A 45,908-nucleotide genomic window follows, 5' to 3' on the forward strand; every position below is an offset into this window, starting at 1 on the left:
GGTCCGAGTGAGCTCGACAACATCACCGGTCAGATCGAGGGTGGTCATGTTGCAAACTTATCAGATCCAAGGCATTTTTATGCGTACGGCTACGTGAGCCGCCTCGTGCGGCCCGCGAGGTCCGGGTCCGTCCCGGCCGTGCCGCGCCCGCCGGGCTTGAGCGGTCCGTCCCACTCACCGCGATGGTGCCGGGCCGCCAATCACGGCCCGCTGCCCAGCGATAGGGTCAGGAAGGTAACGAAACGTGAGCGAACAAGGCCTGATCGAACAAGGCGTGATCGGACAAGGAGTGGGTGTGTCGGATAGCGACGAGCCGACGAGGCTGTGGGGCGGCCGTTTCGCCGGGGGTCCGGCGGAGGCGCTGGCACGGCTGAGCGTCAGCGTCCAGTTCGACTGGCGGCTCGCGCCGTACGATCTGCTGGCTTCCCGCGCCCATGCCCGGGTGCTGGCCAACGCCGGCCTGCTCGACGCCGACGAACTGGGCCGGATCCTCGCGGCGCTCGACGACCTCGCGTCGGCCTGCGCGGCCGGCGAGTTCCGTCCGACGATCGAGGACGAGGACGTGCACACCGCCCTGGAGCGCGGCCTGCTGGAGCGGCTCGGCGCCCTCGGCGGCAAGCTGCGTGCCGGCCGGTCCCGCAACGACCAGGTCGCCACCGACCTGCGGCTCTACCTGCGTGACCACGCCCGCGGTGTGGCCGTGGCGCTGATCGAGCTGGCCGACGCGCTGACCGAGCAGGCCTCGCGCAACGTCGACACCCCGGCACCCGGCATGACCCACGTCCAGCACGCCCAGCCGGTCAGTTTCGGCCACTGGCTGCTGGCGCACGTTCAGCCGCTGCTGCGTGACCTGGAACGGTTGAAGGACTGGGACGCGCGGACCGCGATCAGCCCGCTCGGCTCGGGCGCGCTGGCCGGGTCGTCGCTGCCGCTGGACCCGGCGGCCGTCGCCAAGGAACTGGGCTTCACCGCTCCCGCGCAGAACTCGATGGACGCCGTCGCCGACCGTGACTTCGTGGCCGAGTTCCTGTTCGTGACCGCGCTGATCGGCGTGCACCTGTCCCGCCTCGGCGAGGAGGTGGTGCTCTGGACGTCGACCGAGTTCGGCTGGGTCGAGCTGGACGACGCGTTCGCCACCGGCTCGTCGATCATGCCGCAGAAGAAGAACGCCGACATCGCCGAGCTGGCCCGGGGCAAGAGCGGCCGGCTGGTCGGCGGCCTGGTCGCGGTGCTGACCATGCTCAAGGGCCTGCCTCTGACGTACGACCGGGACATGCAGGAGGACAAGGAGCCGGCCTTCGACGCGGTCGACACCCTGGAGCTGCTGCTGCCCGCCCTGGCGGGAATGATCTCCACGATGACCGTCCGGGTGGACCGCCTGGCCGCCGCCGCCCCGGTGGGCTTCTCGCTGGCCACCGAGGTCGCCGACTGGCTGGTCCGCAAGGGTGTGCCGTTCCGCGACGCGCACGAGATCACCGGCAAGCTGGTGGCGCTCTGCTCGGCGCGCGAGTGCGAGCTCGAGGACGTGACCGACGACGATCTGAAGACGATCAGCGAGCACCTGGACCCGTCGGTGCGCGAGGTCCTCTCGGTGTCGTCGGCGCTGGCGGCCCGCACCACACCCGGCTCGACCGGCCCCGGCCCGGTCGCCGACCAGCTGGCCATCGTGCACCACAAGCTGGACAACTGGCGCCAGTGGGCGGTCGAGAAGGTCGTCCCCCGCTGACCTCGCGGAGGTGACATCGGGACGCCGGGCGGCCGCACCGCCCGGCGTTTCTGTCACAGTCGGCCGGTACGGTGCCGTTCATGTCGTTCGATCTTCCCGAACCCTGGTCGTCCCAGCTGCATCCGCGCCGGGGCGGGGCCTGCGTCCGCCCGGTCGAGCCCGACTCACGGGCACGCGAGGTCGTCGACGGGCAGATGCGGGAGCTGCCCGTCTTCGTTCCCGGCGTGATCGCCAGTGCCCTCACCGACCCGGCCCTGGCCGCCGCCGGCCGGGAGTGGCTCGACGGTGCGACGTCAGCGTCCGCCGAGGGCGCGGCCGTCGTCGCCTTCGCCGCCATCCATCTCGACTCCGACGAGCACGAGCGTCATCCCTGGTTCGCTGATCTCTGGCTGGGCGAACGAGGCGTCCGTTTCGCCGCCGAAGCGGTCGTCGCGCTGTTCTCCCTGTTCACGGTCGCCGAGGGCGGCGGGTCGCTGATGCGAGACATCCGCCGGGACGGTACGGAGATCATGGGCGTGCGCCGGCGCCGCACCGGCGACGGCGGGGTCTGGGCGCTGTTCTCCGATCCTCACATGCTGATGCTGCTGCGGATCCGCGCGGCGCTTGCGGCCGCACCGGACGACGTCCACGAGGAGACTGTCTCCGCCCTCGAGCCTCTGCGGGTACTCGGCCCGCACGCCCGTTGTGCGACCTCGGTGCTGGTTCCGTCGCGGAGCGACTGGGTGACGGCGGACTGGGCCGAGGCGCTCGCCGAGCCGGACAGCCACGACGAACGGATCCAGTTCCTGCGCGGAAAGAACAACTACTACCGGGCATCGCTGCTGTTGAACGCGATCAGCACCCCTGAGCAGGCCGCTGCCGCGTTGGCGCTGCCCAAGGCGCTGGCAGCCGCATGGCCCGGCGGATACGCGACACTTGTCGACGGTCTCGGCCCGGCCGCGGTCCCTCTGCTGCTGCGCCGGCTCGATCAGCTCAACCCTCCGATGGTCGAGCGGGAGCAGCTGATCAGCCTCCTCGCCGTCCTGCCCGATGACGGCGCGCTCGGCGGCCTGGTCGGCCGTGCCGGCCAGCAGGACGTACGCCGGGCACTGATCGAGGCGACCGGCCGCTTCCCGGAACGGGCACTGCGGGTCTTGGCGGTCCCGGCCGGAAAGCCCGTGGTCAGTGATCTGCTCGCGGCCCGGGTGCGGGCCGATCCGGCACTCGCCGAGCGGGTCGCCGACGGGCTGACCGGTACCCCGGCCGCCCGGATCCGGGAGTGCCTGAGTGACGTGGCCGCCACTGTGCCGGCCCCGCTCGAGGCGCTGCCGCCGCTGCTCGCCGACCCGCCGTGGCGAAACCGGCGGGCGCATCCACCGGTCGTTCTCGACCTGAAGGCGCCCGAGTCGCCGACCGGAATGGCGTGGGCACCAGGTGAGCGCGAACAGTGGCTGTCGGCCCCGTTCGACTTGACCGGCGCGGGTGACTGGACGGCCACCGCCGACCGGCTGACCCATGGCGAGACGGTCGACTGGCGTGAGGTGGTGGAGTTCTTCGTCGCGGGCCCCGAGGCGACGGCTCGCCCCCTGCTCGCCGACTGGAAGCCGGTGCCCGCACCGGACGCCGATTCCTGGATGCGCCGGATCGTCGCCCGCTTCGAGGCTGATGCGCTGCTGCCCCTGCGTCGCCTGGCCTTCCACGACTCGGCGGTGGCCGGCCCGTTGATGCTGCCGTTCGCCTCCCCCGACGTAGCCTGGCGGATGGAGGCCCGCCTCGATCCCCTACGTCCCGGCCCGCTACGCCCCGGCCATCGCGGACAGGTCTCCCCGGCAGCGCACGCCTGGCTGGAACGACACCCTGAGTTCGCTGCCAGGCATCTCGTGCCGCGAGCATTCGGTCCGGACGGACGCGCCCGCCGGTCGGCGCAGCACACGCTGTTGTACCTGGGCGCCGCCGGTCACGCCGAGACGGTCCGCGCGGTGGCCGCCTCGTACGGCCCCGAGGCGGCATCCGCCGCCGAGACGCTGATCGCCGGCGGTCCATGGGCGATCCTGCCGGTGAAGCTCCCCGCCATCCCGCAGTGGTTGGACCCCACCACGCTGCCCTCGATCCGTCTCCGGCGCGCCGCCCGGCCCGCCGAACTCCCCGCGCCACCCATCGAGTCCGCCGCCCAGGCGACGCCACCCATCGAGCCCGCCCACGCAGGGCCGCCCGCCGGATCCGCCGCCCACCCAGGGTCGCCCATCGAGCCCGCCGCCCACGCAGGGCCGCCCGCCGGATCCGCCGAGCCCGCTGGACCGGCGGGCGAAAAGTTCGGCTGTGACCTACCGCTGTCTCCCGGGCCCGGAGACAGCGGCGCGGCACAGCCGGTCCTGGTGCTGCCGACCGGTGTGCTGCGGGATCTGGTGATGGTGTTCGCGCTGCACGACGCCGCCGAGCCGTACCCCGGGGTCGAGATCGTCCGGGATGCCTGCGAGCCTGCCGACCTCGCCCGGTTCGCCTGGGCGTTGTTCGAAGCCTGGCAGACCGCCGGTTCCAACTCCCGGCAGGGCTGGGTGCTGGACGCCCTCGGCGTGGCCGGCGACGACGACACCGTGCGGCGGCTGACTCCGTTGATCATGGAGTGGCCGGGACAGAAGGCGCATGCCCGGGCTGTCACCGGACTGGGGATCCTCGCCCGGATCGGCACCGATGTGGCTCTCCTGCACCTCAACCGCGTCGCCACCAGGTCCCGGTTCAACGGCATCCGCTCGGCGGCGGAACGGCAGATCGCCCATGTCGCCGAGCGCCAGGGCCTCAGCGCCGAGCAACTCGCCGATCGCCTGATCCCGGACTTCGGTCTGGACGGTGACGGCAGCCTGGTCCTCGGCTACGGGCCCCGGCAGTTCGTCGTCGGTTTCGACGAGGAGTTGAAGCCGTTCGTCGTCGACGGCTCCGGGAAGCGTCTCAAGGCGATGCCCAAGCCGGGCGCCCGTGACGACGCCGAGCGGGCCGACGCGGCCTGCAAGCGGTTCGCCACGCTCAAGAAGGACGTGCGGGCGATCGCCGCCGACCAGGTTCATCGCCTGGAGCGGGCCATGGTGACCGGCCGGCGCTGGCCGGCCGGCGAGTTCCGCCGCTTCTACGCCGAGCACCCGTTGATGCGCCATCTGGCCCGGCGGCTGCTGTGGGGCCGCTTCGACGCGAAGGGTGTCCTGACCGGCGGCGTCCGGGTGGCCGAGGACGGCACGTTCGCTGATGTGGACGACCAGGTCACCACGATCGCCGATGACGAACTGGTCGGTGTGGTCCATCCGGTTCTTCTCGCGGAGACGCTGTCGCCTTGGTCGGAGATCTTCGCCGACTACCGGATCCTGCAGCCTTTCCCCCAGCTCGGCCGGGAGATCGTCGCTCTCGCCGAGGCCGAGGCCGGGGGAGTCCTGCTCACCCGCTTCCAGGGCTCGAAGGTACCGTCCCGTGCGGTGCTGGGCCTGGAGAACCGCGGCTGGGTGCGGAACGCCATGCGGGACAGCCGCACCGTGGTCAGCATCAGTCCGTCCCTGGCCGACGACCTGGAGCTGGACCTGGAACCGGGCATCCTGCTCAGCGGTGTGGACCTCATCCCGGAGCAGACTCTCGGCCCGATCAGGCTCAACAGTCGGACCGGCAGGCTCGGTGACCTGGATCCGGCTGTGATCTCCGAAGTGATCCGCGACCTGGAACTGCTGACCGGCGGCCATTGACCGGTGGCAGGCGGCAGGTGGCCGCGAAGGCGGTGACGGGCAGTATGCCCGTCACCGCCTTTTTACATGCTCGTCATGTTGCTTCCACTGCTGACGCCACCCGCCGCAATCCGGCACGTGCTTTCAGTGCATCGTGCAAGAAGTTGCATGAAGGTCACTCCCGCGATCTCCGGGTAAGTCCGTGGGCCGGTAAGTTGTTGTAACCCGCTTCCATGTCGACCATGTTCCATGACCCGGGCCGGAAGGTAACAGAACAGCAGCTAGCGCCCGCATAACCGCCCGCGATGCCGGAATCGTGTGGGTTCTCGCGGCGGCCGTGTTGCAAGTTGGTTCGCAAGGGGTTTCTAACGCCGAAACTTCTTGCTACGGTCCGGGGCGTCACCAAGCAGGTCTTCAAGGAGCGCAACATGCGTCGCATAACCAAGGGACTGGCCGCACTCTCCTCTGTGGCCCTCGCCTTCACCGTCGCCGCCTGTGGCAGCGACTCGAAGCCGGCCGCCACCGAGACCAAGGCGGCCGACCCGGCTTCCCTGTCTGCCGAGCTCACGTGGTGGGACACATCGGACGCCAAGAACGAGGGTCCGGTCTTCCAGGAGCTGATCAAGAAGTTCAACACGACGTACCCGAACGTCAAGATCAACTACCAGTCGGTGCCGTTCGCCGACGCGCAGAACAAGTTCAAGACCGCGGCCGCCGCCAAGACCGGCGCCCCGGACATCCTGCGTGCCGAGGTCGCCTGGGTGCCCGAGTTCGCCTCCCTGGGCTACCTGTACTCGCTCGACGGTTCCGAGCTGCTCGCCGACGAGTCGGACTACAACGCGGCCGCGATGGCCTCCAACAAGTTCGACGGCAAGACCTACGGCGTCCCGCAGGTCACCGACAGCCTCGCCCTGCTCTACAACAAGGAGCTCGTCGAGAAGGCCGGCGTCTCGGTGCCGAAGACCTGGGCCGAGCTGAAGACCGCCGCCCAGACCGTCAAGCAGAAGACCGGCGTCGACGGCGCCTACGTCAACCCGGCCGGCTACTTCGCCCTGCCGTTCATGTACGGCGAGGGCGGTGACCTGGTCGACACCACTGCCAAGAAGATCGTGGTCAACTCGGAGCAGAACGTCGCCGGCCTGAAGGTCGCCAAGGACCTGATCGACAGCGGCGCGGCGGTCAAGCCGTCGGCCACCGACTCGTACGGCACGATGATGACCCTCTTCAAGGAGAAGAAGGTCGCCTTCATCGTCAACGGCCCGTGGGAGGTCGCGAACGTCAAGGCCGCCCCCGGCTTCGGTGGCGTCGAGAACCTCGGCATCGCCCCGGTCCCGGCCGGTTCCGCCAAGGCGGGTTCCCCGATCGGTGGCCACAACTACGTCGTCTACTCGGGTGTCCCGCAGGAGAAGGCCGCTGCCGCGGTCGCGTTCATCAAGTTCATGAACTCCGCCGAGTCGCAGGCGGCTCTCGCCGACAAGCTGGGCCTGCTGCCGACCCGCAAGTCGGCTTACGAGATCGACACGGTCAAGAGCAACGCCGTCGTCACCGCCTTCAAGCCGGTCACCGAGTCCGCCGTCAGCCGCCCGTGGATCCCGGAGGGTGGCCAGTTCTTCGGTCCGCTCGACCAGATGGCCACCGAGGTGCTGGTCCAGAACAAGGACGCCAAGGCTTCGCTCGACGCCGTGGCTCAGAAGTACAAGGCCGAGGTCGTCCCCTCGTACGCCACCAACTGACGTACTGATGTCGGCGCCGGCCCTCAGGGCCGGCGCCGTTCTCCCTGGAGAACCCTGGAGCACAGCTGATGAGCACTGTGACCGCCGACGCGGCGCCGAGGAGCGCCGGACTGTCGACCAAGCTGAGGCGGAGCTGGGACAAGCACTGGACGGCCTGGGCGATGGTCGTACCGGTCGTTGCGGTCCTGGCGGTCCTGATCTTCTACCCGCTGGCCAACGGCATCTGGCTGACCTTCACCGACCAGACCGAGGCAAACCAGGTCGCCGAGATCTGCACCAAGTCGATCACCGGTGGCGAGGTGTGCAAGGAGAACCCGAACGCCTGGTCGTTCGTGGGCCTCGACAACTACATCAACGTCCTCACCGGCAGGATCGGTCAGTTCTGGCAGTGGACCGGCACCACGCTGATCTGGACGTTCTTCGGTGTGACCTTCCACTACGGTCTCGGTCTGGGCCTGGCTGTCATGATCCACCGGGAGATGCGGATGCGCGGCCTCTACCGCGTGCTGCTGGTCCTGCCGTGGGCGGTGCCGGCGTTCATCAGTGCCTTCGCCTGGAAGTTCCTCTTCAACGAGCAGCTCGGTCTGGTGAACTCGGTGCTCAACGGGTTGGGCGTCGACTCGGTGGCGTGGTTCGCCAACAAGTGGAGTGCCCTGTTCGTCGCGGTCATCGCCAACATCTGGCTGGGGGTGCCGTTCATGATGGTCGCGCTGCTCGGCGGCATGCAGAGCATCCCGGAGGAGCTCTACGAGTCGGCCGAGATCGACGGTGCGTCACCGTGGCAGCGGTTCCGCAACATCACCCTGCCGGGTCTGCGGCCGGTCAGCATGACGGTGATCCTGCTCGGCACGATCTGGACGTTCAACATGTTCCCGATCATCTTCCTGGTGACCGAGGGCCAGCCGGCCGGGCAGACCGAGATTCTGGTGACCGGCGCCTTCCGGGCTGCCTTCGAGGGCCTCCGGAACTACTCGCTCGCCTCCACGTACGGCGTGCTGATCCTCTCGATCCTGCTCATCTTCTCGGTGTTCTACCGGCGGGTGCTGCGTAAGCAAGGCGAGGTTTGGTGACATGGCCCAGATGACCACGACTGCGCCGCTCGCGGCTCCGCTGGGGGACGCGCCCGCTCGCGTCAACCGGCCCCGGCGCGGCCGTCGCAGCGTCGGCGCGTCGATCGCGCTGCACGGCACGCTGATCCTGGCGTCGCTCATCGCGATCGGCCCGATCGCCTGGGTGGTGCTCTCCTCGTTCAAGCCCGGTTACGCCGTGCAGAGCACCGAAATCACCCTGGTCAAGGATCCGACGCTCGCGAACTACGAGTACGTGCTGTTCGAGACGAACTTCCCGTCCTGGTTCCTGAACTCGGTCATCGTGGCAGCTCTGACCATGCTGATCGGTATCTTCTTCTCGGCCACCACCGGCTACGCGCTGTCCCGGTTCAACTTCCCGGGCCGCCGGTCGCTGATGATGGTCTTCCTGGTCACGCAGATGTTCCCGGTGTCGATCCTGATCGTCCCGATCTACACGATCATGGCGAATCTGGGTCTCATCAACACGCTGCCCTCGCTGGTCATCGCCTATCTGACCATCGCGGTGCCGTTCTGTGCCTGGATGCTCAAGGGTTACTTCGACTCGATCCCGACCTCGCTCGACGAGGCGGCGGCGCTGGACGGCTGCGGCCCGTTCCGGATCTTCTGGCGGGTCATTCTGCCGCTGGCGCGGCCGGCCATCGCGGTGACCGGCTTCTACGCCTTCCTCACCGCCTGGGGCGAGGTCGCGTACGCGTCGGCGTTCATCCAGACCGACGACAAATACACCCTGGCGTACGGCCTGCAGCAGTTCGTGCCCCAGTTCAATCCGCAGTGGGAATACCTCACGGCGGCGGCGGTGCTCGTCACCATCCCGGCCGGAATCGTATTCCTCTTCGCTCAGAAGCATCTCGTGTCGGGCCTTACCGCCGGCGGCACGAAGGGCTGATCCGCCGGGTCAATTCATCCAGGCGCTCACCGATTTCCGGTGGGCGCCTGGATCAATTCATCAAAAGACAAGAGAACGCTCTCCCGGGGTACGGACGGCGGCATGACCGCCATCCGTACGTTTTCGGTCAGGCGGCTGGCGTGGCGACCGGAACCTGGGAGCGCATCGGAGCGATCGCCGTCGAGTTGCGGACCACCAGCTCGGGGTGGAAGAGGTACTCCGAGTGCGGCGCGCCGTGCCCGTTGATCTCGTCGACGAGCGACCGGACCGCGGCCACCGCCATCGAGGCCACCGGCTGGCGCAGCGTGGTCAGCGGCGGGTCGGTGAACGGGATCAGCGCCGAGTCGTCGAAGCCGATCACCGACACCTCCTCGGGAACCCTCAGCCCACGTCGCCGGGCGGCCCGGATCGCACCCAGCGCCATCATGTCCGAGGCGCAGATGATGCCGGTGACGCCCTTGGTCAGCAGCCGCTCGGCGGCCACCTCGCCGCCCTCGACACCGAACAGGGTCAGCGAGACCAGCTCGTCGATCTCGGGGTCGGTGAGGCCCACCTCGCGCCGCATGGCGCTGCGGTAGCCCTCGAGCTTGCGCTGGGTGTTGATGAAGCGGTTGGGGCCGGAGATCATGCCGATCCGCCGGTGCCCGAGCGCCACCAGGTGGGCGACGGCCAGATCGCCGGCGACCCGGTCGTCACACGAGACGAACGGCGCCTCGAGCTCCTTGGCGTAGCCGTTGACCAGCACGATCGGCAGCGGCCGGTCGAGCAGTCGCTGGTAACGGGAGCGGTCGGAGGTGGTGTCGGCCGACAATGACGAGATGAAGACGATGCCGGAGACCTGCCGGTCGAGCAGCATCTCCACGTACTCGTCCTCGGTGACGCCGCCGGGCGACTGGGTGCACAGCACCGGCGTGTAACCGTGCTGCGCCAGCGTCGACTCGATCACCTGGGCGAACGCGGGGAATATCGGGTTGTCCAGTTCCGGGACGACCAGGCCGACCAGACCGGCACTGCGCTTGCGCAATCTTTCCGGTCGTTCGTAACCCAGGACGTCGAGTGCGGTCAGGACCGCTTGTCGGGTTTCAGCAGAGACGCCGGGGCGGTCGTTAATGACACGCGACACCGTCGCCTCACTGACCTGAGCCTGTTTGGCGATATCGGCCATTCGCGCACGCATGGTCTCAACTCTAGTCGTCTGTTGTCTGCTCGGCATGGTCCTGAAAGGTCTTCCATTCCATGCAAGACCTTGCTAACGTCCCGGCAACAGGAGTGATACAGGCCGATCGGTCGATGGAACGCATCCTGATCGGCTTCGGTTTTTGTCGCCGCGGCGCGTCGTCGAGCCTGTCCTGGAGCACCCTACACCGGGTGCGTCCGGCGGCTTCCGCGCCGAGGCAACGTCACGAAATATATAACTGTCAATCCGATACCACCGAATCGGAAGGGTGCGCAGTGGCACTCAACAGACCTTTGCACCGCCGTCTGAAGCTGGGCGCCGCGTTGCTCAGCCTCTTCCTCCCACTTCTCGCCGTGCCGGCCTCCGCTGCCGTCGCGGCTCCCAGCGTTCCCAGTGACTCCGTGATCGCCAAGTGGGGCTCCGACAACCCGACCTCGGGCGAGCAGTTCTACTTCGTGCTGCCGGACCGGTTCGCCAACGGCGACACCCGGAACGACAAGGGCGGACTGTCCGGCGACCGGCTGTCGACCGGCTACGACCCGGCCGACAAGGGCTTCTACCACGGTGGCGACATCAAGGGCGTGATCGACCGGCTGGACTACATCCAGGGGCTCGGCACCACCGCGATCTGGCTCGCCCCGGTCTTCAAGAACCGTCCCGTGCAGGGCACCGGCGCCGACGCGTCGGCCGGCTACCACGGGTACTGGATCACCGACTTCACCCAGGTCGACCCGCACTTCGGGACCAATGCCGACCTGAAGAGGCTGGTCAAGCTCGCCCACCAGCGCGGCCTCAAGATCTACCTGGACATCATCGTCAACCACACCGCCGACGTCATCAAGTACGCGGAGAACAAGTACACGTACGTCGACAAGGCGGACTCGCCGTACACCGACACCGACGGGCAGCCGTTCGAGGACCGCAACTACGCGAGCTCGGACGAGTTCCCGGAGACGGACGCGACGTCGTACCCGTACACCCCGGTCTTCGCGAACAAGGCCGACAGCAAGGTCAAGGTTCCGTCGTGGCTGAACGACGTGAACATGTACCACAACCGCGGTGACTCGACCTTCGCCGGTGAGAGCAGCGAGTACGGCGACTTCGTCGGCCTCGACGACCTCTTCACCGAGCGTCCCGAGGTGGTCGAGGGCATGACCAAGATCTACGGTGACTGGGTCAGGAGCACCGGCATCGACGGTTACCGCCTCGACACCGTCAAGCACTCCAATCTGGAGTTCTGGCAGCAGTGGGCACCCGGTGTCGAGCGGGCCGCCAAGAAGGCCGGCAAGAAGGACTTCTTCATGTTCGGCGAGGTCTACAGCGCCGACCAGGAGATCCAGTCCACCTACGTACGCGAGGGCAACCTCCCGGCCACCCTGGACTTCTCGTTCCAGGAGACGGCGCGGGGCTTCGTCACCGGCAACAGCGGCGCGAACGCCCTGTCCGACCTGTACGCCAAGGACGACCTCTACACCGCCCGTGACACCGGCGCGGACCGGTTGCCGACGTTCCTCGGCAACCACGACATGGGCCGGATCGGCTCGTTCATCGCCGCCGCCGCGACCGCCGACACCCAGCTCCGGCGCGACCAGCTCGCCCACGAACTGATGTTCCTGACCCGTGGCCAGCCGGTCGTCTACTCCGGTGACGAGCAGGGCTTCACCGGGCCGGGCGGCGACAAGGACGCCCGCCAGGATCTGTTCGCCAGCAGGAGCGCGGACTACCTGGACGACGACCTGATCGGCACCGACCGCACCCACGCGGTCGACAACTACAACACCAGCCACCCGGTCTACCGGACCATCGCCGACCTCGCGAAGCTCCGCAAGGACAACCCGGCGCTGGTCACCGGCATCCAGCAGACGCGGTACGCGGCCGAGGGACAGGGCGTCTTCGCCGCCTCCCGGATCGCCCGGGACCACACCCGCAAGGAGTACGTGGTCGCGGTCAACAACGCCACCACGGCGCAGACCGTCTCGTTCGCCACCGCCACGCCGAACACGGTGTTCACCGGCATCTACGGCGGCACGGCCGCGGTCAACTCGGACGCCGAGGGCAGGATCACCGTCACCGTGCCGGCGCTGTCCTCCGTCGTGCTGCGTGCCGGCAACGCGGTGGCCGTACCCGCGAAGGGTCCGTCGGTGACCCTCAGCAGCCCGAAGGCGGGCGCATCGGTGGCCGGCCGCACCGAGATCGTCGCCGACGTCGCCGGCGACCCGCTGTCCACGGTGACCTTCGCGGCCCAGACCGGTGACGGCGAGTGGAAGCTGCTCGGCACCGCCGACCGGGCCCCCTACCGGATCCACCACGACCTGACCGGGCTGGCGGGGAAGACCCCGGTGCGATACAAGGCCGTGGTGCGCGACAGCAAGGGCCGGCTCGCCTCGGCCACCTCGAACATCACCGTCGGCACCCCGGCGGCCCAGTCCACCGCCGGCTACGCGGTGGTGCACTACCAGCGGCCGGCAGGCGGCTACGACGAGCAGAACCTCTACGTGTGGGGCGACGTCGACCCGTCGATGACCACCACCTGGCCGGACGGGCAGCCGTTCACCGGCGAGGACTCCTACGGCCGCTTCGCGTACGTGAAGCTCAAGCCGGGCGCCAAGAGTGTCGGGTTCATCGTCGTCGACGACAACGGCAACAAGGACACCGACGCCGATCGTACGATCGACGTCGGCGCCAACCCGGAGATCTGGATCAAGCAGGGCGACACGGGTGTCTACCCGACCCGGCAGGCGGCCACCGGTCAGCCCGACCCGGCACAGGATCCGAACAAGGCGATCATCCACTGGAAGCGGGCCGACGGGAACTACGACGGCTGGGGCCTGCACGTCTGGGCCGGCGCCGCGAGCCCGACCGACTGGTCGGCCCCGCTGCTTCCGGCACGCGTCGACAGTTACGGCGCGGTCTTCGAGGTACCGCTCGCGGCCGGTGCGACGTCACTGAGCTACATCCTCCACCGGGGTGACGAGAAGGATCTGCCGACCGACCAGTCCCTCGACTTCGCCAAGGCGGGCCGTGAGGTCTGGCTGCTGGCCGGCCAGGAGACCCGCCTGCTGCCGCTGGTGAGAACCAGTGCCGGTGGCGGCGTGGCGGACGTGACCAAGTCGGCCGCGGTCTGGCTGGACCGGGGCACGATCGCCTGGAAGACCGGCACCGGCAGCACGCTGGAGCCGGTCGGCGCGGGCACCGACGGCAAGGTCTACGACCTGGTGTACTCGCCGGCCGGCGGGATCGGTGTCGCCGACGGCGAACTGACCGGAACCTTCAAGTCCGTGCCGCTGGCGGCCCGGCGCAACGGCCTGACCGAGGCGCAGCGGGAGAGGTTCCCGCACCTCTGGCAGTACGGCGCCTTCCGGGTCGGCACGCGGAACATCGCGGACATCCTGCGCGGCCAGGTCGTGGTCACCGAGCGAGACGCCGCGGGCAAGCTGCTCTCGGCCACCGGTGTCCAGCTCTCCGGTGTGCTGGACGACGTCTACGGCTCTGCCGCCGGCTCGACCCTCGGCCCGGTCGTCAACGGCCGGAAGGCGAGCGTCGCCGTCTGGGCGCCGACCGCCCGCAACGTCGAGCTCGAGCTGTACGACACCGCCGACCAGGTCTCCCCGGCGCTCGTCGAGCTGACCCGGGACAACCGCACCGGCGTCTGGTCCGGTCGCGGTGACTGGGCCGGCAAGTACTACAGGTTCCGGGTGACCGCGTGGCAGCCGGCCACGCAGAAGATCGTCACGGCGTCCGTGACCGACCCGTACTCGGTGGCCCTGACCGCCGACTCCACCCGCAGCCAGTTCGTCAGCCTGTCCGACCCGGCGCTCGTACCCCCGGGCTGGTCCAAGCTGAAGAAGCCGGCCGCGGTAGCACCCGCGAAGATCCAGATCTCGGAGCTGTCGGTCCGGGACTTCTCGATCGCCGACACCACGGTGCCGGCTGCGCAGCGGGGCACGTTCAGCGCCTTCACCGGCGACTCCCGGGGCATGTCGCATCTCCGGGACATCGCCAAGGCCGGTGTGACCCACCTGCACCTGCTGCCGGCGTTCGACTTCGCCACCATCCCGGAGAAGCGCGCCGACCAGCAGCAGCCCCCGTGCGACCTGGCGTCGCTGCCGCCCGACTCGGAGGAGCAGCAGGCCTGCGTCGAGAAGGTCGCCGCCACCGACGGATACAACTGGGGCTACGACCCGCTGCACTACACGGTTCCGGAGGGCGGCTACGCGGCCGATCCGTCGGCCCGTACCAGGGAATTCCGGTCGATGGTCGCCGGCGTCAACCAGGCCGGCCTGCGCGTGGTCATGGACGTCGTCTACAACCACACCTCGGCCGCCGGGACCGACGCCAAGTCGGTGCTCGACCAGATCGTGCCCGGCTACTATCACCGCCTGCTCGAGGACGGCACCATCGCCAACTCCACCTGCTGCGCCAACACGGCGCCGGAGAACGCGATGATGGGCAAGCTCGTGGTCGACTCCATCGTCACGTGGGCCAAGCAGTACAAGGTCGACGGTTTCCGCTTCGACCTGATGGGCCACCACCCGAAGGAGAACATCCTCGCGGTCCGCAAGGCCCTCGACCGGCTCACGGTCGCTCGTGACGGCGTCGACGGCAAGAACATCTATGTGTACGGCGAAGGCTGGAACTTCGGTGAGGTCGCGAACAACGCGCGCTTCGTCCAGGCATCCCAGACCGAACTCGGCGGCACCGGGATCGGCACGTTCAACGACCGGCTCCGCGACGCGGTCCGCGGCGGCGGTCCGTTCGACGGCAACCCGCGCATCCAGGGCTTCGCGTCCGGCCTGGCCGGCGCCCCCAACGGCGACCCGGCCAACGGAACGGCTGCCGAGCAGAAGACGCGGCTGCTGCACTACCAGGACCTGATCAAGGTGGGCCTGACCGGCAACCTGGCCGGCTACCGGTTCACCGACTCGTCCGGCAACGTCGTCACCGGGTCGCAGGTCGACTACAACGGCGCGCCGGCCGGATACACGACCGACCCCGGCGAGTCGATCACCTACGTGGACGCCCACGACAACGAGATCCTCTACGACTCGCTGGCGTACAAGCTCCCGCAGGCGACCACGGCAGCCGACCGGGCCCGTGCCCAGTCGGTGGCGCTGGCCACCGCCGTCCTCGGACAGGGCGCCGGCTTCGTCACGACCGGCAGCGAGCTGCTCCGGTCGAAGTCGCTGGACCGCAACTCGTACAACTCGGGCGACTGGTTCAACCAGATCATCTGGGACTGCTCTCAGGGCAACGGCTTCGGCCGCGGCCTGCCGCCCAAGACGGACAACGAGAGCAAGTACGCGTACGCCAAGCCCCTGCTCGCCGACCCGGCACTGGTGCCGGACTGCGCCGCGATCAACCTGACGAACAGCACCTACCAGGAGCTCCTGAAGATCCGGAAGTCCACACCGGCCTTCGGTCTGGCCACCGGCAAGCAGGTCCAGCAGCGGGTCGCGTTCCCGCTGTCCGGCACGAACGAGACCCCGGGCGTCATCACGATGACCATCGACGCCCGCGGTGTCGACGGCCGCTGGAAATCGATCACGGTCGTCTTCAACGCCGGCACGACCACCGCCACCCAGACGGTGCCCGCGCTCGCCGGCAAGAAGGTCGCCCTCCACCCCGTCCAGCAGGCCTCCGCCGACCCGGTGACGCGAACCGCGTCCTTCACCGCGTCGACGGGCACGCTGACCGTCCCCGCCCGGACCGTCTCCGTCTTCGTACAGAGCTGATCCGGGCCGCCGGAGCCGTTCCGCAGTTCCGATACGGAGCCGCCCCACAGTCCCGCAAGGTTGCTTCACAGTTCCGCAACAGCTGCTTCACGCAGTGCTGAGAGCCACCGGTCCGGCGCGCGGGCCTTCCACCTCCGCGCGCCGGACCGGTTCCAGCTCCCACGATCACGGCCACCGCTCATCCACCAGCTCGGGTGGGCGGTGGCCGTCTCCATGCCCACCCCCTTGCCACCGCCATCTGACTCCGCCGCCGTCGCCTGTCCTTCGCCACCGATCACCTGCCAGCCGTCATCGGGGCTCTCGTCGCTGCGGCCGGGCCTCGACGGACTGACCGACGACGAGTACTTCCGGGAGCCCGCGCCCGGCGCCTGGAGTATCCGTCCGCGGGGCACGAGTACCGCGGCGATGGCCGCCGGAGCCGGTGATTTCACCATCGACTGGGAGTACCCGGAACCGTCACCACCGCCGGTCACCACGATCGCCTGGCGGCTCGGCCACATCATCGTCGGTGTCCTCGGCATGCGTGTCGCCGCACACTTCGGCGGCCCGCCCACCGACTACCTCCACTTCACCTACGCGGGTACGGCCGTCGAGGCGCTGGCCCAGCTCGACGACGTCTACGCGGCCTGGCTGAACGGGGTTGCCGCGCTGGGCGAGGACGGCTTGGAGCGTCCGTGCGGTGAGACCGAGGACGCCTACTCCGACGAGCCGCTGGCCGCCTTGATCCTGCACATCAACCGTGAGGTCATCCACCACGGTGCGGAGGTGCTCCTGCTGCGCGACCTGTTCCGCGGCGGCTGATGCTCAGACGTTGAGAACAGGGGCGGCGATCCGCAGGACGCCGCCTCACATCGGAAGGGCGTGGGCCGGTACACGGTCGATCGGGGCAGCGATCCGCAACGCGATGTCGGTGTCGGTCATCGGGCGCGCGAAGTGGTAGCCCTGAGCGAACCGGTATCCCGCCCGGTGCAGGCGTTCGGCCTGTTCGGCGGTTTCGACGCCCTCGGCGACCGCCTGCATCCGCAGGCCGTCGGTGATCCTGATCAGGCTGTCCACGATCACGGCCTGCGGGCTGTCGAGGGTCACCCCGTCGACGAACGACTTGTCCACTTTCAGCCAGCCGACGGGGCAGTCCACCAGCAGGCTGAGCGACGACTGGCCGGTGCCGAAGTCGTCGAGCGCGATGGTCGGTCCGAGGGCGGCCAGGGCCCGGACCGCCTCCAGCGCCACGCCGGTGCTGAGCACCGCTGTCTCGGTGACCTCGATGGTGAGCCGGGCCGGGTCGAGGCCGGACGCCGACAGCAGCGCCGCGACCTCCGCCGGGAAGCCCGGTTCGCCGAGCTGGCGGGCCGAGACGTTGACGCTGACCTTGGCCGGGGCGTCCGCGCCGAGGTCCCGTTCCCAGGCCGAGGCCTGATGGACGGCTTGTTCGAGGATCCAGCGGCCCAGTTCGACGATGTAGCCGTTGCGTTCGGCGAGCGGGATGAATTCGGCGGGGGAGACCAGGCCGAGTTCCGGATGCCGCCAGCGGACCAGTGCCTCGACTCCGGCGAGCCGGCCGTGCGGCAGCTCGACGATCGGCTGGTAGAGCAGGAACAGCTCGTCGCGGGCGATGGCCTGCCGCAGGTCGGCGGAGAGCCGGGCGTCGTGGTCGGCGAGCTGGTCCATGACCGGGTCGAACCAGGTCCAGCGGCCGCCGCCGGCGCTCTTCGCGGCGTACATCGCCACGTCGGCGCGGCGCAGGAGCTCGCCGTCGGTGTCGTCGGGGCGGCTCGCGGTGACGCCGACACTGATCCGGGGCGTCATCTCCAGGCCGCCGTCGAGGACGGGTGCCTGTACGGCGGTGAGCAGTTCGCTGAGCAGCAGGTCGGTCTCGGTCTCGGTCATGCCGGGCAGCAGCAGGGTGAATTCGTCGCCGCCGAGCCGGGCGACGGTGTCCTCCGGGCGGAGCCGGTCGCGCAGGCGGCGGCTGATCGTCTGGAGCAGCGCGTCGCCGGTCGCGTGGCCGTACCGATCATTGATGATCTTGAAGTCGTCCACGTCGAGCAGTGCCACCACGAACGGCTCGTCGCCGGCCAGCCGGGCGGAGATCTCGCCGGCGTACGCCGACCGGTTGCCGATGCCGGTGAGCGCGTCGTGCGTGACCTGGTGGTCCAGTTGCTTCTGATAGTCCCGGAGCTGGGTCAGGCTGACGTCGACGGTGTCGAGCAGCCGGGCGTTGTCCCGCAGCGTGGTGAACTGCCGCAGCGCCACCAGCACGGTCACCGCCGTGGCGGCCAGGGCCATCAGCATCTCCGAGCCGCCACGCGGCGTCTCCACCTTCAGCACCGCGGCATAGAGCAGCACCACGGCCAGGTACGGCACCAGGCTGAACCGCCGCGACGCCGGCCGGGCAGCCGGGGGCGCTCCGGTGCGGTGCCGCTGCCGCCGGGCCGCGAGCAGGGCGGTGAGCTGGGACATGGGCAGGGCCACCAGGCAGGTGTGCAGGTGTGCCCGGTCGACGATGAACGGGGCGATCATCCCGGCCGACGCGGCTGCCGCCACGCCGGAGGAGAGCAGATGCAGAGCACCGCGGTCGATCCGCCCCGCCCCGGCGAACGCCACCTTCACGAAGGTGATCAGCGAGACCGCCGAGACGACGGTGATCACGATGACCGAGGCCGGAGTGGCGTTCGGTGATGCCGAGAAGTCGATCCGGCCCAGCGAGAAGTGCCAGATCAGCGTCCCCGCGGTGATCGTGATGACGCCGGCGTCCAGGACGAACCGCAGCCAGTCACCGCGGCTGCGCTGCCAGCTGGGCAGCCGCAGCAGACCCCAGAACACCACCACCAGGGCGCAGAGGAAGAGTCCCTGGGTACGGACACTCAGCACCTGGGAGAGGACCGGTCCGCCGACGGCGTCGTCCATGGCGCTGACCGCGGCCGGAACGAGCAGGGCGCAGGCTGTTGCGAGGCAGCCCCAGAACCTCCGGGTGGCCCTGTCGAGCTCCGTGCATCGGGCCGTCCGGAAGCATTCGTACGTCGCCAGGACGGCGAGCACCGGCAGCGCGAACCAGGCGACGACCGGGTGACTCCAGGTGTGCCACAGCCCGGTGACGACGTAGGCCTGTATGAAGGTGAAGGAAACGAGTGCCGCCACCAGGGGCGGATCGAGACGGCGTGGCACGGGCATGGTCTGACCGATCGGAACCGCGGAGTCGTGATGTAGGAATTCCGGCCGGTCCTCTAAATCACACGGTGGCCCGTCCGATCGGGACGGTTCGAACGGTGGCCGTCCGGTCACCCGTACCCGGAGGTGCCCGCCGGTGGATCCGCTGCTGCTGCTCCTGCGCGAGGAGATGTCCCGCAGGCTCTCCGAGACGGCCGGCACCATGGCCGCGACCATGGAACTGCTCTCCGCCGCCCGGCAGGTCGCCGGCGATGTCTGCGGAACCGAATCGTTGCGGGCCGCCATCGAGGAGCTCGGTGCCACCCGCGATCACCTGCTCGGTCAGGCCCGCGCGCTGGAGGCCTGCGCTCCACGGCCCGTGGGGGGATAGTCCGGGCCGGTTCCGGGGTAAGGCCGCAGGCGTGGACGAACTGCACTGGCTCGCGGTGATCCGGCACGGCCTGAGCACCGGCAATGTGACCGCGCAGAACGCCGAGACGGCGGGCGCGGAGTCGATCGACATCCCCGAGCGGGATGCCGACGTGCCGCTCGCCCCGCTCGGCCGGGAACAGGCCGAGGCGGTGGGCCGCTGGCTGCGGGAGAACCCCCCGGAACTCGCGGTGGTCTCGCCCTACCTGCGCACCCGGCAGACCGCGGAGATCGCGCTGGCCGGCACCGGGGTCCCGATCCTCGTCGACGAACGGCTCCGGGACCGTGAACTCGGCGTCCTGGACCTGCTCACGGCTCGCGGGGTTCAGGCCCGGCTGCCGGACGAGGCACGCCGGCGGGCCCGGCTCGGCAAGTTCTACTACCGGCCACCGGGCGGTGAGTCCTGGGCCGACGTGCTGCTGCGGCTGCGCGCTGTGCTGCGCGAGATCCGTCAGGACCATCCCCGCGCGCGGGTGGTCCTGTTCGCCCACGAGGCGACCGTGCTGATGGTCCGCTACCTCGCCGAAGGACTCAGCGAGGCCGAGCTGATGGAACTCGCCCACCGCACCACCGTCGCGAACTGCTCGATCAGCAGCTGGCGCGACACCGGCGGCGGGCTCGAGCCGGAACTGTTCAACTCGGTGACCCACCTGAAGCACGAGGACGTGCCGCACACCCGGCAGGAGGACGTCAATGCCGAACCGGTCTGAGGAACGCGTCGTCACGCCGGGGCTGCTGCGGGAGTGGCCGCTGCCGAGCCCGCAGGGTGACAAGACGTCCCGCGGGACGGTGCTGGTGGTCGGGGGTGCCCGCGGCACACCCGGTGCCGTGCTCCTGGCCGGCGTCGCGGCGCTGCGGGCGGGTGCGGGCCGGCTGCAACTGGCTGTCGCCGAGGTGTCGGCGGTGCCGTTGAGCATCACTGTCCCGGAGGCCAAGGTGGTCGGCCTGCCCCCGGACGGGACGCCCTCCGACGAGGTCCTGGAGCTGGCCGCCGAGGCCGACGTGATCGCGCTCGGCCCCGGTCTCGACGACGTGGACCGGACCATCCGGCTGATGACGGCGGTTCTGGGCGCGGCCGCCCGGGAGACCGCGGTGGTGCTCGACGCGTACGCCCTCGGTGCTCTCAGCAAGGAGCCCGGTCTGCTGCGCCAGTCCCGGGCGGTGCTCACCCCGAACCTGGTCGAGGCCGGCCATCTGCTCGGCCGGGATCCCGGCGACGACCTGGCCGGTGCGGCGTTCGAACTGGCGACCCGGCACGACGCGGTGGTCTCGCTGTACGGGCACATCGCCGAGCCCGGCGGACGGGCGTGGCGGGAGGAGAGCGGTGACGTCGGCCTGGGCACCTCGGGCAGCGGCGACGTGCGCGCGGGCATCGTGGCGGGTCTGCTGGCCCGGGGCGCCGAACCGGCGCAGGCGGCCTGCTGGGCGGCGTTTGCGCACGCCGTCAGCGGGCAGCGGCTGGGCCCGCGGTTCGGCCGGGTCGGTTTTCTGGCACGGGAACTCGTTGATGAGGTGGCATTCACGATTGCCTCGGTCTGAAGCGGGTACGCGATGTCACAACACCGTTACGACATGAGAAAGGAGTCTCCTGTCATGACGACCGCTCGCGAAATCATGACCCGCGACGTCACCTGCGCCCAGGAGAAGGAAACCCTGGCCGACGCGGCCCGCAAGATGGCCGATCTCAACGTCGGCTCCCTGCCGATCTGCGGCGACGACAACCGGCTGCACGGCATGATCACCGACCGCGACATCGTGATCAAGGCCGTTGCCGTGGGACGCAGCCCCGGCGAGGTTCTGGCCGGTGAGCTGGCTCAGGGCAAGCCGGTCACGATCGGGGCCGACGACGACGCCGCCGAGATCCTGCGCACCATGGCCCAGCACAAGGTCCGCAGACTGCCGGTGATCGACGGCCATCAGCTGGTCGGCATCGTGGCGGTCGCCGACGTGGCCCGGGCCCTCCCGGACAGCCCGGTCGGTGACCTGATCGACGCCATCAGCGAGTGACGACAAAGGAAGGGCGGCCCTTCATCGGGCCGCCCTTCCTTCATTGTCGATCAGGCCAGGACCGCGACCCGGCTCTTGCCGGCCGTCTTCGCCGAGTACATGGCGGCGTCCGCGGCCCGCATCAGCGCGTCCGCGTCGGCGTGGTCCTGCCACACCGCGACGCCGATGCTGCCCCGCGGGGCGAGTTCCGCACCGGACACCACGAGCGGTTCCTGGAGCGCGGTGAGCAGCCGTTCGGCGACCAGCACGGCGTCCTTCGGCGAGTCCATGCCGTCGAGCAGGACCGCGAACTCGTCGCCGCCGAGCCGCGCCGCGGTGTCCGCGCCGCGGATACCGTCCCGGAGCCGCTGCGCCACCGCCACCAGCAGCTGGTCGCCGGCCGCGTGGCCGTAGGTGTCGTTGACCGCCTTGAACCCGTCCAGGTCGATCATCAGCAGCGCGACCGGGCTGCCCCGCCTGGCCCGGGCCACCGCCTGCTCCAGGTGATCGTGCAGCAGCAGCCGGTTGGCCAGCCCGGTCAGGTTGTCATGGAACGCCTGATGCCGCAGGTCGGCGGCGTGTTCGGCGTTACGCAGGCCGAGCACCGTCTGGGCGGCGAGCGTCTCCAGTGAGGGCATCACGTCGGCCGGGATCGGCACGTCACCGCCGGCCATCAGGGTGCCGTAGAGCTGCTTGTCGCTGCGCAGGGTGAGCGTCACCCGTACCGGCGAGATGTCGCCGGCCAGCAGCGCGGCCGGGACCGGACCGGCGACCGTGCTCACCGCCTCGCCCTCCGGGGTGTTGCGGGTGAGTGCCGCCCAGCCGCCGGGAAGGCCGCCGAGCAGTTCCTCCGCGGCTTCGGCGGCGTGCCGGCCGATCACGTCGGGGTCGGAGGTGGTGACCAGGGTGGAACCGAGCCGGGCGAAGACCCGTTCGCGGGCTGCGGCCTGCTCCTGCCGGCGGGTGCTCTCGGCGACCGCGGCGGTGAACAGCGCCAGCGGCGGCACCCCGGCGGTCTGCTGGAGGAAGACGCCGAGCTGACCGGGTTCGGTCAGCGCGATCGCGGCCGCCGAGCCGGCGAACAGCGACACCGTCATGAGCAGCGCGTGCCGCCAGGTGCCGTAGAGGCCGCGGAACGAGACCGCGGAGAACAGGAGGCCGAGAGTGATCAGCCAGTTGTGCGAGCCGAAGCCGATCAGGCCGAGCGCGAGCCCTTCGACCGGCGCGGCCCACACCGGGAACGTGTTGCGACGGTAACCGCGCAGCCACCACCAGCCCAGACCGAGCGCGGCGGCCACCGCGGCGAGCTGCCACGGCAGCGGCGCGATGTCCCCTTCGAGTGTCCGGGGGACGCTGGTGACCACGTTGAAGAGGATGAAGATCAGGAAGAGCCAGCGGATGCGGGCGCCGAGTTGCCGCGGCGGTGCCATCCGGCGAAGCTGATGCGGTACCCGTGTCATGACCGCATGATCGGTCGGAGCCGGGCCCACTTGACGGTTCAGCCGTCGAGCGATGCCCAGTCCAGACCGATTTTGCGCAGCCTCCGCAGCGACGCGCGGTCGCGCGTGCCGACGTACACCTCGAACCAGTCGGTATCGTCCGCCCCGACCAGCGCCACGGTGTCCGGCCCGGCGTAGAGCCGCGACCTGGCGCACGGCCAGCGCAGCGGCCGCAGTGGCACCCGCCGCAGTGGTGCGACGATCCGCCGCGCCTGCGCCCGATCGGCGAAGGCCATCCCACCCGAGGCGAGACCGGGCCGGTCCATCGCCACCCGGGTCAGGGTCAGCAGCAGCAGGTACGCCGACAGCCGCTCCCGCTCCCGCAACGGCTGGTCACTGAGGCCGTGGTAGTAGACCGGCGGGTCGTCGCCGCCGGGTTCCATCAGCAGTTCGAAGGTGCCGTCGCCGGACTCGCCGAAGGTGAGTGTGCCACCCGGACCGCCCGGCCGGGGCTCGGGGAGCACCCGCAGCGAACCGTCGTAGAGCGCGGCCCGCCCGGCGGCCGCCCGGTGGAAGGCGCGCAATGCCTCCGGCTGCCCGCCGGCGGGCTCCGGAACGCTGTCCGCCGGAACGTCCGGATACCAGTCGCCGACGAACCGTGCCAGGGCTGCGACCGGGTCGTCCGGCAGCAGGTCGAGCCATGCGGCGCCGGGCTGCCCGACCGGTCCGGCCAGCGTCAGCAGATGCTCCGGCAGTGGCATGTCCAGCCGCAGGTCGAGCCGTTTCAGCAGGCCCCGGCGCCGGGCCACCTCGGTGACCCGGGCCGTGCCGAGCACCAGGCAGCCGTCCGGCAGCCGCGCGAACGCGTGCAGCGGCAGGCCGTCACCGCCGGTCAGCCGGCCCTCGACCAGACGCGGGAACGGCCCGTCGACCCGCAGATCCTCGGCGGTGCGCAGACCGGTGCAGATCACCACGGTGGCGTCCGGCCCGGCCGCGAACACGGCGTCGGCCGTCTCATGAATCCGGGCGCCCGGCCCGGCCGCGGTCAGCGCCGCGGCCTCGGCGACGACGGACCAGAGGCGGATCTCCACCGGCCCACCGTAGATGCCGGCGGCCAGAGCCCCGGCGCGAACTCCGGCGGCGGAGCGACCACCGGGCCGCCGGTCACGCCTCTTCGTGGTCGGTGGCGCGGGCGGCGCACAGGAACGTCCCGCCCACCGCGAAGGCCCCGAGCACGGCGAGCGAGATCTGCGTCTCGTGGTCGATCTGCCGTTCGTAGGTCGCCCTGTCGACCACCACCTCCCGGTCGTGGTCGACCAGCAGATAACGGTCCCCGCTGCGTCGTGGGCTGCCGTCCAGCGCCACGAACGCCAGCACCAGCGCCAGCCAGAAGCCGAAGAACGTCAGCGCCGCGGCGATCGCGGCCCATACCGGCACGTGCGGCGGCACCCAGGACGCGAGACGCCACAGCCGTCGCGGTTGCCGCGTCTGATAGCCGCGCCGGTTCGCGAGGATCCCGGCCGCGAATCCCGGCACCGTCAGCATGGCCGCGACCCCGACCGCGACCGGTGTGATCACCGGCCGTGCCCCGGCGGCGAACGCCACGATCAGCCCGGCCGACCACAGCACGCCGGCCGCGCACACCCCACTCAGCCCCAGGAGGCCCCGACGCGTGATCATCACCGACGACGCTAGTGTCCCGCTCCGGCCCGCGGGGAGGTTTCGCGCTACCCGGCGATGCTCGGCACGAGGGTGACCGTCTCCCCGCGGCCGAGGGGCCGCACCCCGTCCAGCGACCGGTCCCGGCAGGCGGTCAGGTAGTCGCTCAGCGGCGACTTCATCACCCGGTAGTCGTCGTAGTGGATCGGCAGCGTCAGCCGCGGCCGGATCAGTCCGGTCAGATCGGCTCCCTGCCGGGCGTCCATGGTCAGCAGCAGGCCGAGGAGCCGGGTGCCGCCCAGGTGGATCAGCATGGCGTCGATCTCACCGCAGCGTTCCCGGATCTCGCCGAGGAACGGCCGATACAGGGTGTCCCCGGTGACGTACAGCCGCAGCATCGTCTGCCCGTCCACCGACCACTCGATCAGCGAGCCCATCACGTCCGGCAGCAGCCGGTCGACCAGGCCGGGCCCGTGCCGGCCGGGCAGGGCGGTCACCCGCAGCTGTTCGCCGTCGCGCTGCCACTGCTCGGCGTCCCAGGTCGGCAGGCCGCGGGCCGCCTCGAACCGGCGTCGCCGCAGCCGGCGGCCGGCCTGCGGGGTGGTCACGATCGGCAGGTCCGGCGGAAGGACACGGCGCGCGGCGCGGTCGAAGTGGTCACCGTGCAGGTGCGACAACAGGACGGCGTCGGGGCGGGGAAGCTGGTCGTACGACAGAGCCGGGTCCCGCAGACGCCGGGTCCAAGCCCCGTAACCGAGATGGACCCGGCTGCCCGCCGCCCCGAACGCCGGGTCGGTGAGCAGGGTGAACGCGCCCAGCCGGAGCAGGGTGGTCGCGTTGCCGACGAAGGTGACACTGGCGGACGGACTCATCACTCGCGGCTACCCGCGTCGATGCCGTCCAAACCGCCGCCCGCCCTCCCGCTGCTACCGCCCCGACACCGGAGTGTGGTTCTCGGCGGAACGTCTGCGCGGGCGGTCCGGCGGTTCCTAGAGTGAGGCGATGCCCAGCCGTAGTGTGTCCGCAGCACTGCTGGTCGTGGCTCTGCTGTCCGGTCTGCCGGCCGTTCCGGCGGTGGCTGTGCCAGGGCCGCCACCGCTGCTGCAGGGGTGGATCGTCACGCGCGGCACCGCGTACCGCTGCCTGACCGGCGGCCCGATCGGCACCGTCGTGCACACGAGCGGGTGTGTCCGCGGGAACGGGGCGCAGCTGTTCTATCAGACCAGCGAGGGCCATCTGACCCAGGGCGACAACTGTCTGCAGCCGCACAGCGCGGGCGCGAAGGTCCTGGTGAAGGCGTGCACGTACCGCTCGAATCAGAATTGGTGGATCTCCACCACGGTACGGGCGGGCACCCGCGCCGGGCTCTGCCTGACCGAACTCGCCGTCGACCGGTCGAACGTGGGAAAGGTACGCCTGCGCGACTGCACCGGCGGGTTCACCCAGAACTGGCGCTCCCTGACCCCGTGGTGAACGAGTCCCGGTGGTGAACGACGGGACACCCCAGGCTATCGAGGATCGTTTATGGTTCCGGGATGGGTGCGGTGGGGGAGGACGGTTGCCGCTGGTGCGGTGACCGGCGTGACGAGACCGCCTACGGGCTCCGGGTCTGGTCCGGCCGGGTCACCGACGCGTATTTCGCCCGCCGATCGTTCGTCCGCGGCTATGCGATCGTCGTGTGGCGCGGCCGGCATGTCAGCGAGCCGATCGACCTGAGTCCCGTCGAGTCCGACCTCTATCACCGCGAGGTTCTGACCGTGGCGCGGGCGATCCGGGACTGTTTCCGCCCGTCCCGGCTCAACTATCTGACGCTCGGCAACCATGAACCGCACCTGCACACCCACGTGACCGCTCGTTACCCGGACGACCCCGGAGCCGGCGGGCTGTTGCCTCCGCACGCGCCGCCGCTGCTGGACGAGGAAAGCTGGCGTGCCGACGCCGCGGCTCTGAAGACGCTGCTCACCTGAGCGACGCGCACGGGCAAAGCCCGGTAGGGCTAACCGTGTATTCTGAGGATTCCGTCTCGAACTACTCAAGTCGTCCAGAGGGATCCATAATCAGATTAAGGGTTGGGGGCAGAGGTGTCAAGTCTGTCAAGCGTGTCCGTGCCGGATTCTCCGGAAGCGCGGGCGTTCGCCGAGGAACAGGAACACGTCACGATGCTGTACCACCGGCTGGACGAGCTCCGCGAACGCGCCCGCCGGCACCTGACCGGTGAGTGGGGCCGGGATGGCGGCACCCCGCAGGCGCGGCTCCAGCGCGACATCGCGGCCCACGGCTACGCCGAACGCCTGGCCCGGTACGACGCGGTCGAGTCCGGGCTGTGCTTCGGCCGACTAGACCCGCGCGACGGCGGGCCGCTGCGCATCGGCCGGATCGGCATCCACGACACGGACGAACCGCTGCTCGTCGACTGGCGCGCCCCGGCGGCACGGCCGTTCTACACCGCTACGGCCGTCACCTCGTACGGGATCATCCGGCGCCGCCACATCCGCACCCGTGGCCGTACCGTCGTCGATCTCGATGATGAGGTCTTCGATCCGGTCGCCGGAGGCGGGCCGCTGGTCGGTGAGGCCGCGCTGATCGCGGCCCTGGACGCGCACCGCACCGGACGGATGCGCGACATCGTCGAGACGATCCAGGCCGAGCAGGACCGGGTGATCCGGTCCGACGCCGGCGGCGTGCTCGTGGTCCAGGGTGGTCCGGGCACCGGCAAGACCGCAGTGGCCCTGCACCGGGCCGCCTACCTGCTCTACACGCACCGGGAGCAGCTGAGTGCCCGCGGCGTGCTGATCGTCGGCCCGAACCCGATGTTCCTGCGCTACATCTCCCAGGTGCTCCCGTCGCTGGCCGAGACCGGCGTGCTGCTGGCGACGCCGGCCGACCTGTTCCCGGGCGTGGTCGCGACCCGGCGTGAGTCGGCCACGACCGCCGAGGCGAAGGGCCGCTCCGACATGGTGGACTTCCTCGCCCGGGGTGTACGGGACCGGCAGCGCGTGCCGGAGACGCCGATCGAGATCGTGGTCGACCGGCATGTGCTGCGGCTGGACCGTTACGACTGCGAACCGCCCCGCCGCCGGGCCCGCGAGTCCGGCCGCCGGCACAACCTGGCCCGGCCCGTCTTCGTGGCCGGCGTCCTCGACGTGCTTGCCGAACAGGTGGCCGAGCGGATCGGTGCGGACCCGTTCTGGGACGACCCGCTGGGCGAGGACGACGCCCCGGGCGCACCGAACGTGCTCGACGAGGCGGACCTGGCGGACATCCGCGCCGACCTGGCCGAGGACCCCGCGGTACGTGCGGTGCTCGACGACCTGTGGCCGGTGCTCACGCCGGAACGGTTCCTCGACGACCTGTTCGCGGCCACCGATCGGGCCGGGTTGCGCCGGGAGCCGGGCGGGGGCTGGTCGGCGGCCGACGTGCCGCTGCTCGACGAGGCGGCCGAGCTGCTCGGCGAGGACGATTCGGCGGCACGTGCCAGGGAGGCCCGCGACCGGCGCAGACGGCTCGACTACGTGCAGGGCGTGCTGGACATCTCGGCGGGCTCGAAGTCGTACGAGGCGGAGGACGACTTCGAGGCGGAGATCCCGAACGTGGCAGACGTGATCGAGGCCGATGTGCTCGCTGAGCGTTACGCCGACCGGGACGTGCGGCCAGCCGCCGAACGCGCCGCGACCGACCGGAGGTGGGCGTTCGGGCACGTCATCGTGGACGAGGCGCAGGAACTGTCGCCGATGGCCTGGCGGATGCTGATGCGCCGGTGCCCGAGCCGGTCCATGACGATCGTCGGTGACCTGGCCCAGACCGGTGCCCCGGGCGGGGCCGGGTCGTGGGGGGAGGTGCTCTCGCCGTACGTCGACGAGCGGTGGCGTCTCGCCGCGCTGACCGTGAGTTACCGCACCCCGGCCGAGATCATGGCGTATGCCGGGCGCCTGCTCGCCGACGCCGACCCGCCGATCGAACTGCCCCGCCCGGTCCGTGTCTCGGGCACCGAGCCGCGCGAGATGACCGGGACCGCTGCGGACCTGGCCGGCGTGGTGGCGGGAGAACCCGCGGTGGGACGTCTCGCGGTGATCGTTCCGGCCGGTCGCCACGCCGAGGTGGCGGCCGCCCTGCCACGTCTCGGCTCCGACCTGGACGAACCGGCCGTGCTGCTGACCGTGATCGAGGCGAAGGGCCTGGAGTTCGATCACGTCGTCCTGGTGGATCCGGAGCTGATCCGCTCGGAGTCGCCGCGCGGTGTGAACGATCTCTACGTGGCACTGACCCGTGCCACCCGGCGGCTTACGGTCTTCCGGCTGGCCGCCACCGCTGTCTAGCTGCGCTGAGACAGCGGTGAGAGCCAGCCGGGTTTGCCCGGTTCACCCGCGGCGCGGGGTGTGGCGGCGGTAGGCGCTCACCGTCGGGTCGTCGGTGATCCAGAACCGCCACGGCACGTCGTGCGCCGATGTGACGCCGACGCGTGGCCCTGCCGAGACCGGTCCGACCGGTCCGGCGGGCGGGGCCAGCGTGGCCGGGCCGCCGCCGAGCAGCGGTGTGTCGTTGGCGGCCCGGTCCAGGTCGAGGACCTGCATCAGCTTGGCCGGGCCGGCGGCCAGGTCGGTGTCGCGGCGGGCCGCCGGCCGTCGTTTACGGGCCAGGTCATGGCCGTCGACGACCTCACCGGCCCGCAGCAGCACGGCCGCCGCCCGCCCGTCCTCGCCGCAGACGATGTTGGCGCAGAAGTGCATGCCGTAGATCTGGTAGACGTAGAGCCGGCCGGCCGGGCCGAACATGACGGCGTTGCGGCCCGTCACACCGCGGTGCGCGTGGCTGGCCGGGTCCTCGCCGAGGCCGCTGTAGGCCTCCACCTCGGACAGGCGGACCGTCACCCCGTTCGCGGTGAGCCGCCAGCCGAGCAGCAGACGGGCCGCCTCGTCGACCGCGGTGGCGGGCAACGTCATCCACTCGGGGCTCACCGGGCGGCCGCCGGAGAGCAGGAGTCCTCCGGGTCGGTGGCGGCGAGGATCCGGCGGCCGATCTCCTGCAGCTGGCGGACCTGGGCCTTGGTGAGCGAGTCGAAGACCAGGGTGCGCACGTTCTCGACGTGGCCGGGCGCGCTCGCGACGATCTTGTCCCAGCCCTCGTCGGTGAGGGTGGCGAGGGTGTAACGGCCGTCGGTCGGATCGGGGGAGCGGCGGACCCAGCCGCGTTTCTCGAGCCGGCCGACCGCCTGGGAGAGCCGGGCCAGCGAGCCTTCGGCCAGGACCGCCAGGACGCTCATCCGCAGTGTCCGGCCGGGGGTCTCGGAGAGGCCGGCGAGGATGCCGTACTCGAAGTGGCTGAGGCCGGAGTCTCGCATCAACTGGGCGTCGAGGGCGGTGGGGAGGCGCATCAGGACGCCCAGCAGGGTCATCCAGGCGGCACGCTCTTCGCTGGTCAGCCAACGTGGCTCGGGTGTCTCCACATAAGTATCCTAGCCGACATTATTACTTGCCTGTTTAAGTAACACGGCTCACGGTCAGCTCAACTGCTTAAGTGAACCAGCGCAATGCCGCCGGTCCTGTTCGACGTGCTGCCGATCCTGGTTCCGCTTGCCGCGACCGCTTCCTTCCGATCACTCACCGGAGTCGCACGACATCGGTGCGAAATCCGGTTGGCATCGATATAGTTCGTCGCCTCGGGATTGCGGGCGGGGAGCGGATCATGCAACAGGCAGGGAAAACGCCGGGCGAGCCGGACGGTGGTGCGGGCCTCGGCGCCCGGCTCGTCGCGCTCGGCGGCCTGGAGCTCGGCCGGTTCGACGCGGTTCCGGCCGGGCCGGATACCGAACCGGCGCCCACTGGCACGGAGAAGGGCACCCGCCGCCGCACCCGCCTGATCTCCGCCGTGGTGGTGGTGGCCGTGGTGGCCTGCTTCAGCGCCGCGGCCTATCTGTTCGTCGGCGTCGGCGGCACCTCGCCGGCGGCGGTCTCGGCGCCGCGCAAACCGGCGCCCAGTGCCTCAGGCGCGGCGGTGGCCGGCCCGCGCCCGGCGGGCTACGGCGTACGCACCGGCGACGACCTGCATCTGGTGTGCGACGACTGGTTCTACCCGTCCGCGCCGAAGCTCCGTGGCGGCACCCCGCACCCGGTGGTGATCAGTGAGCGAGCCGCCGGCACGGACTACCGGACCACCCGGACGCTGAACCGGGCCGCCTATGCCGGGTCGGCCACCCAGCGCCGGGCCTGGGCCCCCGAGCCGGTGAAGGCACAGCTCGTCGCCTGTCTCGACCTGACCGGTCCGGGCCGGCCGATCCGCGACTGCGGGTCCGGCGCCGAGGCCCGCAAGCTGGTGGAGGGCAGGTACCGGCTGACCGTGTACGAGGTGGCCACCCGCCGCAAGGTGGCCGAGCGGTCGCTGACCGGCGCCGACCGAGCCTGTCCGTTCGTGGTGCTGAGCAGCGCCGGCGACACACTCTTCAGCGCGGTCAAGGACCAGCAGCTCTACGATCAGTTGCGCAAACGCGTCGAGGGCTGACCCTCACGACGCCCAGCCGAGGAACCGTCCGTACAGGTCAGTGGGCGGCCTGCCGCGGCCCGCGGCGAGATCGTCGATCGCCTCGAGCATGCACGAGCCGAGGTAGACCGCGAGGCCGTGCGGGAAGCTCTGGTACTGCTCGGCCAGTTCCACCTTGGCGGTGGCGCAAGGCCACGGTTCGCCGCAGACCCGGCAGTCCCAGAGCGGGCGCACGCCGACGTGCTCGGTCCGCGGTACCAACATGCCACCCTCACCATGTGCGATTCATCAACTACACAGTGGAGCCTCGCGTGCCTTAGGCTCGGTCTCAAGCCGGAGTGGCGAGAATCCCGTAAATGGATTCCCGCTGTCTCGCGCGAGACATCCGAATCGTCTCGTTCGATACAACCGGACAGTGCGGACGGACAACGGGGGACCGGGGAACATGAACGAGACGGGCTCGACCGTGCCGAGGCGTCAGGTCGGCCGCCTGCTGCGGCAGCTGCGGGAGCAGGCCGGCATATCGCTGATGGCCGCGGCCGGCGAGCTGGAGTTCTCCCGCGCCCGGATGTACCGGATCGAGAACGGTGAGGTCCCGGTCCGCAAGCACGACGTGATCGCGATGTGCGGCGTCTACGGTGCGCCCGGCCACATGACCGAGGTGCTGGTCGGGCTGGCCGCCGAGTCGAAGGCGAAAGGCTGGTGGCACGCCTACGGTGACGTGGTCCCGGCATGGTTCGAGCTCTACGTCGGCATGGAGCAGGCGGCGTCGCGGCTGCGGTCCTTCGCGCCGAGCGTGATCCCCGGGCTGCTGCAGACCAGGGAGTACGCCGAAGCCGTCTTCCGGGCCTGGCACGGCGACGAGGAGGCGGTCGCCAATGCCGTGGCCGTCCGGCTGGAACGCCAGTCGCTGCTCGTCCGGCGGCTGCCCGGGGCTCCCCGGCTCGACGTGATCGTCGACGAGGGAGTGTTGCGCCGGGCCATCCCGGACACCCTCGGCATGCAGAAACAACTGGCCCACCTGGTCAACATGTCGACCCGGCGGAACGTCGGGGTGCGGGTCGTCCCGTTCGCCGCCGGGCCGCACAAGGCCGCCAGCTCCGGGCAGTTCACCATCCTGGAGTTCCCGGCCGTCGGTACCGCCTCGCCCGAACCGGTCACCATCTACTGCGAGAACCTCACCGGTGCGCTCTACCTGGATAAGCTCGCGGAGGTGGAGACGTACGAGTCGATCTGGGGCGAACTCGAGGCGATCGCGCTCGATCGGTCCGACTCCGACGATCTCATCCGCACGATCATCGAGGAGAGCGATGGCTGACCTGACGGATGCCGTCTGGCACAAGAGCACTCGAAGCGGCGGCAACGGGGGCGACTGCGTCGAGGTGGCCCGCAACCTTCCCGGCATCGTCGCGATCCGGGACACCAAGGACCCCGGTGGCGCGGCGCTGGTCTTCGGCCATCACGAATGGAACGCCTTCCTCGCCGGCGTCCGGGACGGTGAGTTCGACCCCGGGAATCGGTGACCCGGCCGTCGAGGACTCCACCAGACTCCGATCTTGACCCTGTCCGGCCGGGCGGTACGGCCCGTAGGGTGGCCCGGTGCTCGAAAAGCTGAAAGCCTTCCTCCGGCGGATCTTCGGGACGCCCTCCTCCCCGGCGCCGGGACCGAGCGCGCCGCCCGTACCGAAGAAGAGGGGTCCCAAGCCCCCGGCACCTCCGGTGAGGCCCGCGCCCCCGGTGAGGCCCGCGCCCCCGGTGAGGCCCGCGCCCGCGGCGAAGGCCGCCGTCAAGAAGGCCGTGCCCAAGCAGGGGCGGCATCTCGCCTACGCGCCCGATCTGGACGGTGACGCCGATCCCGGTGAGATCGTCTGGACCTGGGTGCCCTACGAGGACGACCCGTCGCAGGGCAAGGACCGCCCGGTCCTGGTGGTGGGGCGGGACGCGCGGACGCTGCTCGGCCTGATGCTCTCCAGCCAGACCGAGCGCGACGGCCAGCGGCACTGGCTGGCGCTCGGGCCCGGCGAATGGGACCGGGACGCGCGGCCCAGCTGGGTGCGCCTGGACCGGGTCATCGAGGTCGACGAGGACGGCATCCGCCGGGAGGGCGCGGTCCTGGACCGGCCCCGTTTCGACCGGATCGCGGCGATCCTGCGCCGCAACTACGGCTGGCCGTAGGGCCGGATAGCGTTGGCATCATGAATGACGTCATGACCGGATTCGGTGGCAAACAGGCCTGGCTGGCGGTCGCCGGCGGTGATCCCGAAGCGGTGTTCAAGGCGCTCGGCCTGCGTGACCTGGGAACCGTGCCGTGGCGGGACGGGCTGGACCTGGCCCACCTGACCGACGACCGGATCGCGGTCACCCCGCCACTGCCCGGCGCGCGCGGCATCTCCTGGGTGCTGGCGGTCGGTCGTGCCCTGATGACTCCCGGGCCGGACGTGGTGGCGCTCTCCGCGGACCTCGGCACCGAGGTGCAGTTCTTCGCCACCCACCGGGTCACCGAGCTGCACCGCTGGCAGCGTGCCGGCTCCGGTGAACTGCTGCGCGCCTTCGGCTATGTGGGACAGACCGGTGAGGTGACGTCCTGGTTCGGCGAGCCGGACGCCGCCGAGCGCGATGCCGGGCTCCCCGGTGACCTGGACCCGGAAGCGTCCGTGCTGGTCGCCGAAGGGGATGTGTTCCGGGTGGCCGGCGCCTGGAGCATCGATCCGACCACGTTGTCCGGGCGTGCGCCCGGCCCCCTGCGCCTCGGCGCGACGAACTGAGCTTCCGGGAGGCGGCATGCGCAAGTACGTGATCATGGGGGTGCAGGGGAGCGGCAAGGGCACCCAGGCCAAGATGCTGCGCGAGGACCTCGACCTGGTGCACATCAGCGTCGGTGACATCTTCCGCTGGCACGTGCGCCAGCACACCAAGATGGGCGCCCAGGTCAAGCGGATCATGGCGGCCGGCGAGCTGGTCAGTGACGAGCTGGTCGAGGAGGTGGTGCGCCGCCGGATGGAGATCCACGACTGGAACTACGGATTCATCATCGACGGGTTCCCGCGTAACGGGCGGCAGGCCGCGTTCTTCATGGAGAGCTACGACATCGACGCCGTCATCCACCTGGAGCTGCCGGACGACGAGGTGCGCCGCCGGGTGCTGAGCCGGCGGCTCTGCCCGAGCTGCGGCATGGACTACAACCTGATCGCCGACCGTCCCGAGCAGGAGGGCCGCTGCGACATCTGCGGGCACGAGCTGATCACCCGGGCCGACGACACCCCGGAGGCGCTGGAGTCCCGGCTGACCGACTACCACGAGAAGACCCGCCCGGTGCTGGAGCTGTTCCGGCGCAAGGAGGTCGTGCACGACGTGGACGGCCGCCCCCCGGTCGAGGAGATCCAGCAGGCCATCCGCAAGACTCTCGGCCTGCCCGCCTACCGCGGTCAGCGGTGACACCCACGGATGGCCCGCGTACGGGACGACCTGATCGGGTGCGCGGGCTGCTCGCCGGGATGAGATCGGCCCCGTCCCACTAACGGGGAAGTCCGATCAAGCCGGACGAGGCCTAACGTGATGCGGTGATTTCCGGACCGTCGTTTTCCGCGCCCGTCAGGGGTGCTGGAGCCGTTCTGTGGCGTGGCGCGGGAAACGTCCGGGAAGTCGCCGTTCTGCATCGCCGGCACGGCGAGTGGTGTTTCCCGAAAGGGCGCGTGGCGTCCGGTGAGCACATCGCGGCGGCGACGGTCCGGGTGGTGGCGGAACGGGCCGGGCTGCCGGTACGCCTCGGGCCGTGGCTGGGCTGCACCGATTATCTGCACGAGGGCTGGCCGGAACACGTCGACTATTTCGCGGCCGAGGTCAGCCCGGCCGTCACCTGTGCTTTCGCAGCCTCGGACGACATCGACGACCTGCTCTGGCTTACTCCGGAACAGGCCGCGGACGCGTTGAGCCGGCCGGACGACGTACGGATTCTCCATGAACTCCATAACCGCGCCCGGGTGAGTACGAGCAGTCTGCTTCTGATGCGTGACACCTCCGGTCCGCTGCGGCCGGTCATTTCCGCATACGGGGCCGGCGTTCCGTGTTCCGGCGCCGATCCGGCGGGCGCGCTGCGGATCGCCGAGGAATCGTTGGCGTCCGGTCGTCCGGCCGCCCTCTGCGCGGAGCTCTCCGTCATTCAGGAACTGGCCCGCCGGCTGTCGCCGGTACCGGTGGACGCGACGATCCCGGAGGGCGGTCTGCTCGTCCTGCACGCCACCCCCGACCGGGTCCTGATCGTCGAGCGTCATCTGGCCTGAGGCGTAGCCGAAAGCTAAAACAACACAACCGGACTCTCACTATTGGCCCGGTTTAGTGGTGGTATGTCCAGCGAATTCAGGAGACCGAAATCTCTTCGACATATTGCGCTCGGGCAGAACCGGGCGTAAACAAAGACAAAGCCAAAACGAACCAGGCGGGTGAGCAAGGATGTACGCGGAGGAACGCCAGCAGGAGATAGTGCGACGTGCCCGTGCCGAGGGCCGGGTCGACGTCGTCGCGCTGGCCGAGGCCTTCGGGGTGACGGCTGAGACCATCCGGCGCGACCTGACGGTGCTGGAGCGCTCCGGCGTTCTGCGCCGGGTGCACGGTGGTGCGATCCCGGTCGAGCGGCTCGGCTTCGAACCGGCCCTCGCCGCCCGCGACGCCGTGCTGATAAGCGAGAAGGAGCGGATCGCCAAGGCCGCGCTCGCCGAGGTGCCGGAGGACGGGGCGATCATTCTGGACGCCGGGACCACCACGGCCCGTCTGGCCCAGCTGCTGCCGGCCGATCGGGAGCTCACCGTGGTGGTGAACTCCCCGGTCCTGGCCGCGGCGCTCGGCGTCAAGCCCAACCTGTCCGTGCTGCTGCTCGGCGGCCGGGTCCGCGGCAAGACCCTGGCCACCGTGGACGACTGGGCGCTGCGGCCGCTCGCCGACATGTACGTCGACGTCGCCTTCATGGGCACCAACGGATGCACCGTCGAACGTGGCATGACCACCCCCGACCCGGCCGAGGCGGCGGTCAAGCGGGCGATGATCGCCGCGGCCCGCCGGGTGGTGCTGCTCGCCGACCACACCAAGATCGGCAACGATTACCTGGCCAAGTTCGGGGCCCTCACCGAGCTCGACCTGCTGATCACCGACAACGGACTGGACCACGACCTGTCCGCGGAGGTCGAGACCACGGGTGTCCGGGTGGTGAAGGCATGAACTCCCTTCGATTGCTCATGCCTTCACCGAGGTGCGCTCCTGACTCCCGAGAGGGGGAAAGGGCGTGATTCTCACCGTCACCCTCAATCCCAGCGTCGACCGCGCTCTGGAGGTCGACGCGCTGGTCCGCGGCGAGGTGCTGCGCGCCGCGGACTCCCACATCGACCCGGGCGGCAAGGGTGTCAACGTCTCCCGGGCGCTGCTCGCCAACGGGGTACGGTCCACGGCCGTCGTCCCGACCGGCGGCGCCGAGGGCGAGCAGCTCGTCGACCTGCTCAAGGCCGAGGGCGTCGACCTGCTGTCCGTGCCGATCGCCGGCCGGACCCGTTCCAACATCACCCTGGCCGAGCCGGACGGCACCGTCACGAAGATCAACGAGGCCGGTCCGGTCCTCTCCGACGCCGAGTTCGCGCAGGTCAGCAAGGCGGTGCTGGATGCCGCGGCGACCGCCGACTGGGTGGTCATCTGCGGCAGCCTCCCGCCCGGCCCGAGCATCGCGGCCTTCACCGAGCTGTGTGAACGCCTGGTCGCCGGGGGTACCCGGCTCGCCGTCGACAGCAGCGGCCCGGCGCTGCTGGCCGGCGTCTCGGCCGGTGCCGCCCTGGTCAAACCCAACCGGGAGGAACTCGCCGAGGCCGTCGGCGCGGAACCGGCCACGTTCGGCGACGTGGTCGAGGCCTGCCGCCGGTTGCGCGCGGCGGGCGCGGGCACGGTCCTGGCCAGCCTCGGTGCCGACGGTGCCGTCCTGGTCGACGCGGACGGCGTGCTCGCCGGGGTGTCCCCGGTCAGTGTTCCGCGCAGCACCGTCGGCGCGGGTGACGCTCTGCTCGCCGGGTTCCTGGCGGCCGGCGCCCGCGGTGCCGCGGCGCTCACCGAGGGTCTGGCCTGGGGCGCGGCGGCCGTCTCGCTCCCGGGCAGCCGCATGCCGACCCCCGCGGACCTCGACCGCACACACGTACGGGTCACCGCCGACCCCGACCCGTCCCGCCCTCTCCATCCCTGACCTCACCCGCGTGGTGACCCGCGCCCGCGCCCGGACCGCCACTCACCACACCCCCGTTGTTCCGCCACTCCCGTGGTGATCAGCGCCCACCCGTGGACCGCGACTCACCACAGCGCTCTGCCACCCCCCTCCGATAACTCTCCACACCGAAATGGAGATCCCTCATGGCCTCTTCGTACACACCCGAGGTCAGCGGAGCCGGTTTCCGGGCCCGCGTCCAGAAGCTCGGCGGATATCTCGCCGGCATGGTGATGCCCAACATCGGGGCGATCATCGCCTGGGGTCTGATCACCGCCTTGTTCATCCCGGTCGGCTGGTTGCCGAACGAGAACCTGGCCGAGCTGGTCGGCCCGATGATCACCTACCTGTTGCCGCTCCTGATCGGCTACACCGGTGGCCGGATGGTTCACGGCCAGCGCGGTGCGGTCGTCGGCGCCACCGCCACGATGGGTGTCATCGTCGGCGCTGACGTGCCGATGTTCCTCGGTGCGATGATCATCGCGCCGATCACCGCGTACGTCCTCAAGCTGTTCGACAACGCCATCGAGGGCAAGATCAAGCCCGGCTTCGAGATGCTTGTCGACAACTTCTCCGCCGGCATCATCGGCGCGGGCTTCGCGATCCTCGGCAAGCTCGCCATCGGCCCGGTGGTCAACACCCTGACCAAGGCGGCCGGCAACGGCGTCGACTGGCTGCTCGACCACAGCCTCATGCCGCTGGTGTCGATCCTGGTCGAGCCGGCCAAGGTGCTGTTCCTCAACAACGCCATCAACCACGGCGTCTTCAGCCCGCTCGGCGTGCAGCAGGTGGCGGAGAGCGGCAAGTCGATCCTGTTCATGATCGAGTCGAACCCCGGCCCCGGCCTCGGCCTGCTCCTCGCGTACTTCTTCTTCGGCCCGAAGTCGCTGCGCCCGACCACCCCGGCCGCGATGATCATCCACTTCTTCGGCGGCATCCACGAGATCTACTTCCCGTACGTGCTGATGAAGCCCCGCCTGATCCTCGCGATGATGGCCGGTGGCATGGCCGGCGTCGCCACCTTCATGATCACCGGCGCGGGCACCGTCGCCTCGCCGGCCCCGGGCAGCATCTTCGCCTTCTTCGCCGTCACCGCGAAGGGCAGCCACGTCGGGATGATCCTCGGCGTGATCATCGCCGCGGCGGTCACCTTCGGTGTCGCGTCCCTGCTCCTCGGGTTCGGAAAGCTCAAGTCCGACCAGGAGCCCGACGAACCGACCGGCGAGGCGGCCGACGACACCGAGGCCAGCCGCAAGGAAAACGCCTAACCACCACAGGAGAGAAGTCATGGCAACCATCAACGGCAAGGACATCCACAAACTCGTCGTCGCCTGTGACGCGGGGATGGGCAGCAGCGTGATGCTTGCCAGCACCCTGCGCAAGCAGCTCGGCAAGTCAGGGGTAACGGTCGAGCACACCCCGGTGAACTCGATCCCGGCCGATGCCGACGTGGTTGTCTGCCACAGCGGCCTGGCCGCCCGGGCCCGGTCGGTCGCACCCGGCAAGCCGATCGTGCCGTTCCAGATCTTCCTCGGAGACCCGGCCGTGACCCGCGTGGTCAAGGCGATCCAGGACGGGACCGATCTCCATGTCTGACCAGCTGCTCGATCCCCGGGGCATCCGGCTCGGGGAGACGGCGGACAGCCGTGACGACGCGATCCGTCTCTGCGGTGAGGTCCTGGTCGAGATCGGCGCCGCCGAGCCGGGCTACATCGACACGATGCTGGCCCGGGAACGGTCGATCTCCACCTACGTCGGTGAGGGGGTCGCCATCCCGCACGGCACCCTCGCCGGCAAGGACCTGGTCAAGCGCGACGCCCTCGCGGTGCTGCGCTTCCCGGGGACAGTCGACTGGGACGGCGAGCCGGTCACGCTGTGCGTGGCCATCGCCGCCCGGGGCGACGGCCACGTGGAACTTCTCGCCGCTCTCGCCGAGATCCTGCTCGACGAGGACCAGGCCCGCGAACTGCGCGAGGCCACCGAACCCGAGACCGTCATCCGGCTGCTCGGGAGCATCCAGGAGGAAGCGAAACAATGAAGGTCGTACGATTCCACGCCCCCGGTGACGTCCGCTTCGAGGACGCCCCCGAGCCCGAGGCCGGCCCGGGCGAGGTGAAGATCCGGGTGCGGAACTGCTCCACCTGCGGCACCGACGTCAAGATCTCCAAGTTCGGCCACCACCACATCCACCCGCCCCGGGTGATGGGCCACGAGATCGCCGGCGAGATCGTCGGGGTCGGCGAGGGAGTCGACGACTGGTCGACGGGTGACCGGGTGCAGGTGATCGCCGCGATCCCGTGCGGCGAGTGCGCCGAGTGCGAGCGCGGCCGGATGACGATCTGCCCGAACCAGGTCTCGATGGGCTACCACTTCGAGGGCGGCTTCGCCCAGTACATGGTGGTGCCCCGCGAGGTTCTGAAGGTCGACGGCCTGAACCGGATCCCGGACGGCGTGTCGTTCGCCGAGGCGTCCGTCGCCGAACCGCTGGCGTGCGCCCTCAACGCGCAGAACCTGGCCCGGGTCGGCGAGGGCGACGACGTGGTCGTGATCGGCTCCGGCCCGATCGGCTGCCTGCACGTCCGGCTGGCCCGGGCCCGCGGCGCCGCCCGGGTGTTCCTCGTCGAACTCAGCCGGCAGCGCCTGGAGATGGCCGCCGAGCTGGTCAAGCCGGACGCGGCGATCTGTGCCGGCGAGGTCGACCCGGTCGAGGAGATCCTCAAGCTCACCGACGGCCGCGGCGCCGACGTGATCATCACGGCGGCCGCCTCCGGCAAGGCACAGGAGCAAGCCATCCAGATGGCCGCCCGGCAGGGCCGGATCAGCTTCTTCGGCGGCCTGCCCAAGGACAACCCGACGATCACCTGCGACTCCAACCTGGTGCACTACCGGGAACTGATGATCGTCGGCGCCAACGGGTCCAGCCCCGCGCACAACGCCGAGGCCCTCAACCTGGTCGCCACCGGCGCCGTGCCGGTCGCCGACCTGATCACCCACCGCCTGCCGCTGGAGAGCGCGATCGACGCGTTCGGGATCGTCGCCCGCGGCGAGGCCATCAAGGTCACCATCGAGCCTTAAGGAGCTTTTCCATGCCCACGCGTACGGTGACCGTCGGTTCCAGCAGCGGCCTGCACGCCCGCCCCGCGAAGATCTTCGTGGAGGCGGCCGCGAAGGCCCCGGTCAAGGTCACCATCCGATCCGGTGACCGTAAACCGGTCCCCGCCAAGAGCATGCTGTCGGTGCTCGCCCTCGGCGCCAGACAGGGCACCGAGGTGATCCTGGAGGCCGAGGGGGAGGGCGCCGACGAGGCCCTGGACAGCCTGGCCGAACTGCTGGCGAAGGACCTGGACGCCGATGTCTGAGGTGCTCACCGGCATCGGGGTGTGCGCCGGGATCGCCGCCGGTCCGCTGTTGCGTATCGCGGCCGCCCCGGCACTCCCGGACCCCGTCCCGGTCACCGACGCGGCCGCCGAGTACGCCCGGGCCGAGGCCGCGCTCGCCGAGGTGGTCGCCGAACTCGGCAGGCGTGCCGACCGCACGGCCGACGACACGGTGGCCGAGGTGCTGCGGGCCGAGGCGCTGATGGCCGACGACGAGGAACTCCGCGACGGCGTACGCGAACTCGTCGAGGCCGGCCACGACGCGCTGCACGCGATCGACGGCGCGTTCGCCACGTTCCGGGAGGCGTTCGCCGCGGCCGGTGGCTACCTCGCCGAACGTGTCGCCGACCTGGACGACCTCCGTGACCGCGCGGTCGCGGTCCTGCTCGGCCTTCCGATGCCGGGCGTTCCGGCGCCCGGCCACCCCTACGTTCTCGCGGCCCGCGACCTGGCTCCGGCGGACACCGCCGACCTGGACCCGGAACAGGTGATCGGCCTGGTCACCGAGGTCGGCGGCCCGACCAGCCACACCGCGATCCTGGCTCGTGCGCTGGGGCTGCCGGCCGTGGTCGCCTGTCCCGGTGTGCTGGCCGTGCCGGACGGCACGATCGTGCTGCTCGACGGCTCGTCCGGACAGCTCCGGACCGGTGTCTCCGAGGCGGAGGCGACGGCCGCGGCAAAGGAGGCGGCCCAGGAGTCCGCCGCGGCGTCGACCTCATCCGGTCCGGGGCAGACCTCCGACGGGTACGGCGTGAAGCTCCTCGCCAACGTCGGCTCGGTCCGCAACGTCCCGGCCGCCGACGAGGCGCACGCGGAGGGCATCGGCCTGTTCCGTACCGAACTGCTGTTCCTCGATCGGTCTCAGGAACCGTCCCGGGACGAGCAGGTGGCGGCGTACCGCGACGTGTTCACCGCGATGACCGGGCGGCGGGTCGTCATCCGTACGCTCGATGCCGGCGCCGACAAACCGCTGCCGTTCCTGAACCAGGACGGTGAGCCGAACCCCGCCCTGGGTGTTCGTGGCCTGCGCGTGGCGCGGCAGCGCCCGGAGGTGCTCACCACGCAGCTCGCCGCGATCGCCGAGGCCCGCTCGCAGACCGGCGCCGACGTCTGGGTGATGGCGCCGATGGTGTCCACCCTGGCCGAGGCGACGGATTTCGCGGCCGCTGTCCACGACGCCGGCCTGCCGAAGGCCGGGGTGATGATCGAGGTGCCGGCCGCCGCCCTGCGGGCCGCCGACCTGCTCAAGGTCGTCGACTTCCTGAGCATCGGCACGAACGACCTGAGCCAGTACACGTTCGCCGCCGACCGGATGTGCGGCGGCCTGGCCGACCTGCTCGACCCGTGGCAGCCGGCGTTGCTGCAGCTCATCGGCGTGTGTGGGGAGGCCGGGCGGGCTGCCGGCAAGCCGGTCGGGGTGTGCGGTGAGGCGGCGTCGGATCCGCTGCTCGCACCGGTGCTGGTCGGGCTCGGCGTGACAAGTCTGTCGATGTCGCCACGCGCGATCGGTCCGGTCCGGGCGGCGCTGGCCGTGCGTACCGAGGCGGACTGCCGCCGTCTGGCCGCGCTGGCGGTGGCCGCACCGGACGCCGCGTCGGCCCGCAAGCTCGCCTTGTGAGGGAAAGGGCCTCCCCGGACGGGGGAGGCCCTTTCCGTAGTCGAAGGCCTCAGTTGAACGGGAAGCCGGGCGGGAAGGACGGTGCCGGCATCGTCTCCACCTTACGAATCACCTCGACGAGCACCCGTGGTGTGCCGGGCGTGTTCGAGTAGGTGACGACCTTCTTGAACTTGCCGTTGCGGTAGTGGACGGTCACCTCGTACCGGTAGCGGCCCGACTTGTCGGCCGGCAGGTAGTGCGGGTCCAGCCCCCGGAAGGCGGGACTTGAGGCCAGCCGCAGCACCTCACCGGCGTGCCGGGTACCACCGGACACCTGGAAGATCGACTGGTTGAACTTGCCGCGCGTCCGTTTCACCGAGACCTGGACCGCCTGCCGGGCGGCCGGATCCGGGACCTCCTGCGCGCCGGCCGGGATCGGCGGCTCCTGTGCGCCGGCCAGGACCGGCGCCGCCTGCACGGCGGCCGCCGCGAGGTGGGCGCCGACCGGTTCGTCGGATGCCTGGGCGGGTCCGGCCGCCCAAGCGGTGCTCGCCGCGAGACCCAGCAGCAGGGTGACGCGGGAAATTGACTTCCTGCTCATGGTCATCCGGCTAGGATATCGGGCATATGCCCTTTTGCCGTGGCAAAACGCTCTACTCTGTTTGCTCTCCATGGTCGGCGGCCCGCAGGTCGTAGCCGCGCTTCTCCAGCTTCCTCTCCAGCACGTGACACACCTTCTCGACCACCGCGAGGCGCGCGTACGGCTTGTCGTCGCCCGCGATCACGTGCCAGCGCGCCTTCGGCCGATCCGTCCGCTCGATCATCTCCTCGACCGCGGCCTCGTAGTCGGCACGCTTCTCCCGGTTCCGCCAGTCCTCGTCGGTCAGCTTCCACTGGCGCAACGGATCCGTACGCCGGCTCTCGAACCGCTTCAGCTGCTCCTCGTCCGACACGTGCATCCAGAACTTGATCAGGATCATGCCCTCGGAGGTCAGCGTCCGCTCGAACTCGGCGATCTCGTCGTACGCCCGCTTCCACTGCTCACCGGTCGCGAAACCCTCGACCCGCTCCACCAGCACCCGGCCGTACCAGGACCGGTCCAGCACGGCCATCCCGCCCCAGCCGGGCAGCACGGTCCAGAACCTCTGCAGGAAATGGTGCCGCTTCTCGTCGTACGTCGGGGCCGCGAACTGCGACACCCGTACGTGCCGGGGATCCAGCGGCGCCACCAGCCGCTTGATCGCACCACCCTTGCCCGACGCGTCCCACCCCTCGAACACCACGCACAGCGGCGGGCCGATCTTCTTCGGCCCGATCTGGCCGCCCACCAGCAGCCGCAACCGCAACAGCCGTTCCTGCGCCGCGGCCAGCCGCGCCTCGGCCTTCTTCTTCGAGATCTCGTACGGAGGACTCGCGCTACCCAGGTGACCCATCCACCCAGCATCGCTCTATATGAGGCGGTGCGGGAGAATCCGAGACGTGACTCTCGTAGACGACCTGTTGTGGCGCGGACTGATCCAGGACTCGACCGATCCCGACGAGCTCCGCAAGAAGCTCGACGGCGGCTCGATCACGTTCTATGTCGGCTTCGATCCGACCGCCGCCTCGCTGCACGTCGGTCACCTCATGCAGGTGTGCACCGCCCGCCGTCTCCAGCTCGCCGGCCACCGTCCGCTGCTGCTCGTCGGCGGCGCCACCGGCCAGATCGGCGACCCGCGCGAGTCGAGCGAGCGCAGCCTCAACCCGCCCGAGGTGGTCGAGGGCTGGGTGCAGCGCATCCGTGAACAGCTCTCCCCGTTCGTCACCTACGACGGTGACAACGCCGCGACCCTGGTCAACAACCTCGACTGGACCGGCCCGATGTCGGTCGTCGACTTCCTCCGCGACGTCGGCAAGCACTTCCCCGTCAACAAGATGCTCGCGCGTGACGTGGTGCGCAACCGCCTCGAAAGTGGCATCAGCTTCACCGAGTTCAGCTACCAGTTGCTGCAGTCCAACGACTTCTACCAGCTGCACGTCCAGCACGGCTGCCAGCTGCAGTTCGGCGGTTCCGACCAGTGGGGCAACATCACCGCCGGCGTCGACTTCGTCCGTCGCCGCGGAGCCGGCCCGGTGAACGCCTTCGTCACCCCGCTGGTCCTCAAGGCCGACGGCACCAAGTTCGGCAAGACCGAGGGCGGCGCCGTCTGGCTCGACCCGGCCATGACCACGCCGTACTCGTTCTACCAGTTCTGGATCAACAGCGACGACCGCGACGTCAACCAGTACCTGCGCTACTTCAGCTTCAAGTCCCGCGAGGAACTCGAGGAACTGGAGAAGGCGACCGCCGAGCGGCCGCAGGCGCGACTGGCGCAGCGTGCACTCGCCGAGGAGCTCACCGCCCTGGTGCACGGCGAGGAGGAGGCCCGGCAGGCGGTCGCCGCCAGCCAGGCCCTCTTCGGACGGGGTTCGCTTGACGAGCTGTCCGCGGACACGTTGCGCGCCGCTCTCGCCGAGGCAGGCCTTCATCCGGTACGGGGTGAGCTTCCGGCCGTGGGTGTCCTGCTCAAGGAGGCCGGTCTCGTGGCATCGGCGAACGAGGCCCGCCGCACGATCACCGAAGGCGGGGCGTACCTCAACAACGAGCGGATCACCGACGGTGAGGCCGTGATCCCGGCGTCCGCGTTGCTGCACGGGCGGTTCCTGGTTCTTCGCCGCGGCAAGCGCACCTTCGCCGGCGTCGAGGTACTGCCCTGATCCTCCGTCCGGGAGCCCTTTGGCTTCCCGGACGCGCTTTTAGCTGGGCCGCTCCGCCTCCCGCGCCCCTGGATCCCACGATCCGGGGGCGCGGTCCGTCCCGGCGCAGCCCGCCGGCCGTACCGCAGACCCGTGATCGGTGCACTGTCACGTGTCCGGGGGTACGACTGCCTTGAGGGGCGGGCGTCTGCAGATCGTCGGCCGTACGTGAGGCCTGTTCTTGGTTTGCCGTCAGGTGTGAGGGGTACGACTACTTCTGAGGGGTACGACTACCCTGGTGGGAGGCCATCTGTGGATCACTCGACCTGAGGATTTGCGGGGACTTCCCGGTGTGACCGGCGTCGCGCGACCCCGATTTGGAGTTGCCCGGCTGGACGAGTAATGTTTACCGAGCCGCCAGGGAGACGGGCGAGCGAGCGGGACCGTTGATCGGGCCCGGCGCGGCCGTCCTGGAGGAACCTCAGACAAGATCACGCGATCTCGGATCGTGTGTTCTTTGGGGTGCCTGTGCAGTTTCTGTGGTTGTTGAATTCGGTTGCGAAACGCGGATTTGACACGGCGGAAACGGCGGGTAAAGTAGAGCGAGTGCCCCGGAGGGCGGGCCGCTGATTGGCGGTCTGGTTTGATGGTGTGCGGTTGTTCTTTGAGAACTCAACAGGGTGCTTGATAAGCCAGTGCCAATTATGGCAATACCCCGGCTCATCTCTTTTTGGGGTGGGTTGTGGATTCCTTTGGCAACATTCATGTTGCCGGGACGCTTTTCCAAAGATTTTGTTGGAGAGTTTGATCCTGGCTCAGGACGAACGC

42 protein-coding genes (1 of these 42 only partly in view) are annotated in these 45,908 nt (G+C 70.1%); 30 read left to right on the top strand and 12 right to left on the bottom strand.

Annotated features, from left to right (window positions below; translation table 11 throughout):
• A protein-coding gene (gene dapE / locus AB0G04_RS37050) for a succinyl-diaminopimelate desuccinylase (protein WP_360992944.1) crosses the window boundary here: on the bottom strand, positions 1 to 48 show its start. Its footprint begins 1,008 nt before the window's first position; 48 of the gene's 1,056 nt are visible here — the first part of the coding sequence; its start codon is at positions 46 to 48; its stop codon lies beyond the left edge, outside the window.
• 241 nt (positions 49 to 289) lie between these two features.
• On the opposite strand from dapE, the gene argH reads away from it, so the two are divergent.
• From argH to AB0G04_RS37075, 5 genes are all read left to right on the top strand, one after another.
• Complete coding sequence (gene argH / locus AB0G04_RS37055) at positions 290 to 1,726, top strand: argininosuccinate lyase (protein ID WP_360993058.1); 1,437 nt, start codon at positions 290 to 292, stop codon at positions 1,724 to 1,726.
• A gap of 80 nt (positions 1,727 to 1,806) precedes the next feature.
• On the top strand, positions 1,807 to 5,427 hold the full coding sequence (locus tag AB0G04_RS37060; RefSeq protein ID WP_360992947.1) for a DUF4132 domain-containing protein: 3,621 nt from the start codon (positions 1,807 to 1,809) through the stop codon (positions 5,425 to 5,427).
• Between the two features lie 407 nt (positions 5,428 to 5,834).
• A complete protein-coding gene (locus AB0G04_RS37065; protein ID WP_360992950.1) occupies positions 5,835 to 7,139 on the top strand; it encodes an extracellular solute-binding protein in 1,305 nt (434 codons plus the stop codon).
• Between the two features lie 161 nt (positions 7,140 to 7,300).
• Positions 7,301 to 8,209: a sugar ABC transporter permease gene (locus AB0G04_RS37070; protein WP_360993061.1), complete on the top strand. Its 909-nt coding sequence runs from the start codon at positions 7,301 to 7,303 to the stop codon at positions 8,207 to 8,209.
• Positions 8,210 to 8,219: 10 nt separating this feature from the next.
• Positions 8,220 to 9,116, top strand: coding sequence for a sugar ABC transporter permease (locus AB0G04_RS37075; protein ID WP_360992953.1), 897 nt, complete (start codon positions 8,220 to 8,222; stop codon positions 9,114 to 9,116).
• A gap of 127 nt (positions 9,117 to 9,243) precedes the next feature.
• On the opposite strand, the gene AB0G04_RS37080 is transcribed toward AB0G04_RS37075, so the two are convergent.
• Positions 9,244 to 10,293, bottom strand: a complete 1,050-nt coding sequence (locus tag AB0G04_RS37080) for a LacI family DNA-binding transcriptional regulator (protein ID WP_360992956.1) — start codon at positions 10,291 to 10,293, stop codon at positions 9,244 to 9,246.
• A gap of 275 nt (positions 10,294 to 10,568) precedes the next feature.
• Here AB0G04_RS37080 and pulA point away from each other — a divergent pair, with 275 nt between their 5' ends.
• Both pulA and AB0G04_RS37090 read left to right on the top strand, forming a co-directional pair.
• Positions 10,569 to 16,025 (top strand): pullulanase-type alpha-1,6-glucosidase, encoded by a 5,457-nt coding sequence (gene pulA / locus AB0G04_RS37085; RefSeq protein WP_360992959.1) that lies wholly within the window; start codon positions 10,569 to 10,571, stop codon positions 16,023 to 16,025.
• A gap of 213 nt (positions 16,026 to 16,238) precedes the next feature.
• Complete coding sequence (locus AB0G04_RS37090) at positions 16,239 to 16,826, top strand: DinB family protein (RefSeq protein WP_360992962.1); 588 nt, start codon at positions 16,239 to 16,241, stop codon at positions 16,824 to 16,826.
• A 45-nt stretch (positions 16,827 to 16,871) separates the two neighbouring features.
• Here AB0G04_RS37090 and AB0G04_RS37095 read toward each other — a convergent pair whose 3' ends face one another.
• Entirely contained in the window at positions 16,872 to 19,196 is a 2,325-nt protein-coding gene (locus AB0G04_RS37095) for a bifunctional diguanylate cyclase/phosphodiesterase (RefSeq protein WP_360992964.1), read from the bottom strand.
• Between the two features lie 133 nt (positions 19,197 to 19,329).
• Between AB0G04_RS37095 and AB0G04_RS37100 the strand changes: the two genes are divergently transcribed.
• Genes AB0G04_RS37100 through AB0G04_RS37115 form a run of 4 tightly spaced genes read left to right on the top strand, consistent with a single transcriptional unit; the run spans position 19,330 to position 21,608 of the window.
• Positions 19,330 to 19,563, top strand: coding sequence for a hypothetical protein (locus tag AB0G04_RS37100; RefSeq protein ID WP_360992967.1), 234 nt, complete (start codon positions 19,330 to 19,332; stop codon positions 19,561 to 19,563).
• A gap of 31 nt (positions 19,564 to 19,594) precedes the next feature.
• Positions 19,595 to 20,311: a histidine phosphatase family protein gene (locus tag AB0G04_RS37105; RefSeq protein WP_360992969.1), complete on the top strand. Its 717-nt coding sequence runs from the start codon at positions 19,595 to 19,597 to the stop codon at positions 20,309 to 20,311.
• The gene (locus AB0G04_RS37110; RefSeq protein WP_360992972.1) at positions 20,295 to 21,140 is read left to right on the top strand and encodes an NAD(P)H-hydrate dehydratase; all 846 of its coding nucleotides are present in this window, start codon (positions 20,295 to 20,297) and stop codon (positions 21,138 to 21,140) included. The genes AB0G04_RS37105 and AB0G04_RS37110 overlap by 17 nt, the downstream gene beginning before the upstream one ends.
• Before the next feature lie 54 nt (positions 21,141 to 21,194).
• Positions 21,195 to 21,608 carry a CBS domain-containing protein gene (locus tag AB0G04_RS37115; RefSeq protein ID WP_360992975.1) on the top strand — a complete coding sequence of 138 codons (414 nt, stop codon included), beginning with the start codon at positions 21,195 to 21,197 and terminating at the stop codon, positions 21,606 to 21,608.
• A gap of 50 nt (positions 21,609 to 21,658) precedes the next feature.
• On the opposite strand, the gene AB0G04_RS37120 is transcribed toward AB0G04_RS37115, so the two are convergent.
• The 4 genes from AB0G04_RS37120 to AB0G04_RS37135 form a co-directional block, all read right to left on the bottom strand.
• The gene (locus AB0G04_RS37120) at positions 21,659 to 23,047 is read right to left on the bottom strand and encodes a GGDEF domain-containing protein (protein WP_360992977.1); all 1,389 of its coding nucleotides are present in this window, start codon (positions 23,045 to 23,047) and stop codon (positions 21,659 to 21,661) included.
• Positions 23,048 to 23,085: 38 nt separating this feature from the next.
• Positions 23,086 to 24,117: a hypothetical protein gene (locus tag AB0G04_RS37125; RefSeq protein WP_360992979.1), complete on the bottom strand. Its 1,032-nt coding sequence runs from the start codon at positions 24,115 to 24,117 to the stop codon at positions 23,086 to 23,088.
• Positions 24,118 to 24,190: 73 nt separating this feature from the next.
• A complete protein-coding gene (locus tag AB0G04_RS37130) occupies positions 24,191 to 24,706 on the bottom strand; it encodes a hypothetical protein (RefSeq protein WP_360992982.1) in 516 nt (171 codons plus the stop codon).
• Positions 24,707 to 24,753: 47 nt separating this feature from the next.
• Positions 24,754 to 25,557 (bottom strand): MBL fold metallo-hydrolase, encoded by an 804-nt coding sequence (locus AB0G04_RS37135; protein WP_360992984.1) that lies wholly within the window; start codon positions 25,555 to 25,557, stop codon positions 24,754 to 24,756.
• Positions 25,558 to 25,687: 130 nt separating this feature from the next.
• Between AB0G04_RS37135 and AB0G04_RS37140 the strand changes: the two genes are divergently transcribed.
• The 3 genes from AB0G04_RS37140 (at position 25,688) to AB0G04_RS37150 (ending at position 29,001) form a co-directional block, all read left to right on the top strand.
• Positions 25,688 to 26,158 (top strand): RICIN domain-containing protein, encoded by a 471-nt coding sequence (locus tag AB0G04_RS37140; RefSeq protein ID WP_360992987.1) that lies wholly within the window; start codon positions 25,688 to 25,690, stop codon positions 26,156 to 26,158.
• Between the two features lie 62 nt (positions 26,159 to 26,220).
• Positions 26,221 to 26,652: an HIT domain-containing protein gene (locus tag AB0G04_RS37145; protein ID WP_360992990.1), complete on the top strand. Its 432-nt coding sequence runs from the start codon at positions 26,221 to 26,223 to the stop codon at positions 26,650 to 26,652.
• Positions 26,653 to 26,844: 192 nt separating this feature from the next.
• Positions 26,845 to 29,001, top strand: a complete 2,157-nt coding sequence (locus tag AB0G04_RS37150) for an ATP-binding domain-containing protein (RefSeq protein WP_360993064.1) — start codon at positions 26,845 to 26,847, stop codon at positions 28,999 to 29,001.
• A gap of 42 nt (positions 29,002 to 29,043) precedes the next feature.
• On the opposite strand, the gene AB0G04_RS37155 is transcribed toward AB0G04_RS37150, so the two are convergent.
• Together AB0G04_RS37155 and AB0G04_RS37160 are read right to left on the bottom strand one after the other, a co-directional pair.
• Positions 29,044 to 29,625: a DNA-3-methyladenine glycosylase gene (locus AB0G04_RS37155; protein ID WP_360992992.1), complete on the bottom strand. Its 582-nt coding sequence runs from the start codon at positions 29,623 to 29,625 to the stop codon at positions 29,044 to 29,046.
• Positions 29,626 to 29,636: 11 nt separating this feature from the next.
• Positions 29,637 to 30,077, bottom strand: coding sequence for a MarR family transcriptional regulator (locus AB0G04_RS37160; RefSeq protein WP_360993068.1), 441 nt, complete (start codon positions 30,075 to 30,077; stop codon positions 29,637 to 29,639).
• A 290-nt stretch (positions 30,078 to 30,367) separates the two neighbouring features.
• Between AB0G04_RS37160 and AB0G04_RS37165 the strand changes: the two genes are divergently transcribed.
• Entirely contained in the window at positions 30,368 to 31,180 is an 813-nt protein-coding gene (locus AB0G04_RS37165; protein WP_360992995.1) for a hypothetical protein, read from the top strand.
• A gap of 3 nt (positions 31,181 to 31,183) precedes the next feature.
• On the opposite strand, the gene AB0G04_RS37170 is transcribed toward AB0G04_RS37165, so the two are convergent.
• Positions 31,184 to 31,423, bottom strand: a complete 240-nt coding sequence (locus AB0G04_RS37170; protein WP_360992997.1) for a hypothetical protein — start codon at positions 31,421 to 31,423, stop codon at positions 31,184 to 31,186.
• 181 nt (positions 31,424 to 31,604) lie between these two features.
• On the opposite strand from AB0G04_RS37170, the gene AB0G04_RS37175 reads away from it, so the two are divergent.
• From AB0G04_RS37175 to ptsP, 14 genes are all read left to right on the top strand, one after another.
• Positions 31,605 to 32,477 carry a helix-turn-helix transcriptional regulator gene (locus AB0G04_RS37175; RefSeq protein WP_360993000.1) on the top strand — a complete coding sequence of 291 codons (873 nt, stop codon included), beginning with the start codon at positions 31,605 to 31,607 and terminating at the stop codon, positions 32,475 to 32,477.
• On the top strand, positions 32,470 to 32,682 hold the full coding sequence (locus tag AB0G04_RS37180; RefSeq protein WP_360993002.1) for a DUF397 domain-containing protein: 213 nt from the start codon (positions 32,470 to 32,472) through the stop codon (positions 32,680 to 32,682). The genes AB0G04_RS37175 and AB0G04_RS37180 overlap by 8 nt, the downstream gene beginning before the upstream one ends.
• A gap of 232 nt (positions 32,683 to 32,914) precedes the next feature.
• Entirely contained in the window at positions 32,915 to 33,334 is a 420-nt protein-coding gene (locus AB0G04_RS37185; RefSeq protein WP_360993005.1) for a type II toxin-antitoxin system PemK/MazF family toxin, read from the top strand.
• A 20-nt stretch (positions 33,335 to 33,354) separates the two neighbouring features.
• On the top strand, positions 33,355 to 33,924 hold the full coding sequence (locus tag AB0G04_RS37190; RefSeq protein WP_360993008.1) for a hypothetical protein: 570 nt from the start codon (positions 33,355 to 33,357) through the stop codon (positions 33,922 to 33,924).
• A gap of 16 nt (positions 33,925 to 33,940) precedes the next feature.
• Positions 33,941 to 34,594 (top strand): nucleoside monophosphate kinase, encoded by a 654-nt coding sequence (locus AB0G04_RS37195; protein WP_360993011.1) that lies wholly within the window; start codon positions 33,941 to 33,943, stop codon positions 34,592 to 34,594.
• A gap of 125 nt (positions 34,595 to 34,719) precedes the next feature.
• Entirely contained in the window at positions 34,720 to 35,439 is a 720-nt protein-coding gene (locus AB0G04_RS37200; RefSeq protein ID WP_360993014.1) for an NUDIX domain-containing protein, read from the top strand.
• A gap of 169 nt (positions 35,440 to 35,608) precedes the next feature.
• On the top strand, positions 35,609 to 36,370 hold the full coding sequence (locus AB0G04_RS37205) for a DeoR/GlpR family DNA-binding transcription regulator (protein WP_360993017.1): 762 nt from the start codon (positions 35,609 to 35,611) through the stop codon (positions 36,368 to 36,370).
• Between the two features lie 64 nt (positions 36,371 to 36,434).
• Complete coding sequence (gene pfkB / locus AB0G04_RS37210) at positions 36,435 to 37,373, top strand: 1-phosphofructokinase (protein ID WP_360993020.1); 939 nt, start codon at positions 36,435 to 36,437, stop codon at positions 37,371 to 37,373.
• A gap of 164 nt (positions 37,374 to 37,537) precedes the next feature.
• On the top strand, positions 37,538 to 38,659 hold the full coding sequence (locus AB0G04_RS37215; RefSeq protein WP_360993023.1) for a PTS mannitol transporter subunit IICB: 1,122 nt from the start codon (positions 37,538 to 37,540) through the stop codon (positions 38,657 to 38,659).
• A 19-nt stretch (positions 38,660 to 38,678) separates the two neighbouring features.
• Positions 38,679 to 38,987, top strand: coding sequence for a PTS lactose transporter subunit IIB (locus AB0G04_RS37220; protein WP_360993026.1), 309 nt, complete (start codon positions 38,679 to 38,681; stop codon positions 38,985 to 38,987).
• Complete coding sequence (locus AB0G04_RS37225) at positions 38,980 to 39,429, top strand: PTS sugar transporter subunit IIA (RefSeq protein ID WP_360993029.1); 450 nt, start codon at positions 38,980 to 38,982, stop codon at positions 39,427 to 39,429. The genes AB0G04_RS37220 and AB0G04_RS37225 overlap by 8 nt, the downstream gene beginning before the upstream one ends.
• The gene (locus AB0G04_RS37230) at positions 39,426 to 40,466 is read left to right on the top strand and encodes a zinc-dependent dehydrogenase (RefSeq protein WP_360993032.1); all 1,041 of its coding nucleotides are present in this window, start codon (positions 39,426 to 39,428) and stop codon (positions 40,464 to 40,466) included. The genes AB0G04_RS37225 and AB0G04_RS37230 overlap by 4 nt, the downstream gene beginning before the upstream one ends.
• Positions 40,467 to 40,477: 11 nt before the next feature.
• Positions 40,478 to 40,750, top strand: a complete 273-nt coding sequence (locus tag AB0G04_RS37235; protein ID WP_360993035.1) for an HPr family phosphocarrier protein — start codon at positions 40,478 to 40,480, stop codon at positions 40,748 to 40,750.
• Positions 40,743 to 42,386: a phosphoenolpyruvate--protein phosphotransferase gene (ptsP, locus tag AB0G04_RS37240; protein ID WP_360993038.1), complete on the top strand. Its 1,644-nt coding sequence runs from the start codon at positions 40,743 to 40,745 to the stop codon at positions 42,384 to 42,386. The genes AB0G04_RS37235 and ptsP overlap by 8 nt, the downstream gene beginning before the upstream one ends.
• Positions 42,387 to 42,435: 49 nt before the next feature.
• On the opposite strand, the gene AB0G04_RS37245 is transcribed toward ptsP, so the two are convergent.
• Both AB0G04_RS37245 and AB0G04_RS37250 read right to left on the bottom strand, forming a co-directional pair.
• Positions 42,436 to 42,972: a hypothetical protein gene (locus AB0G04_RS37245; RefSeq protein ID WP_360993041.1), complete on the bottom strand. Its 537-nt coding sequence runs from the start codon at positions 42,970 to 42,972 to the stop codon at positions 42,436 to 42,438.
• A 46-nt stretch (positions 42,973 to 43,018) separates the two neighbouring features.
• Positions 43,019 to 43,798 carry a UDP-galactose-lipid carrier transferase gene (locus tag AB0G04_RS37250; RefSeq protein WP_360993044.1) on the bottom strand — a complete coding sequence of 260 codons (780 nt, stop codon included), beginning with the start codon at positions 43,796 to 43,798 and terminating at the stop codon, positions 43,019 to 43,021.
• A gap of 19 nt (positions 43,799 to 43,817) precedes the next feature.
• Between AB0G04_RS37250 and tyrS the strand changes: the two genes are divergently transcribed.
• Entirely contained in the window at positions 43,818 to 45,101 is a 1,284-nt protein-coding gene (gene tyrS, locus AB0G04_RS37255) for a tyrosine--tRNA ligase (RefSeq protein ID WP_360993047.1), read from the top strand.
• Positions 45,102 to 45,908: the final 807 nt, after the last annotated feature.

The sequence above is a fragment of the Actinoplanes sp. NPDC023801 genome (assembly GCF_040639655.1).
Taxonomy (GTDB): Bacteria; Actinomycetota; Actinomycetes; order Mycobacteriales; family Micromonosporaceae; genus Actinoplanes.

Bases quoted from the DNA above. Each gene is read 5' to 3' on its own strand.
- AB0G04_RS37110 (WP_360992972.1), top strand. From the start codon at position 20,295: ATGCCGAACCGGTCTGAGGAACGCGTCGTCACGCCGGGGCTGCTGCGG.
- AB0G04_RS37115 (WP_360992975.1), top strand. From the start codon at position 21,195: ATGACGACCGCTCGCGAAATCATGACCCGCGACGTCACCTGCGCCCAG.
- AB0G04_RS37215 (WP_360993023.1), top strand. From the start codon at position 37,538: ATGGCCTCTTCGTACACACCCGAGGTCAGCGGAGCCGGTTTCCGGGCC.
- AB0G04_RS37160 (WP_360993068.1), bottom strand. From the start codon at position 30,077: ATGACCCTGCTGGGCGTCCTGATGCGCCTCCCCACCGCCCTCGACGCC.
- AB0G04_RS37090 (WP_360992962.1), top strand. From the start codon at position 16,239: ATGCCCACCCCCTTGCCACCGCCATCTGACTCCGCCGCCGTCGCCTGT.
- AB0G04_RS37070 (WP_360993061.1), top strand. From the start codon at position 7,301: ATGGTCGTACCGGTCGTTGCGGTCCTGGCGGTCCTGATCTTCTACCCG.
- AB0G04_RS37135 (WP_360992984.1), bottom strand. From the start codon at position 25,557: ATGAGTCCGTCCGCCAGTGTCACCTTCGTCGGCAACGCGACCACCCTG.
- AB0G04_RS37130 (WP_360992982.1), bottom strand. From the start codon at position 24,706: ATGATCACGCGTCGGGGCCTCCTGGGGCTGAGTGGGGTGTGCGCGGCC.
- AB0G04_RS37180 (WP_360993002.1), top strand. From the start codon at position 32,470: ATGGCTGACCTGACGGATGCCGTCTGGCACAAGAGCACTCGAAGCGGC.
- AB0G04_RS37250 (WP_360993044.1), bottom strand. From the start codon at position 43,798: ATGGGTCACCTGGGTAGCGCGAGTCCTCCGTACGAGATCTCGAAGAAG.
- tyrS (WP_360993047.1), top strand. From the start codon at position 43,818: ATGAGGCGGTGCGGGAGAATCCGAGACGTGACTCTCGTAGACGACCTG.
- AB0G04_RS37080 (WP_360992956.1), bottom strand. From the start codon at position 10,293: ATGCGTGCGCGAATGGCCGATATCGCCAAACAGGCTCAGGTCAGTGAG.
- AB0G04_RS37140 (WP_360992987.1), top strand. From the start codon at position 25,688: ATGCCCAGCCGTAGTGTGTCCGCAGCACTGCTGGTCGTGGCTCTGCTG.
- AB0G04_RS37235 (WP_360993035.1), top strand. From the start codon at position 40,478: ATGCCCACGCGTACGGTGACCGTCGGTTCCAGCAGCGGCCTGCACGCC.
- AB0G04_RS37220 (WP_360993026.1), top strand. From the start codon at position 38,679: ATGGCAACCATCAACGGCAAGGACATCCACAAACTCGTCGTCGCCTGT.
- ptsP (WP_360993038.1), top strand. From the start codon at position 40,743: ATGTCTGAGGTGCTCACCGGCATCGGGGTGTGCGCCGGGATCGCCGCC.
- AB0G04_RS37225 (WP_360993029.1), top strand. From the start codon at position 38,980: ATGTCTGACCAGCTGCTCGATCCCCGGGGCATCCGGCTCGGGGAGACG.
- AB0G04_RS37230 (WP_360993032.1), top strand. From the start codon at position 39,426: ATGAAGGTCGTACGATTCCACGCCCCCGGTGACGTCCGCTTCGAGGAC.
- AB0G04_RS37120 (WP_360992977.1), bottom strand. From the start codon at position 23,047: ATGACACGGGTACCGCATCAGCTTCGCCGGATGGCACCGCCGCGGCAA.
- AB0G04_RS37195 (WP_360993011.1), top strand. From the start codon at position 33,941: ATGCGCAAGTACGTGATCATGGGGGTGCAGGGGAGCGGCAAGGGCACC.
- AB0G04_RS37190 (WP_360993008.1), top strand. From the start codon at position 33,355: ATGAATGACGTCATGACCGGATTCGGTGGCAAACAGGCCTGGCTGGCG.
- AB0G04_RS37165 (WP_360992995.1), top strand. From the start codon at position 30,368: ATGCAACAGGCAGGGAAAACGCCGGGCGAGCCGGACGGTGGTGCGGGC.
- AB0G04_RS37060 (WP_360992947.1), top strand. From the start codon at position 1,807: ATGTCGTTCGATCTTCCCGAACCCTGGTCGTCCCAGCTGCATCCGCGC.
- AB0G04_RS37205 (WP_360993017.1), top strand. From the start codon at position 35,609: ATGTACGCGGAGGAACGCCAGCAGGAGATAGTGCGACGTGCCCGTGCC.
- AB0G04_RS37075 (WP_360992953.1), top strand. From the start codon at position 8,220: ATGACCACGACTGCGCCGCTCGCGGCTCCGCTGGGGGACGCGCCCGCT.
- AB0G04_RS37065 (WP_360992950.1), top strand. From the start codon at position 5,835: ATGCGTCGCATAACCAAGGGACTGGCCGCACTCTCCTCTGTGGCCCTC.
- AB0G04_RS37095 (WP_360992964.1), bottom strand. From the start codon at position 19,196: ATGCCCGTGCCACGCCGTCTCGATCCGCCCCTGGTGGCGGCACTCGTT.
- AB0G04_RS37145 (WP_360992990.1), top strand. From the start codon at position 26,221: ATGGGTGCGGTGGGGGAGGACGGTTGCCGCTGGTGCGGTGACCGGCGT.
- AB0G04_RS37150 (WP_360993064.1), top strand. From the start codon at position 26,845: ATGCTGTACCACCGGCTGGACGAGCTCCGCGAACGCGCCCGCCGGCAC.
- AB0G04_RS37175 (WP_360993000.1), top strand. From the start codon at position 31,605: ATGAACGAGACGGGCTCGACCGTGCCGAGGCGTCAGGTCGGCCGCCTG.
- AB0G04_RS37245 (WP_360993041.1), bottom strand. From the start codon at position 42,972: ATGACCATGAGCAGGAAGTCAATTTCCCGCGTCACCCTGCTGCTGGGT.
- AB0G04_RS37155 (WP_360992992.1), bottom strand. From the start codon at position 29,625: ATGACGTTGCCCGCCACCGCGGTCGACGAGGCGGCCCGTCTGCTGCTC.
- AB0G04_RS37170 (WP_360992997.1), bottom strand. From the start codon at position 31,423: ATGTTGGTACCGCGGACCGAGCACGTCGGCGTGCGCCCGCTCTGGGAC.